This is a genomic window from Streptomyces sp. NBC_01116, assembly GCF_041435495.1.
Classification (GTDB): Bacteria; Actinomycetota; Actinomycetes; order Streptomycetales; family Streptomycetaceae; genus Streptomyces.
Genome location: NZ_CP108644.1, coordinates 5,378,076 through 5,435,614, shown reverse-complemented (window position 1 = coordinate 5,435,614; position 57,539 = coordinate 5,378,076). Strand labels below are relative to the sequence as shown.

The following is a 57,539-nucleotide window of genomic DNA, read 5'->3' as shown; positions in this document are numbered from 1 at the left end:
GCCACCCCACTGCCTCTATCGCAAACATCCCGACACGCGGAAAAGGGCCGGGATTTCCCTTCCCGGCCCTTTCAGCTTTCGGGTCCCTCAGCCCCTGGAGGCAGCGGAACCGCTGGTCACAGCGGTCTGACGGAAGAGCCACTCGGACTTCAACTCCGCGTATCCAGGCTTCACGACGTCGTTGATCATGGCGAGACGTTCATCGAAAGGAATGAAAGCTGATTTCATCGCATTGACGGTGAACCACTGCATGTCGTCGAGCGTGTATCCGAAGGCTTCGGTCAGCCGCTCGAATTCCCCGGTCATGCTCGTGCCGCTCATCAGCCGGTTGTCCGTGTTCACGGTGACACGGAAGTGCAGCCTGCGCAGCAGTCCGATCGGGTGGTCGGCGTACGAGGTGGCCGCACCGGTCTGGAGGTTGGAGGTCGGGCACATCTCCAGCGGGATGCGCTTGTCCCGTACGTAGGAGGCGAGGCGGCCGAGGGTGACCGAGCCGTCCTCGGCGACCTCGATGTCGTCGATGATCCGCACTCCGTGGCCGAGGCGGTCGGCGCCGCACCACTGGAGGGCCTGCCAGATCGACGGCAGGCCGAAGGCCTCGCCCGCGTGGATGGTGAAGTGGTTGTTCTCGCGCTTGAGGTACTCGAACGCGTCGAGGTGGCGGGTGGGCGGGAACCCGGCCTCGGCGCCCGCGATGTCGAACCCGACGACGCCCTGGTCGCGGTAGCTGTTGGCGAGTTCGGCGATCTCCAGCGCGCGGGCCGCGTGCCGCATCGCGGTGAGGAGGGCGCCGACGCGGATGCGGTGGCCGCCCGCCCGGGCGAGGCGCTCGCCCTCGCGGAAGCCCTCGTTGACTGCCTCGACGACCTCTTCGAGGGTCAGGCCGCCCTCCAGGTGCTGCTCGGGGGCGTAGCGGATCTCGGCGTACACGACGCCGTCCTGGGCGAGGTCCTCGGCGCACTCGGCGGCCACCCGGAACAGCGCGTCACGGGTCTGCATGACGGCGCAGGTGTGGGCGAACGTCTCCAGGTAGCGCTCCAGCGAACCGGAGTCGGCGGCCTCGCGGAACCAGACGCCGAGCTTGTCGGCCTCGGTCTCGGGGAGGGAGTCGTAACCCTGCGCGCGGGCCAGCTCGACGATGGTGCCCGGCCGCAGGCCGCCGTCGAGGTGGTCGTGGAGCAGCACCTTGGGGGCGCGCCGGATCTGGTCGGAATCAGGGACATTCGGGGTCTGGCTCGTCATCTTGGCACTCTAGCGCCTACGCGCGTAGAGCGCCTGGTGTCGATGCGTAACAGTGACCGCGAAGTCGGGTGGAGTACACCTCTCCTTCTGACACTGTTCTGTCATGGGACAGCGCGCACTCCCCCTGTCTGACCCCAGGCTGGGAAGGGCCGTTCAGACGGCCGGAGGAACGGACGAGGTCAGCGGCGTGGTGCTGTTGCTTCCTGACGGGCGGGCCGACTCGCACCGTCGCCCCTCCACCCTGTCGTACGCGGCACAGCTGCCGTTCGCCCGTTCCCTGGCCCGGGCCGGGGTGGGCGACGGGCTCGCGGTGCACGTGCTGCGCTACCGCTGCCGGGGCTGGAACGCGGAAGACGCGCATCCCGCCGAGGACGCCGCGTGGGCGGCCGACGAGGTCCAGCGCCGGTACGGCGACGTGCCGGTCTGCCTGGCCGGCCACGGGATGGGCGGGCGGGCCGCGCTGCGGGCCGCCGGACACGGCGCGGTCACCTCCGTCCTGGCGCTGGCCCCGTGGCTGCCGGAGCGGGCGGCGGGCGAACCGGAGCCGGTGAGGCAACTGGCGGGGCGGCGGGTGATGATCGTGCACGGCACCAACGACGAGCGTACCGATCCGGAGCTGTCCTACCGGCTGGCCGAGCGGGCGAAGAAGTCCAACCGCGACACCTGTCGCTTCGAAGTCCACTCCGACGGCAACGCGTTGCGCCAGCACCGCTCCGAAGTGATGGCGCTGGCCGCCGACTTCGTGCGCGGCTCGCTCTTCGCCCGGTCCTACGCCCGTCCGGTCGCGGACGCGCTCGCCGCACCGCCGCCGCTGGGGCTGCGGATGCCGCTGGCCGCCGGGTTCGGCCGGTCGCTGCGGCACTGAACGCACGCCCCGCCTCACGACCGCTCAGTCCGGCAGCAGGTGGCCCCGGCGCGAGAGCAGGAAGCGCTTGAAGGCGGCGACCGGCGGGGTGTCGGGGTGGCCGTCCAGCCAGGCGACCCCGATCTCGCGGGCGGCGCGCGGCGCGGTGACCGTCAGCTCGACGACGCCGGGGCGGGCGACCGCGGGCGGCGGCAGCAGGGCCACCCCGAGCCCGGCGGCGACCAGTCCGCGCAGGGTCTCCGCCTCCTCGCCCTCGAAGGCGACCCGGGGCGTGAAGCCCGCCTGTGCGCACAGGTCGTCGGTGATCCGGCGCAGCCCGTAACCGGGCTCCAGGGTGACGAACGTTTCGTCGGCGGCCTCCGCGAGCCGGACGCGCCGGCGGGACGCCAGGCGGTGGTCGTCGGGGACCACGAGGCGCAGCCGCTGTTCGTCGAGGCGGCGGGCGACCAGGTCGGGGGCGTCGGGCACGGGTGAGGTGAGGCAGAGGTCGAGGCCGCCCGCGCGCAGCCGCTCGATCATCGCCTCGCCGTAGTTCTGCACGAGCTGGAAGCGGACCCTGGGGTGGTCGACGCGGAAGGCGCGGATCAGGGCGGGCACGGTCTCCGAGCCCATGGTGTGCAGGAAGCCGAAGGAGACCCGGCCCGCCGTCGGGTCGGCGTCCGCCCGGACCGAGTCGGCGGCCTTCTCCACCTCGGCCAGGGCCCGCTCCGCCGAGCCGAGGAAGGTGCGGCCCGCCGGGGTGAGCGAGACGGTGCGGCCCCTGCGGGCGAACAGGGCGACGCCCAGGTCCGCTTCGAGCCGGACCATGGCCCGCGAGAGCGTGGACTGCGGAACGCCCAGCTCCTGTGCGGCGCGGGTCACATGCTCGTGCCGGGCGACCGCCTCGAAGTACGCGAGGCGAGGCGCGAGCACGGCCCGGATGTCTTCTTCGTAACTGCTCGGTGACAGCCGAGGCCCTGAGCTGCGTTCATGCGCCATGGGATTGATTATCGCAGTTCTGTGCATTGGACGCATGAAACGTGTCGCTCTACTTTCGACGTATGCCTCCCGCCAGTACCGGGGCATCCACCATCGTCGTGGATGCCTCTGCCCCGCAGTCCCCCGTCACCACCACCGCCGAGCCCGCCGCCGCCACCCATGAGCGCCTGGAACCCGGCCGCCCCGGCTACCGCCGGATGAGCTTCGCCCTCTTCGCCGCCGGTGTCGCGGCCTTCGCCCTCCTCTACTCCACGCAGGCGCTGCTGCCCGCGCTCTCCGCGTCGTTCGACGCGTCCGCCGGACAGGCGAGCTGGACGGTCTCGGCGGCGACCGGGGCGCTGGCCCTGTTCGTACTGCCGATGAGCGCGCTCTCGGAGCGGTTCGGGCGGCGGCAGATGATGACGGCGTCGCTGGCCGTCGCGGTGCTGGTCGGGCTGCTGGTGCCGTTCGCCCCGTCGATGGGCGCGCTGATCGCGCTGCGCGCCGTCCAGGGTGCCGCGCTCGCCGGGCTTCCGGCCTCCGCGATGGCGTATCTCGCGGAGGAGGTGCGGCCCAAGGCGCTGATCGCCGCGATCGGGCTGTTCGTCGCGGGCAACAGCATCGGCGGTATGAGCGGGCGCATCCTCACCGGGTGGGTCGCCCAGGCCTGGGGCTGGCGGGCCGCGCTGGCGGCGGTCGGGCTGCTCGCGCTGGCGTGCGCCGTCGCGTTCCACTTCCTTATCCCGAAGGCCCGGAACTTCCGTCCCGGTTCGCTGAACCCGAAGGCCCTCGCGAGGACCGTCGCCACGCATCTGGCCGACCCGCTGCTGGTCCGGCTGTACGCGATCGGCGCGCTGTTCATGACGGTGTTCGGCGCGGTCTACACGGTGATCGGCTACCGGCTCGTCGAGGAGCCGTTCAGTCTGCCGCAGGGCGTCATCGGCTCGATCTTCCTGGTCTACCTGGTCGGTACGGTCTCCTCCGCCGCCGCCGGACGTCTGGTGGCCCGCCTCGGCCGCCGGGGCGCGCTCTATCTGGCGGTCTCCACCACCGCCGCCGGGCTGCTGCTCTCGGTGGCCGACCAACTGGCCGCCGTGCTGCTGGGCCTGGTGCTGATCACCGCCGGCTTCTTCGCCGGGCACGCGGTCGCCTCGTCCTCGGTGAGCCGCACCGCGACGACGGGCCGGGCGCAGGCGTCGGCGCTCTACCAGTCGGCGTACTACCTGGGCTCCAGCGTGGGCGGCACGCTGGGCGCGGTCGCCTTCCACGCCGGGGGCTGGGCGGCGACGGTGGCGCTCGGGCTGCTCGCGGTCCTCGGGGTCGTCTCGATCACCCTGTACGGGACCCGGGTGGCGCGTGCGGAGCGGCGGGCGCTCGTCCCCGCCGCGCGGTGAACCGCCGGAGGGAATGCGCGGGTCCGGGCAGCGTGTGCTGCCCGGACCCGCGCCACGCATCGGGCCGTCGGGCCGTCAGCGGGCCATCAGCGCGAAGACACCCCAGCCGAGGTACTCCCGCTGGTGGCGCGCGTAGCGGGCGGGTCCGGTGTCGAGTTCGGCCCGCACCTCGGCGGCGAGCCCGTCACCTGGGTGCGCGTCGAGCCAGCGGCGGAGGTTGAGCCACTGCGCGGCCTGGTACCGGTCCCAGCTGTCCTGGTCGGCCAGCACCATCTCGATGAGGTCGTGGCAGCTGCGGGGGACGGCAGGCCGGATCCGGCCGCCGTTGCTCGGACCGTCATCGAGAACACCTCGTCGTGAGCGCGTGGATCTGGAACCCGGTGACCATAAGGCCTTCCGGGCGGCGGCTCCACCGCTTTTCCCGGCTCGTCGCACGGGGTGCGGGAGTCCTGCCGGACCGGGACCGTGACCGGGCCGCGCCGGACCGGGACGCAACCGAGACATACCGGCGCGCAACCGTCGTACCTCCTCGCACGTCTACCAGGCGTAACCAACGAAGCACTGCGGGCGAAGGGGAGTTGGCGCGCATGGGAGTCACGGCGAAGATATCCGGAAGACCTCTGCGACGAGGGGTGGCACTGTCCGTCGCCGGGCTGGTGGCCGCTCCGGCGCTGGTCCTGGGCACCGGCACCGCCGCCCACGCGGCGTCCTGCACCACGTCGGTGGGACCGCACCAGAAGCAGGTCGAGAAGTTCCTGAAGCGGCCGGTGGACGGCAAGCAGTCCACGGCCGACTGCAAGGCGATCCAGAAGTTCCAGAAGAAGCACGGGATCACCCCCACCATCGGCTACGCCGGCCCGCTGACCTGGCGCACGATGAACACGATGCTCGCCCAGAAGGCGGCCGGGAAGAACCCCAACAAGGCGAAGAAGTGCCCCACCGACAAGGGACGCATCGCCTGTGTCGACCTGACCCGGCAGCTGAGCTGGATCCAGGACGGCAAGAAGCTCACCTACGGACCGGTGCCGGTGCGGACCGGCCGCGACGGCGCCGAGACCCGGACCGGGTCCAAGAAGATCTACTGGCGCAACATCAAGCACTGGTCGACCATCTACAAGGTCTGGATGCCGTACTCCCAGTTCTTCGACGGCGGCCAGGCGTTCCACTCCGTCACCAAGTCCATGTACAACCCGCCGGGCTCCGGCGGCTGCGTCAACATGCGCCCCGCCGACGCGAAGGCATACTGGAAACTGCTGAAGAACGGCGACGACGTGTACGTGTACGGGCGCAAGCCCGGGACCTGAGCGACGCGCGGGACACCTTGAGGGGTGCCGGGCGGACCGTGGCCGCTGCCACGGCCGCCGGGCACCCCTTGTCCTCTTTCCGCCCCCGGCTGTCAGTGGCCTGCGGTAGCTTCCGACGTACCGGGTGACGGATGCCACAGCGCGGCTGCGCGCGACAGGGGTGGAGCGATGAGCGATCTGACCACGACGACGGCCGCGGGAGCGGCGGCGGGCGCCGGGGGCGACGCCTCCGGCATCGACAGCCGCCTGGAAGGGCACCGGGTCGAGCTCACCGGGTACTGCTACCGGATGCTCGGCTCCGCCTTCGAGGCCGAGGACGCGGTGCAGGACACCCTGGTCCGGGCCTGGCGCAACTTCGACAAGTTCGAGGGCCGCTCCTCGCTGCGCTCCTGGCTCTACCGGATCGCCACCAACGTCTGCCTGGACATGCTGAACGCGGGCAACAAGCGGGCCCGCCCGGTCGATCTGACGGGCCCGACACCGCTCGCCCGGGCCGCGCTGAGCCCGCGCCCGGAGAACGTCTGGCTGGAGCCCATGCCCGACGGCCGGATCCTGCCTTCGGTCCAGGACCCGGCGGAGGCGGCCGTGGCGCGCGAGTCGGTGCGGCTCGCGTTCGTCGCCGCCCTCCAGCACCTGCCGCCCAAGCAGCGCGCCGTGCTGATCCTGCGCGAGGTCCTCGCCTGGAAGGCCGCGGAGGTGGCCGAGCTGCTGGAGACCTCCGTCGCCTCGGTCAACAGCGCCCTCCAGCGGGCCCGCGCCACCCTGACCGAGACGGAGGGCCGGGCGGGCGACGCGGCGGACCCCCTCGACGAGGAGCAGCAGAAGCTCCTGGAGCGCTATGTGAAGGCGTTCGAGGGATACGACATGGCCGCCCTGACCGCGCTGCTGCACGAGGACGCGGTGATGACGATGCCGCCGTTCGACCTGTGGCTCCGGGGCACCGGGGACATCACGGGGTTCATGACCTCCATCGGCGCGGCGTGCGCGGGCTCCCGGCTGGTGCCCGTCGCGGCCAACGGCTCCCCCGGCTTCGCGCACTACAAGCCCGCCGAGGACGGCGACGGGTTCGTGCCGTGGGCGGTCCAGGTCATCGACATCCAGGACGGGGCGATCACCGGGATGCACTGCTTCCTGGACGTCCCGCGCTGGTTCCCGCTGTTCGGGCTGCCGGACCGGCTCCCGGCCGACGCGTAGGAGTCACCGGCCGGGCCCGGCACCCCGCGGTACGCGAACGGGGTGCCGGGCCCGGCTTCCCGCTGCGGCCCGACGCGCGGCCGCGCCCCGACGCGCGTTCCTCCGCGACGTCAGCGCGGGTCCGGCACCCGTTCCTCCGGGCCCTCCTCCAGGGTCACCACATCGGCCAGCCCCACCAGGTCGAGCAGCGACCGGAGTTCGGGGGGCACCCGGCGCAGCCGCAGCGTGCGCCCGGACCGGCGGGCGACGAGCCCGAGCCGGGCCACCGCCTCGACCAGGGTCAGATCGGGCCGGATCACGCCGCCCACGTCGCAGTCCACGGCCGCGCCCGGTGCGAGGGCGGCTCCGCGAGGTCCGGCGAGAGCGCGCTCCAGGTCGGCGCAGAGGTCGGGTACGGCGGCACGGGTGACCCGGCCGGTCACGGTCAGGGCGATCGGATTCTCGGCATCCACACCAGGCAGACCGGACCGGCGGGCGAAATTCATCGGCCCTCACAGCGCGGCCCCCGCCACCCAGGGGCCATTTTGCGACAACTGTGCATCACCTGCACCTCTTCCGTGAACCAACTCCCTCAGGATTCCCTCTAGTTCCTTGAACCGACGGGCCGCAGCCGTCGTTCCTGCGTCTCTGCGGACCGGCGGGACCGAGAAGCCATCGAGTTCTCCAGGGGGAGAGTTGCGCAGACACGTGAGAAACGCGTGCATACCAGCGGTCGCCGTTGCCGTGGCGCTGGCGGCGGGCATGACCTCGTCCGCCGTCGCCCAGCCGGATCCGAGGGGGGCGTCCGGCGCCCAGGACCGTTCCCACGAGAGGGGACGCGTCAGCTGACCCTCGTCACCGGCGACCGGGTCACCGTCGACGCCCAGGGCAAGCCGGTCGCCTTCCGGCCCGCCAAGGGCCGGGAGAACATCCCGGTGCAGCGGATGAGCAACAAGGGGCACACGCTCGTCGCCCCGGCCGACGCCCACCGGCTGATCGTCTCCGGCAAGCTCGACCGGCGGCTGTTCGACGTCACCGAGCTGAGCCGCCCGGAGAACCTCCGGGCGCAGCGGGACGGTCTGAAGCTGATCGTCGGCTACCGGGGCAAGCAGGCCGCCTCCGCGAAGGCGCAGGTCCGCGACGCGGGCTCCACCGAGGTGGGCCGGAGCCTGACCTCGCTGAACGCCGAGTCGGTGACCACGCCGACCGCCGACGCGCCGGCCATCTGGAAGGCGCTCACGGACCGGCGGGCAGACGGTGAGCGGGTCACCACCGCGGCCGGCATCGACCGGGTCTGGCTGGACGGGGTGCGCCGGGCGAGCCTCGACAAGAGCGTCGCGCAGATCGGCGTCCCGGCGGCGTGGAAGGCCGGGTTCACCGGCAAGGGCGTCAAGATCGCGGTCCTGGACACCGGGACGGACGCCACCCACCCCGACCTCAAGGGCCAGATCCTCGCGGAGAAGAACTTCAGCGCCGCCAAGGACACCAAGGACCGGGTGGGCCACGGCACGCACGTCGCCTCGATCGCGGCGGGCACCGGCGCCAAGTCGGGCGGGAAGTTCAGGGGCGTGGCCCCGGACGCCAAGCTGCTCGCGGGCAAGGTGCTCGACGACGACGGCTACGGCGACGACTCCGGCATCCTGGCCGGGATGGAGTGGGCGGTCGCCCAGGGCGCCGACATCGTCAACCTGAGCCTCGGCGGGATGGACACCCCGGAGGTGGACCCGCTGGAGGCCGCGGTCGACAAGCTGTCGGCCGAGAAGGGCGTCCTGTTCGCCATCGCCGCGGGCAACGAGGGGTCCGGCGCGGGCACGGTGGGCTCGCCGGGCAGCGCGGACGCCGCGCTGACCGTGGGCGCGGTCGACGACCAGGACAAGCTGGCGGACTTCTCCAGCCGCGGCCCGCGGGTCGGGGACGGGGCGGTCAAGCCCGACGTGACGGCCCCCGGCGTGGACACCACGGCGGCGATCCCGTCCGGTTCGCTGATCGCGAAGGAGGTGGGCGAGAACCCCGCCGGCTACGCGACGATCTCGGGTACGTCGATGGCCACCCCGCACGTCGCGGGCGCGGCCGCCCTGCTCAAGCAGCAGCACCCCGACTGGGGGTACACCGAGCTGAAGGGCGCGCTGACCGCGTCCACGAAGCCCGGCGCGTACAACCCGTTCCAGCAGGGCTCCGGCCGGATCGCGGTGGACCGGGCGATCGCCCAGACCGTCGTCGCCGACCCGGTCTCGGTGAGCTTCGGGGTGCAGCAGTGGCCGCACACCGACGACGAGCCGGCCACCGAGAAGGTCACGTACCGCAACCTCGGCACGAGCGACGTCACCCTCGATCTGAAGGTGACGGGCACCGGCCCGGCGGGCAAGCCCGCTCCGGCCGGCTTCTTCACGCTCGGCGCTGACAAGGTGACCGTCCCGGCGGGCGGCACGGCGGAGGTGACGCTGACCGCCGACACCCGGCTCGGCGGCACCGCCGACGGCACGTACTCCGCGTACCTGGTGGCCACCGGCGGCGGGCAGACCGTGCGCACGGCCGCCGCGGTCGAGCGTGAGGTGGAGAGCTACGAGGTCACCGTCAAGCACCTCGGACGGGACGGCCGTCCGGCCGCCTACGCGGACAGCACGCTCTTCCGCTTCGGTTCGGAGTCCGGCGACCCGTTCCTGAACCCGCGGGTCGTCGACGGCACCGCGAAGATCCGGGTGCCCAAGGGCACGTACGTGGTCAACTCCACGGTCTACAGCGACCCGGACGACGTCACCCAGGGCGCCGACTGGATCGTGCAGCCCAAGATCGCGATCACCAAGAACACCTCGCTGACGTTCGACGCCCGCAAGGCGAAGCCGGTGAACGTCACGGTGCCGGACGCGAAGGCGAAGGGCGAGCTGTTCTCCCCGGACTACGTGGTGGAGTCGGATGACGACGCGGTCTCCTTCGGCTGGCTGATGGAGTCGCCGGCCGGCGTCCGCACGCTCCACGTCGGCCCGCAGATCACCGACGGTTCCCTCGCCCAGCACTGGGCGGGCACCTGGAGCAAGGGCGCCTCGACCGAGTACGACATCGCGGTCGGCGGCACGGTCAAGCAGCTCGCGACCGGCTACAACCGGAAGTTCACCACGGCGCAGCTGGCCAAGGTGAAGATCGGCATGGGCTCGGCCGCGCCGAAGAAGAAGGGTTCGATCACCGCCTTCCCCTTCCTGCCCACGCAGGGCGGCAGCTGGGTGACCTCGATCGACCAGAAGCTGCCCGGCACCCGCACGCTGTACGTCTCCACCGCGGACAAGGTGAGCTGGAGCTTCGACTTCGACCAGCAGGGCCCGGCCGACGCGAGCGGCTGGCCGACGTACGAGGCCAACTACCAGGTCGGCCAGGATGCGACGTACAAGGCGGGCAAGACGTACACGAAGTCCGTGAACACCGCGGTCTTCGGCCCGCTGGTGAACAAGGACTACGGCATCGTCCGTGAGGGCAACGAGATCACCGGCTCCCTCCCGCTGCTGGCCGACGGCCAGGGCAACGCGGGCGGGATGCTGTTCTCGTCGGCCAAGACCGTCCTGTACCGCAACGGCAAGAAGCTCGGCCAGAACGGCGACCCGGTCTCGGGCGACGAGCCCTTCCGGGTCCCGGCGGGCGCGGCCGACTACAAGCTGACGACCACGGTCAAGCACAGCGCGAAGATCAACCCGCTCTCCACCCGGGTGGACGCGGCCTGGACGTTCCGCTCGAAGAAGACCGCGCTCACGATGCTGCCCGTCTCCACCGTCCGGTTCACCCCGGCCGTGGGCGCGGACGGCCGGGTCAAGGCGGGCAAGACCGTCTCGGTGCCCGTGAAGGTCCACGGCGCGGCCGCGGGCAAGAACCTGAAGTCGCTGAAGACGTACGTCAGTTACAACGGCGGCAAGACCTGGAAGAAGGTCACCGTCACGAAGGGGAAGATCGCCGTCAAGAACCCGGCGAAGGGCAAGGCGATCTCGTTCGCCGCCAAGGTCACCGACAAGAAGGGCAACACCTCGTCGGTGAAGATCTACAGCGCGTACTTCGGCAAGTGACCCGATACGTCCGGTAGTTCACACTCGCACCACGACGGCCCGCCGCACGGATCCTCTCCGCGCGGCGGGCCGTCCGCGTGTCAGCTGATGGGGAGCACGCCCGTGTCGAGGACCAGCCCGAACGGATCGGGGAGGGTCAGCTTCCGTCCGTACTCGACCGTTTCCAGTACGCGGTACGTACCGCCCTCGGGATCGCCGTACAGCGTCGCGGTCGGACGGCCGGAGTGCCAGGGATCGAGGAGCAGGAACAGCTCCACCCCGGCCTTGGCGTAGCCGTTCACCTTGCTGACGCGGTCGTGGTTGGCGTTGGCGCGGGAGGTGATCTCGACGACGAGCAGGGACTCGGAGGCGGGCACGGTGTTGCCCGGCCCTGCTGCCACCGCGCGGGGTACGACCACGAGGTCAGGGATGTAGATCCCGCCCCGTCCCGGCAGCGAGAGGCCGAGGGTCTGGTAGATCTCCCAGTCCTCCGGGATGACGGTGTAGAGCCTGCGCTGGAGCAGGGCAGCGGTGGTGTTGTGGTCCTTGGACGGCGGCGGCGACACGGTGACGATCTCCTCGATGATCTCCACCTTGCAGCCCTCGGGTGCGTCCGTCTCCTCCCAGATCCGGACCAGGTCGTCCCAGTCCTGGCCGGGGCCCGGACCGGGCTCGACGGTGAGTGCGCTCATGGCGGTCTCCTCTATCGGTACGTCACCGAGTCCAGCATGCCGAACGGGACCGGTGGCAGTCCACCGATCCCGTTCACCCGTACGGGGAAACCACAGGTCAGGCGATACGTTCCCGCACCACTGGCAGCGGGGCGAACGGCGTGCCGGCCGGGGCGATGTCGTACGCCTCGGGCAGCGCCTTCAGCGCGTAGTCGAACTTCTCGGGGGTGTCCGTGTGCAGCGTCATCAGGGGCTGGCCCTCGGCGACGGTGTCGCCGGGCTTCGCGTGCAGCTCGACGCCCGCGCCCGCCTGCACCGGGTCCTCCTTGCGGGCGCGGCCCGCGCCGAGGCGCCAGGCGGCGACGCCGACGTCGTAGGCGTCCAGGCGGGTCAGCACGCCGGAGGAGCGCGCGGTCACCACGTGCTGCTCGCGGGCCGTCGGGAGCCCGGCGTCCGGGTCGCCGCCCTGGGCGGAGATCATCCGGCGCCAGACGTCCATCGCGGAGCCGTCGGCGAGCGCCTTCTCCGGGTCGGCGTCCTTGAGGCCCGCCGCGTCCAGCATCTCGCGGGCGAGGGCCAGGGTGAGGTCGACGACGTCCCTGGGGCCGCCGCCGGCCAGCACCTCGACCGACTCGCGGACCTCCAGCGCGTTGCCCGCGGTGAGGCCGAGCGGGGTGGACATGTCGGTGAGCAGCGCGACCGTGCGCACACCGCTGTCGGTGCCGAGCGCGACCATGGTGGAGGCCAGTTCGCGGGCGTCCTCGATGGTCTTCATGAAGGCGCCGGAGCCGACCTTGACGTCCAGGACGAGCGCTCCGGTGCCCTCGGCGATCTTCTTGGACATGATGGAGCTGGCGATCAGCGGGATCGCCTCGACCGTGCCGGTGACGTCGCGCAGCGCGTACAGCTTCTTGTCGGCGGGGGCGAGACCGTCACCGGCCGCGCAGATGACCGCGCCGGTGGTGTCGAGGACGTCCAGCATCTCCGCGTTGGAGATGTGGGCCCGCCAGCCGGGGATGGACTCCAGCTTGTCCAGGGTGCCGCCGGTGTGGCCGAGGCCCCGGCCGCTGAGCTGCGGCACGGCCGCGCCGCAGGCGGCGACCAGCGGGGCGAGCGGCAGGGTGATCTTGTCGCCGACGCCGCCGGTCGAGTGCTTGTCGGTGGTGGGGCGGGACAGCGCGTGGAAGTTCATCCGCTCGCCGGAGGCGATCATCGCGGCGGTCCAGCGGGCGATCTCGGTGCGGTTCATCCCGTTGAGCAGGATCGCCATGGCGAGGGCGGACATCTGCTCGTCGGCGACCTCGCCGCGGGTGTACGCGTCGATGACCCAGTCGATCTGCTCGGGGGTCAGCTCGCCTCGGTCCCGCTTGGTGCGGATGACGGAGATGGCGTCCATGGGAATCCTTCCGGCCGGGTGCGTACGCAAGAGTCCGAAGTGACTCTACGCGCATAGAGAGGGGGAAGAGCGGTGGCCCTTCCGTGAAGGGGAAGGGCCACCGCCGAGAAGTGCGGGGTTCAGCCGAGGTGCTGCGGGCCGAACGACTGGGGCAGCATCTCGTCCAGTGTCCGACGCCCGTCGGGCGTCTCCAGGAGCAGCTCCGGCCCGCCGAACTCGTACAGCAGCTGGCGGCACCTGCCGCACGGCACCAGGATCGCCCCGGTGCCGTCCACACAGGTGAAGTGGGTCAGCCGGCCGCCGCCGGTGGCCTGGAGCGTGGAGACCAGACCGCACTCGGCGCAGAGCGAGAGGCCGTAGCTGGCGTTCTCCACGTTGCAGCCGGTGATCGTGCGGCCGTCGTCCACCCGGGCGGCGACACCGACCGGGAAGCCCGAGTAGGGGGCGTACGCCCGGGACATGGCGTCCCGGGCCGCGGCCCGCAGGGCCTCCCAGTCGGCCTCGCCGAACGCCTGGGCGGACGGGCCCTCGGCGGCGGGCGGCGTCACTTGCCCTCGCCCTTGCGGTACGGCACACCGTCCGCCTTGGGCATGCGCAGCCGTTGTGCGGAGAGCGAGAGGACCAGCAGTGTCGTGACGTACGGGGCGGCGTCGACGAACTGGCTCGGCACCTGGTCGGTCAGGAGGTACCAGGTGAACAGCAGCGCCGAGACGGCCGCCGAGATCACCGCGGCGACGTACTTCTTCCGGTACAGCTGCCAGAACACCGCGATGACCAGCAGGATCGCCAGCAGGAGCAGCATCGCGTGGACGTTCTCCGCGCCGCCGCGCAGCTTGAGGCTGTCGGTGAAGCCGAAGAGCCCGGCGCCCAGCGCCATGCCGCCCGGCATCCAGTTGCCGAAGATCATCGCGGCGAGGCCGATGTAGCCGCGGCCGCCGGTCTGGCCCTCCTGGTAGATGCCGGTGGCGACGATCGCGAGGAACGCGCCGCCGAGGCCCGCCAGACCGCCGGAGACCGTGACGGCGATGTACTTGTACTTGTACACGTTGACGCCGAGGGTCTCGGCGGCCACCGGGGACTCGCCGCAGGAGCGCAGCCGCAGTCCGAACGGCGTGCGCCACAGGATCCACCAGGTGGCGGGGATCAGCAGCAGGGCGACGACGGTCAGCAGGGAGAGCCCGGTGACCAGGCCGCCGAGGATGCCCGCGATGTCGGAGATCAGGAACCAGTGCTGTTGTTGCAGGTCCTGGAGCCAGTCGGAGAGCCCTGGGATGGTGATCTTGTCGATCGGGTCGATGCGCGGGGACTGCTTGGAGGAGCCGCCCTGGATGCCGTCGAACGCGAAGTTGGAGAGGTAGCGGGTGACGCCGACGGCGAGGATGTTGATGGCCACACCGGAGACGATGTGGTTCACGCCGAAGGTGACGGTGATGACCGCGTGCAGCAGGCCGCCGAGGCAGCCGCCGAGGATACCGAAGAGGACGCCCACCCACGGGCCCCACTGGAACCCGGCCCAGGCGCCGAACCAGGTGCCGAGGACCATCATGCCTTCGAGGCCGATGTTGACGACGCCCGCGCGCTCGGCCCACAGGCCGCCGAGCCCGGCGAGGCCGATCGGGACGGCGAGCTCCAGGGCGCCGGCGACCTGGCCGACCGAGGTGACGTCGTTGGCGCCGCTGATGAGGCGTACCAGCGAGACCAGGGCGAGCGCGCCCGCGATGATCAGGAGGACGACGGGCAGGGTGAGCTTGCGGCGGCCGCCCTTCGGCGGGGCGGGGCGTGCGGCGGTGACTTTGCTCGTGCTCACAGGGCCGCCTCCTTCTCGGTCTTGATGGCATGGCCGGCGGCGAGCTCCTCGCCGACCTTCTGCTGCTGGCGGCGGATGCCGTACCGGCGGACCAGCTCGTAGGAGACGACGACCGAGATCACGATCAGGCCCTGCATGATCGTGGCGATCTCCTTCTCGTACCCGTACTGGTCGAGCGAGGCCGACGACTTGTCCAGGAAGGCGATCAGCAGGGCGCTGAAGGCGATGCCGAGCGGGTTGTTGCGGCCCAGCAGCGCGATGGTGATGCCGGTGAAGCCGATACCGGTGGGGAAGTCGAGGCTGTAGGTGTGGGTGTCGCCGAGCAGGGTCGGCATGCCGGCCAGGCCCGCGACCGCGCCGGAGATCAGCATCGAGGTGAGGATCATCTTCTTGGCGTCCACGCCGGAGGCCTGGGCGGCGCTCTCGCTGGCGCCGGTGGCGCGCAGGTCGAAGCCGAACCGGGTGTGGTTCAGCACGAACCAGTACAGGAGGCCGCAGCCCGCGGCGACGAACGTGAAGCCGTAGATCTCCCCGGCCTGGTCGCCCATCGGCAGCCCCGGGAACCAGCCGGACTCCGGGATCTCACCGGTGGTCAGGTTGTTGGAGCCGGCCGGCTGCTCGCCGAAGTTCTTCGGCAGGATCAGCCAGGCGACCAGGGCGGTGGCGATCGAGTTGAGCATGATCGTCGAGACGACCTCGCTCACCCCGCGGGTGGTCTTGAGGAAGCCCGCGATGCCCGACCAGAACGCGCCGACCAGCATCGCGACGATCACGATCAGCGCGATGTGCAGCGGCCCCGGCAGGCTGACGCTCGCGCCGACCAGCGCGGCCATCATGGCGGCGAGGCGGTACTGCCCGTCGACGCCGATGTTGAAGAGGTTCATCCGGAAGCCGACGGCCACGGCGAGTGCGGCGAGGTAGTACGTACCGGCCTGGTTGACGATCAGGACCTGTACGTCGACGTAGCTGGCCGACTCGAACATGATCCGGTACGGCTCGAAGGGGTTCCGGCCGGAGGCGAGCAGCACCAGGGTCGTCAGCGCGAGGGCGACGACCAGGGCGAGCGCCGGGCCTGCGAAGCCCAGGATCAGCCGGTCCTTGTCGAGTTTCTTCATCGGGCCTCGTCCTCCGGGCTTTCGAGGTGACCGGTGGCGGCGCCGGTCATGGCCGAGCCCAGTTCCTCCGGGGTGATGGTGGCCGGGTCGGCGTCGGCGACCAGTCGGCCGCGGTACATGACGCGCAGGGTGTCGGAGAGCCCGATCAGCTCGTCCAGGTCGGCCGAGATCAGCAGGACGGCCAGCCCTTCGCGGCGGGCCTCGCGGATCTGGTCCCAGATCTGCGCCTGCGCGCCGACGTCCACGCCGCGGGTGGGGTGGGCGGCGATCAGGAGCTTGGGCGTGTGGCTCATCTCGCGGCCGACGATCAGCTTCTGCTGGTTGCCGCCGGAGAGGGAGGCCGCGGTGACCTCGATGCCGGGGGTGCGCACGTCGTACTCGCGCACGATCCGCTCGGTGTCGGCGCGGGCCGCCTTGTTGTCCAGCAGCCAGCCGCGGCTGTTGGGCTTCTCGGTGACGTGGCCGAGGATGCGGTTCTCCCACAGCGGGGCGTCCAGCAGGACGCCGTGGCGGTGGCGGTCCTCGGGGATGTACCCGATGCCGGCCTCGCGCCGCTTGCGGGTGGGGACCTGCGAGATGTCGTCCTGGTCGAGGGTGATCACCCCGCCGTCCGGGATGCGCATGCCGATCAGGGCCTCGATCAGCTCGGTCTGCCCGTTGCCCTCGACCCCGGCGATGCCGAGGACCTCGCCCTGGTGGATGGTGAGGTCGATCCCGGCGAGCACGTCGCGGACGGTGCCGTCGGGGTCGGTGACGGTGAGCGCCAGGTCCCGCACGCGCAGCATCGGCACATCGGTGACGGTGGACTCGCGGGTCTCCGGCGAGGGCAGCTCGCTGCCGACCATCAGCTCGGCGAGCTGCTTGGTCGTGGTGGACGCCGGGTCGGCGGTGCCCACGGTCGTGCCGCGGCGGATGACGGTGATCTCGTCGGCGACGGAGAGCACCTCGCCCAGCTTGTGCGAGATGAAGATGACGGTCAGGCCCTCGGCCTTGAGCTCGCGCAGGTTGGCGAAGAGCGCGTCGACCTCCTGCGGTACGAGGACCGCGGTCGGCTCGTCCAGGATCAGGATACGGGCGCCCCGGTAGAGGACCTTGAGGATCTCCACGCGCTGCCGGTCGGCGACCCCGAGGTCCTCCACGAGCGCGTCGGGGCGGATGCCCAGCCCGTACGCGTCGGAGATCTCCTTGATCTTCTTCCGGGCGCCGGAGCCGATGCCGTACAGCTTCTCGCCGCCGAGGACGACGTTCTCCAGGACGGTGAAGTTGTCGGCGAGCATGAAGTGCTGGTGCACCATGCCGATGCCCCGCTCGATGGCGTCGCCCGGGTTGGAGAACGAGACCTGCTCGCCGTCGATCGCGATGGTGCCCTCGTCCGGCTTCTGCATGCCGTAGAGGATCTTCATCAGGGTGGACTTGCCGGCGCCGTTCTCACCGACGAGGGCATGGACCGTGCCCTTGCCGATCGTGATGTCGATGTCGTGGTTGGCGACGACGCCGGGGAAGCGCTTGGTGATGCCGTGCAGTTCTACGGCAGGGGGACTGCTGGACGCGTTGATGACGCACTCTCCTTGGCCGGACAGGAGCGGGGGCGGAGGGGCTGGGGGTGTCGGGGACCCCCTGGGGGGCGGGGTGAAGTTATCGCGCCGGAGGGCTGTCTACACGCGTAGCGCTGCCGAATCGTGAAACACAGGTGCACGTCACGGTCCGGACGCGGGGTCCGGACCGGGTGGGAGAGCACTGCGAGAGGCGGATCTTCTTCGGGTGGGGCGGGGCGGGCTCGGGGTGCCGCGGGATGTTCGCGTTCCGCGGCGGGAGACCTGTCCGTCCGGCGGGGATGGGCCCGCGGCCCCGCCCGTCCACCGGCCGGCGTGCGGCGCGGGGACGGACAGGGCCTTGGGGAAACCAGCTGTACGGCAGGGGTCTTCGAGCTGCCTACGGAGCGGTCTTGACGGTGATCTTGCCGTCGATGATCTCCTGCTTGGCCTTGTCGACGGCCGCGATGACGTCGGTCATCTCGGCGAACGCCGGGTTGGACATCGACAGGCCGACGCCGTCCTTGTCCAGGCCGTAGCGGATCTCACCGGTGGTCGGCTTGCCGTCCTGGACCGACTTGATCAGGTTGAACACCGAGTCCTCGACGTCCTTGGTGACCGAGGTCAGGATGGACTCCTTGTAGGCCGCGAGGCCCTTCTGCTTGTACTGGTCGGAGTCGACGCCGATGTTCCACTTGCCGGCCTTGGAGGCGGCCTCGATGGCACCGGAACCGGCCAGACCGGCGGCCGAGTAGATCACGTCGGCCTTCTTGTCGAGCTGGCCCTGGGCGGCGGCCTTGCCGAGGTCGGGCTTGGAGAAGCCGTCGAAGTTCGGCGGCTGCGTCAGGTACTGCGGGAGCACCTTGACCGCGGGGTCGGTGTCCTTGGCGCCCTGGATGAAGCCCGCCTCGAACTTCTTGATCAGCGGGGTCTCGACACCGCCGATGAAGCCGATCGTCTTCGTCTTGGTGACCTTGGCGGCGGCGACGCCGGCGAGGTAGGAGCCCTGCTCCTCGTTGAAGACGATGTTGGCGATGTTGTCGCCGGTCACCGAGGCGTCGTCGATGATGCCGAAGGTGGTCTTCGGGAACTTCGGCGCGACCTTCTTGATGGCGGGCGCGTAGGCGAAGCCGACGCCGATCACCGGGTTGTTGCCGGAGCGGGCCAGCTCGGTGAGGCGCTGGACCTTGTCCGCGTCGCCCTCACCGTCGGAGGGCTCGGCCTCGCTGCCCTTGACGTCGAGTTCCTTCTCCGCCTTGGCGAGTCCGGCGTAGGCGGCGTCGTTGAACGACTGGTCGCCGCGGCCGCCGATGTCGTACGCGATGGCGGCCTTGTCGCCGCCCGAGTCGGAACCTGCGTCCGACGACGATTTTCCGCCACAGGCGGTGACACTGAGAGCAAGCGCCGCGGACGCAATGCCCACGGTGGTGATCCTGGTGATCCGGCGCAAGGGAAGGCTCCTTCAAACCTGACCGAAGCGCCTCTTCCGGCGCTGGTTTCGCGGCGATCGTAACGCGCGTAGATGTCAGATAAGAGCACGTACGGAAGCCGTTATCGGATCGTCGTGAACAGAAGACCTCCCGCGGGTCCACGAACGGCCCGCGAAGAGTGTGTCAACGCTCCGCTAACGGCTCCCGTCGAACAGCGCCGCGGCGGTGAACAGCTCGACCCCCACGGTGATGGCTTCCTCGTCCACGTCGAAGTCGCCGCGGTGCAGGTCGAGCCCGCGCGTGTCGCCCGGGGTCCGGACGCCGAGGCGGGCCATCGCGCCGGGGACCCGCTCCAGGTACCAGGAGAAGTCCTCGCCGCCCAGACTCTGCTCGGTGTCCTCGATCGCATACGATCCGCGGCGCTCGGTCATCGCGGCGTCCAGGAGGCCGATGGACTCGGCGTCGTTCACCACGGGCGGCACACCGCGCACGTAGTTGATGACGGTCTTGGCCCGGTGCATTCCGGCCACCTCGTCGATGGCGGCGTGCACCAGGTCGGGGGCCGTGCGCCAGGCGTCCAGGTCCAGGCAGCGGACGGTGCCGGACAGCTCGGCGTGCTGCGGGATGACATTGGGGGCGTGCCCGGTCTCCAGCCGCCCCCAGGTCAGCGCGAGCCCGGAGCGGGCGTCGACCCGGCGGGCGAGCAGCGCGGGCACGTCGACGGCGATCCGGGCGGCGGCGGTCACCAGGTCGGTGGTCAGATGCGGCCGGGCCGTGTGCCCGCCGGGCCCGTCGAGCGTGACCTCCAGCCGGTCGCAGGCCGAGGTGATGGCCCCGATCCGCAGCCCGATCCGCCCGACGTCCACCTTCGGGTCGCAGTGCACGCCGATGATCCGGCCGACGCCCTCCAGCACCCCGGACTCGATGGCGTCGACCGCGCCCCCGGGCAGGACCTCCTCGGCGGGCTGGAAGATCAGCCGCACGGCGTGGGGCAGCAGCCCCTCCCGGTCGAGACCGGCGAGCACGAGCCCCGCGCCGAGCACGGAGGTGGTGTGCACGTCGTGCCCGCAGGCGTGCGCCCGGTCGGGCACGGTGGACCGGTAGGGCACGCCCGCCTTGGTGTCCGGGATCGGCAGCGCGTCGATGTCCGCCCGCAACGCCAGCATGGGCGTCACCCCGTCCCACTCCCCCACGTCGCACATGACCCCGGTCCCCACGGCGAGGACCTTCGGCTTCAGCCCGGCCTTCTCCAGCCGGTCCTTGATGGCCGCGGTGGTGCGGAACTCCTGGTTGCCCAGCTCGGGATGCATGTGCAGATCCCGGCGGAAGGCGATCAGCTCGGCACGCAGTTCGTCGGAGAGTCTGCCGGGCAGCGCACCTCCCCCGGGCTGGCCGGCCGGGTGGTGGGGGCGGGAGGCACGGGACTTCAACTGGTTCACCTTAGGAAGCGTAGGCCCCCTGCCCCCTCAACTGGCCACAGATCAACAAAACTTCAGCCGCACAGGCGAACAATTTTCCTGTGAGGACGTGTGACGCTGGGTGGTTTCGGGTATGCCCATTCGCCTTCCGCACCGGGGTCCGCGCCCTTGCGGGAAAGGCGCGGGACACGCGGCGAGAGCCTTCATAGGATCGCGAAGAAATCATGAACATCCCGTGAGGAGCCCCATGAACAGTCGGTCCGAATCCGCCCCGAACAGAAAGAGACGGAACAGAAGGGGGCGGCTCCGCCACGGCACGCTTCTGGTCGCCGTCGCCGCGTCCCTCGGTACGGTCGCCGCCCTGGCCCCGCCCGCCGCGGCCGCGCCGAGCCCCTCCCGTACCACCGCGCCCGCCGACCGCGCGCGCCCGGCGAACACACCCCCCGAGATCCCGGACCGCCTGGCCACGAGCCCCGCGACCGCCTGCGCGGGCGGATACATCGGCAACACCCCGACGACTCTCATGGCGCGGGTGAGGGACGCCGACTCGCCCTCCCTCACCGCCCAGTTCCAGGTCTTCGACGCCGACAGCACGGACCCGGTGGCCGAGCGTTCGGTGGCCGTCACGGCGGACGGCACCGCCGCCGCTCCATCGATCGACCTGCCTTCCGGCGACTACCGCTGGCGGGTCCGGGCCACGGACTCCGGGGGATCCGCCTCCGCCTGGACCGGTTTCTGCGCCTTCGCGGTCGACCGCATACGTCCGGACCGGCCGCCGACCGTCGTGTCGGAGGAGTTCCCCGACGGGGACGCCGGATGGCCGGTGGACACCGGGGACGCCCGCACTCCCGGCACCTTCACCCTGGGCGCCAACGGCGTCGAGGACGTCGTCTCCTACGTCTGGTACAGCACCTTCGACCCGCAGCAGCGGGAGGTCTCCGTCTCCCCCGGCGGGACGGCGGACGTGACGGCCACGCCGCTGACCGGCGGCCCGCAGATGCTGTACGTCCGCAGCGTCGACCGCTCCGGAAATCGCTCGGACACGACCACGTACCTCTTCTACGCCCGGGGCATCACCACCCCCGACGCCCCCGGCGACCTCAACGGGGACGGCGCCAAGGACATCTGGAGCCTGGACGACCGGGGCGAGCTGCTCACCTACGCGGGCCGGGGGGACGGAACCTTCGCCCCCGCGACCGGCACCGGACTGACCGCGCCCGGCGCCGGCACCTCCTACCGGACCGACTGGAACGACGACGGATACGTCGACCTGGTGACGCTGGAGTACAACCCCAACGCGCGGCGGAAGCAGCTCTGGGTCCATCCCAACAGCGGCCTGGGAAGGGTCGACGGCACCCGGGGCCGGCAGCTCCTGACGGTCGACTGCCCGGTCCCTGACGAGGACTACGGCTGTGTGGGCGAGCCCGGCTGGACCGGCGACGACCACTGGGGCGACGCGGAGCAGGTGATCGCCCCCGGCGATCTGAACGGTGACGGCAGAAGTGATCTCCTCGTCCGGGAGAGCGGCCGGCTGTGGATCTACCACGGCGTGCACCGGATGCGGCTGGATGTGCCGGTGGCGGTCGGCGGCTCGGACTGGGACGACTTCACCGTCCTCGCGCCCGGCGACCTCGACGGCGACGGCCTGGCCGACCTGTGGCTGCGCGACAACGCCACCGGCGACCTCCACAGCGTGCGCGGCGGCAGTGGCACGGGCGGAGCACCGGACCCCGCCGCCTGGGGCGACCCCGCGAACCGGGTGCTGATCGGCACCGGTTTCACCGCGGCCGCCCGTCCGGTGCTGGACACGGTCGGCGACCTCGACGGCGACGGTGTCGCCGATCTGCACGGCCGTACGCAGGACGGCACCCTGACACTGTGGCCGGGCCGCGTGGCGGCGGACGGCAGCTTCGGCTTCGGGGAGGGGCGGGCGATCGGGTGACTCCCCCGGATCGGCCGGGTGTTCCCCCGAGGATCGTCTGACTCCCTGAGGGCCGCCGGCCCGCCGGCGGCCCTCAGGTCGCCACCGACGACAGCCTCTGCACCCCCCGTGCCGTCTCCGTGACCCCGCTCAGGAAGCCCTGGGCGCGGGGCGAGGCCGTGGCGCGGAGCCATTCCGGGGCGATGTCGCAGACCGCGACGTTCACGCCCGTGCCGGCCAGGGCCAGCGGGAGGGTGTGGACGACCGTGGAGGGAAAGCTGACGATCGTGCGGCCGATGGGGCCGCGGCGGGCGATGAGCTCCAGGGGGAGGTCCGGGCGGACGATCTCCAGGCCGGTGGCGGCTTCCAGGGCGTGGAGCTTCCCGGCGGACTCGCGGCGGTGGGCGAAGTAGCGGGTGGCGCCGTGGGCACGGGCCAGGGCCGTGACCGCCTCCTGGTACGGGACGGGGTCGACGACGCCCGTCTCGACCAGGGAGGTGCCGACCAGGTCCGCGCCCTTGCCGATGCTGGGCGGGCCGAAGCGGGCGCGGGTCCAGGCGAAGGTGTTCGGGGTGACCGCGATGCCGGGCGGAGCCTCGACCGGCATCGCGGTGAACACCTCGACCGTGTGGTTCGCCGTCGGGGTGAAGCGGCGGCGGGCCGTCGCCGTGACCGGGGCCAGGACCAGTTCGCGCGGTCCCGTGCGGCCCCGGCGGTGCCAGCGTGTCAGGCGCTCGCCCCGGGCCAGCTGGGCGACGAACTCCATGGTGGCCGTGCCGTCGTCGACCACCGTGAGGCGGTCGGCGCGGACCAGGGTCAGCAGGAGCTGCACATAGCGGGAGAACGGGTCGCCGATCACTATGTGGTCCGCGCGCCGGACCAGGCCGGCCAGGGCGCGCAGGGCCTTCAGGGGGGCGCCGGACTCGCCGCGCGCCTCCTGCCAGCGGACCGCGATGCCCTCGTCGCGGGCCAGCTCCGCCATCCGGCGCAGCTGACCGCGCGACATCGGGTCGACCGGGGGGAGGACGACGACCGTGGTGTCGGCCGGGTCGTCTCCCCCCTGGGTGTGAACCCACTCCAGGACGTTCAGGAGCTGGACCGGGCTCTCGACGAAGGCGAGGTTCACCGGTCGGCGCTCAGACCGCGACCGGCTCGGGGGCCGCCGCGTTCTCGGTCTCGGCGACGACGCCCGCGACGCGGCGGAGCTTCTTCATCGGGCCGAGCTCGGACTCGTACACCTTCTTGACGCCGTCACCGAGGGAGGCCTCGATGGTGCGGATGTCGCGGACCAGGCGGGTCAGGCCCTGCGGCTCGACGGAGGCGGCCTGGTCGGAGCCCCACATGGCGCGGTCCAGGGTGATGTGGCGCTCGACGAACGTGGCGCCGAGCGCGACGGCCGCGAGGGTGGTCTGGAGGCCGGTCTCGTGGCCGGAGTAGCCGATCGGGACGTTCGGGAACTCCTGCTGGAGGGTGTTGATGACCCGCAGGTTCAGCTCCTCGGCCTTCGCCGGGTACGTGGAAGTGGCGTGGCAGAGCAGGATGTTGTCGCTGCCGAGGACCTCGACCGCGTGGCGGATCTGCTTCGGGGTCGACATGCCGGTGGAGAGGATCACCGTGCGGCCGGTGGCGCGCAGGGCGCGCAGCAGCTCGTCGTCGGTGAGGGAGGCGGAGGCCACCTTGTGGGCGGGGACGTCGAACTTCTCCAGGAAGGCGACGGCCTCGGTGTCCCACGGGGAGGCGAACCAGTCGATGCCGCGCTTGGCGCAGTGCTCGGCGATGGCGGTGTACTCGTCCTCGCCGAACTCGACGCGGTGGCGGTAGTCGATGTACGTCATCCGGCCCCAGGGGGTGTCGCGCTCGATGTCCCACTGGTCGCGGGGGGTGCAGATCTCCGGGGTGCGCTTCTGGAACTTGACGGCGTCACAGCCGGCTTCGGCGGCCGCGTCGATCAGCGCGATGGCGTTGTCGAGGTCGCCGTTGTGGTTGATGCCGATCTCGCCCGTGATGTAGACGGGGTTGCCGGGGCCGGCGGTGCGGGTGCCGAAGGTGCGCAGGCGGGAGGTGCTCATGGTGGTGCTTCCTTACTTGGTGGGGACAGCAGGGGTGTGGGTGGTGGTGAGGGTGGGGCCCAGCAGCCAGGCCGCGATCTCGCGGATGGCGCCGTAGCCCCCGGGGGTGGTCGTGACGGCGCGCGCCGCGGCGCGTACCGAGTCGTGGGCGCTCGCGACGGCGACGGGCCAGCCGGCGACCACGAAGCAGGGCAGGTCGTTGACGTCGTTGCCGACGTAGAGGACCCGGTCGGGGGCGATGGACTGTTCGTCGCACCACCGCTTCAGTGCCTCGTCCTTGCGGTCGATGCCGTGCAGGACGGGGATCTGGAGCTTGCGGGCCCTGGCCGCGACGACCGGGTTCTGCTCGGTGGAGAGGATCAGCAGGGGCACCCCGGCCTTGCGCAGCGCGGCGATGCCGAGTCCGTCGCCCCGGTGCACGGCGACCGTCTCGCGGCCCTCGGAGTCGATCATGACCCGGTCGTCGGTCTGCGTGCCGTCGAAGTCCAGGACGACCGCGTCCACGTCCGCGAGGGAGGGCAGCGGGGAGGGGTCCAGGAGCGGGGCGAGCGCGCGGGCGCGGGCCAGATCGTGCGGGTCGTCGATCTCCAGCACCCGTGCCGGGTCGGTGGGCACGAGGGCGGTGTGGCCGAAGAAGCGGTGGCGGTGGGTGCGGAAGCCCGCCGCGTCCATCGCGTAGGCGGCGCCGGTCTCCAGGTGGTCCTGGGGGCGGTCCTGGCGGCGGGGGCGTACGGACTTGTCGTGGTTGACGCCGTACGTTCCCTCCTCGACCGCGTGCCCGTCGCGCCAGACGAAGCCGTGGAACGGGGCGACCGTGACGGCCGTGTCCGCGCCCTCGTGGGCCACCGCCCTGGCGACGCCGTCGATGTCCTCGCGGGAGACGAACGGGCTGGTGCACTGGACGAGGAGGACCACGTCGACGCTCTTGGCGCGCTCGGCCTCGTAGACGTCCATCGCGTGCAGCACGGCCGCTTCGCTGGTGGCGGTGTCGCCCGCGATGGCGGCGGGGCGCTCGACGACGTGCAGCCGGTGGGCGGCCCGGAGGTCGGCGGCGGCGGTGCGGGCGGCCTCGGCGATCGCCCCGTCGTCGGTGGTGACGGCGACGTCGGTGACCTCGGGGGCGGCGAGCGCGGCGCGGACGGCGCGGGCGACCAGGGGGATGCCGCCGACCTCGGCGAGGTTCTTGGCGGGGACGCCCTTGGATCCGCCGCGGGCGGGGATCACGGCGAGGACGGTCGGGGGCGGTTGCATCGTTGTCCCTGAGGTCATGGTGGCTGCTCCTGGAGTGGTGGTCACAGCTCCCCCATCCGGCGGATCACGGGGGCGACGCGCTGGACGCCCTGGCGGTAGGCGCCCCGGGCCGCGTTGCGGACGGTTTCGCGCACCGCGCCCCGGACCCGGCCGGGCTCCTGCGGTGCGGCCGCGCCGGGCAGGGGCGTGCCGTCGGGGGCCAGGTGGTTGCGGCCGAGAATGCCGGGGAGGTAGCCGGGGGCGGTGGCGGGGGTGTAGTAGGGGGCCAGTGGCGGGAGTTCATCGGTGCCGAGGAGGGCGGCGACCTTGGCGCGGGCCGCGTCGTAGGCGGTGGCGTACGAGCCGTCGGCGGCGACGCCCTGGCCGGCCACCCACTCCGTGTCGGGCCGGGGCCGGATCCCCCCGTCGAGCGTGTCCCAGGAGGTGAGGAGCCCGGAGCCGACGAAGTGGTGGTTGCCGAGCGTCTCGCGGACGCCGAGGTCGGTCAGGACCGCGGTCGGGATACGGCGGTGCAGGGACTCCAGCGCGGCCGTCGAGGAGACCGTGACCAGGAGGTCGGTGCGGTCCAGGACCTCGCCCATGTGCCCGTACACCAGACGGAAGTTGGGCGGCAGCCCGCCGGGCAGCCGCTGCGCGAGCTTCTGGTAGGGCAGTTCCTCGATGTGCGTGGTGTGCTCGCCGGGCTTGGAGCGCAGCTTCAGCAGCACCTCGCGGCGCGGGTGCAGCCGGGCGTGCTCGACGAGCCTGCGCAGCAGGTACGTGCGGTCGGCGCGGGAAGCGGGCACGGAGGGCTGGGCGGCGAACACCACGGTGTCGCGGCCCTCTTCGGGGCGGTACGGGGCTCCGCCCAGGAAGGGCAGGGCGGCCTCCGTGACCGCCGAGGCGTCGGCGCCCACTCCCTCGTACACCGCGCGGAAACGCTCCGCGTCGTGGGCCGAGTTGGCGAGGACGACGTCCGCCCCGTGGCGGAGGAGGAGTCCGTCGGCGAGCTTCTCGTAGACGACGCCGACGTATCCGGTGACGACGACGGGCCGGCGCGGCAGGCCGAGGGCGGCGAGGCCGTGCAGCATGGCCTGGACGCCGCCGCCGACGAGGGCGAGGACGACGAGGTCGTACCCCTCGTCGCGCACGGTACGCAGGAACTCGACCGCGGTGACCTCGCGGACCCGCCCGGCGTCGATCCCGACCTCGCCGACCTCCGCGAGCTGGCGGGGCGTCGGGGTGGCCCGGCCGCGCAGCAGCAGCCCGCTGACCTCGACGGGCCGCGCGTCCGGGCCGTCCGCCCCGGCGGTCAGGCGGCGCGCGGTGAGCGCGCCCCATTTCCACCGGGTGTCGGAGTCGGCGAGGACGGCGACCCGCAGCGCCGGTCGGAGCGCGGCGGGGGTTTCGGCCGGTTCGGCCTCATTGCTGGTACGTGGGGGCACGTCCTAGAAGTTAGGAAGGCATTTCGATGCGCGGCCCAACGTGATGGCAACAGATGGTTAACAGCGAGCCGACGATTGGGGGGTGGGCCCGAATGCGCCCCCAATTCCGCTTCCGGAAAGGGGGATTCACCTGGGCGACGGGCGTTGTTCACCTGCTGGGCGCATGACGGAAAAGGAATGAGCCGGAGCCCCACCTAACGTGATGCGCGTGGTTAAGCTCTCCGTCATCGTGCCGTTCTTCAACGTGCAGGCCTACGCGCCCGACACCCTCAGAAGTCTGCGGGCCAACGCCCGCGAGGACTTCGAATTCCTTCTCGTCGACGACTGTTCGACCGACGGGACACCCCGGCTGCTGCACCGGGCCGCCGGCGAGATCCCGGGGGCCGTCGCTCTGCGGCACGAGGTGAACAGCGGTCTGGCGACCGCCCGCAACACCGGTCTGGAGGCCGCCCGCGGCGAGTACATCGCCTTCCTGGACGGCGACGACTGGCTGGCCCCCGGGCACTACGAGCGGCTGGTGGCCCGGACCGAGGCGCTGGGCTGCGACTTCGTGCGCACCGACCACGTCCAGGCACACGGCAGGTCCCGGACCGTACGCCGGGTGCCGCACGGGCCGCACGGAGTGGTGAGCGACCCCCGGGCCGCGATCCTGCCCGCCCACCGCACCACGTCGGTGGACTACGCGTTCGCCTGGGCGGGCCTCTACCACCGGCGGCTGCTGGACCGCGGGCTGCTGCACTTCACCGACGGGCTGCGCACGGCCGAGGACCGGCCGTGGATCTGGCGGCTGCACCGGGAGGCGGATTCCTTCGCCACCCTGGGCACGCTCAGCCATTTCTACCGGCGCGGGGTCGCCACGTCGCTGACCCAGATCGGCGATGTGCGCCAGCTCGATTTCCTGCGCGCTTTCGACCAGGTGGTCGCCGAGACGGCCGCCGACCGTGACGCGGACGCTCTGCTGCCGAAGGCCGTACGCACGTATTGCGCGGTCATCGCCCACCATCTGGGCTCCCTCGACACATTCGAACCGGCCGTGGCCCGCGAACTGAGGTCGCGCGGCGCGGCGGCCCTGGGTCGCCTGCCGCAGCGGCTGCTGGACGAGGCTCTCGACGCCATGGACGTGACACGAGCGACCCGGGTGCGCAGGCTGCGCCGCCGTCCGGTCGCCGCGAAGGGGGCCTCGGCCGCATGACCATCCGGATCTTCCACGCCTCCTCGACCACCGCGACGGTGCTGCTCGCCGCGGCGATCGACGCGGGCTGCTTCATCGAGCCCGACCGCCGGATCCTGCTGCTGTCCCGGACGGGGCCGACTCCCGAGACCGTCGCCGACGTGTCGGAGACCGCCGGTTTCGAGCGGCTGCGCGCCCGGTTCGACGAGGTCCTCTCGTGGAACGACGCGGTCTTCCCCTTCCACCCGGCCGCCTGGACGCCCCGGGCCGACGACGCCCCCCTGTGGGAGCGCCACTTCCGGCGCGCCTGGGGTCTCGGCGACGAGGAGCTGGAGCTGGTCGTGGACTCCCCGCACACCGGTCCCGCCCGCGCCCTCACCCAGGTCTTCGCCGGCGCCCCGGTCGACGTGTACGCGGAGGGGCCCGGCGGCTACGGCCCGACCGGGGAGAAGATCCCCCCGCTGACCGGGGTCCGGGTGCGGCGGCTGCTCCATCCGGACCTGGTCCCGGGGGCGCGCCTGCTGCTGCTGGGCGAGTACGGGGTGGAGCCGCGGACCGTTCCCGCCGAGGCGATCACCAAGGTCGTCGGTGAACTGGCGGACGCGGAGGTGGAGTTGCCCGCCGTCGAGGCACCCGCGCTGCTGCTCGGGCAGGCCCTCGCCGGGGCCGGGCTGATCCCGGCGGCCGAGGAGGCGGGGCTGCGGCTGGAGATGGTGCGCGGGGCCGCCGCCCTCGGCCACCGCCGGCTGGTGTTCGCGCCGGACCCGTACGCGCCGTGGGAGGACCCGGCGGCGCTGCACGCCGAGGCGGACCGGCTGGGCGTCGAACTGACCGTACTGGAGGGCCCGTTGCCCGTACCTGCCGACGTGCTGATGCATCGGCTGCGGCCCGCGCTGGTCGTCGGCTGCACCTCGGCCGCGCTGTTCGGAGCGGCCCGGTTCCACGGCCTCCCGGTGGCGGCCGTCGGCACGGGGCTCCTCCTGGAGCGTCTGACCCCGTACGAGAACGCCGAGCGGATACCGGCGACGCTCGCCGACGCCCTGCTGCCGGGGATCGGTGACGCGGAGGCGGTCGCCGCGCAGCCGCCGTACGCCGGTGCGGAGCTGGACGGGCTGCTCGCCGCTGTCGGCTTCGCGATGCGGCCGAGGGTCCGCCCCGATCTGCGCCCGGCCGCCGAGCGCTACCTGTCCACGCACCTGGACGACCGCATCTGGCGCTACTTCAAGCGCCGCCGCCTGGCCTCGCTCGCGCTTCCCGGCGTGGTCCCGGCCCGGCTGGCGTTCCTGCGCTCCAGCCCGGCCCTGCGCCGGGTGGCCCGGCGGGCCAGGGCGTTGCGGAACGGCCGGGGCTGAGGAGCGACCGGGGAGGCCGAGGAGCGACCGGAAGGCCGAGGAGCGCCCCTCCCGGTGGGCGCGGCAGGTGCGCGGGGCGGTCAGCCCAGCACCTTGCTCGCGCCCGCCCGGCCCCACAGCATGGCCGCGCCGAACGACAGGGCCGTCGTGGCCACCGTGATCCCGACCACGAGCGCCGCGGCGACCGGGCCGCTCAGGTCCGCCCGGACGAAGGCGTCGGTGAGGACGCCGAGCACGAGCACGTGCGCCAGGTAGGCACCGAACGACGCGTCGGCCAGCCGGGTCAGCGCCGGGCGCATCCGCTCCGGGACGCGCAGGCCGTGCAGGGAGATCAGGACGCCGCAGCTGAACAGGGCCACCAGGACGTGGGCGTACGGGATCGCGTAGTGCACCTCGTGCTGGTACGCGATCACCCCGGCCAGTCCGGCCGCCGCGAGCAGCAGCCACGGGAGCCGCCGCCGGCCGAACGTCCCGGGCGGGGCGGCGAGCAGCAGCGCCCCGAGCACCGCGTAGATCAGCTGGTACGGGCCGAACGCCCATCCGAAGCGGGGCAGTTCGCGACCGGTGGCCTCGGCCAGGTCGCCGAAGAGCGACGGTGCGGAGGCCAGGACCAGCAGCACCGCGCCGAGCCCCCACGGCCGCCTGCCCGACCTGACCAGCACCACCAGGCCCAGGACCATGATCACGGGGAGGTAGGCGTAGAGGTACCAGAGGTGGTAGGCGGGGCGGACCGAGGCGAACACGGAGTCCAGCGCCAGCTCGCCCACCGGATCGTCGTTGGTTCCGCGCAGCCTGCCCCAGGCGAGGTAGAGCACGGTCCAGACGGCGAGGGGCACCACGATCCGCACGATGCGCCGCCGCAGCCGTGCGCCGTCCCTCGGCGGGGCCCCGACCAGGACCACCCAGCCGGCGATGGCGAAGAAGAGGGGCACGGCGAAGCGGCCGACGGAATCGGCGGTCAGCCCGGCCCAGTAGGTGCCGGGCCCCTCCGACGCGGTGCGGCCCACGGCGTTCACGAAGGCCGATCCGGCGTGCAGGCCAATCACGCCGAACGAGCAGAGCAGCCGGATCAGGTCGATGTCGTAGCGGTGTTCGCGGACGGGACGGGACGCCTCCGGGACCGTCGGCGCATCGGCGGCGGGGGCGGGGGGTGTGGTCGGCATGGTCCTCAGGGGGTGGACGGGGTGGGTCCGGGCGTCACGCGCGGTCCCGGGGGCGGGCGGCGGGGTCCCGGTCGGCGGCGGACCTGGGCCCGGGAACCGCGCGGCCCGCGCCGGGATCGGCGAACGGGTCGGGCAGGCCGGTGAGTTCACGCAGGATCGCGAGGTTGTCGCGGGTCGCCGACCACAGCGGGCGCTGCCGGTCGTGGACGTCGGCCACCGCCGCCGGGTGGTCGGCGAGGACCGCGCGGGCCCGTTCCGCGAGCCGGGCTCCGAGGGCGCGCTCATGGACGGAGACGCCCCAGTCGGGCCGGTCGATGTCGGCCAGGAAGTAGGCCAGTTTGGGGTGCGAGACCAGGCTGATGACGGGGGTTCCGCAGCCGAAGGGGATCATCCCGGCGTGCCCGCGCATCCCGATCACCAGCCGGGTGCGCCGGTAGAGGTCGAGAACGGCGTCGTTGGTGAGCAGGTACAGGGGCTCCACGGGGAGCGTGAGGCCGTGCTCCCGGCGCAGGTCGTCGACGAAGCGCTCGTCGGCGGGCATGTGCGCGGCGTAACGGACCTCCACCGAAGCGGAGACGGCCCGGATCGCCGCGGCCATCTCCGCGAGGAAGTGGCCGTAGTCGTGGCCGAAGCGGAGCCCGGCCCGGTCGTAGGCGCAGTTGACGAGCACGGTGTCCTCGCGCTCCGCCGGTTCGGCGAGGCGGGGGTCGAGGTGGCGGGCGACCGTGGTGGGGCAGGGCTGGTAGCGCACCTTCGCGCGGAGCGACTCGGGCAGCAGTTCCCTGACCCGGGCGACGGAGCCGTGGTTGCGCAGTCCGAAGAACGCGGACCGCTCGACCAGGGCCCGCAGGGAGGCCGCGAACCGCTCGCGGCGGTAGCGCTGGCCGTCGAAGACGTTGTAGCCGACGGCGAAGACCGCCAGGGGTGCGGTGACGCGGGTGAGGACGTCGTCGGGGATGTTCCACTGCCAGCCGCTGTTGCCGTTGGGCGCGGTGTCGGGGAGGAAGAGCCCGCCGCCGCCCACGATCACCGCCCGGCGGGCGTTGAGGCGTTCGAGGGAGGCCTCGTCGACCAGCAGGTGCGCGTGCTGCTGGTGCCAGCGGTCCGGGCCGGTGTCGGCGGTGAAGCAGGCGCGGACCGCCTCGGGCAGCACCTTGTCGCCCGCGTTCTCCTCGCCCTCCGCGAACAGGGCGACATGGGCGAGCTGTTCGCCGGGCGGGGCACCGGCGGACTTCCGCCCGGCTGCGGCCGGCTCGGACGTACGGGCGAACCAGGCACGGCAGTTGGCGTCGGTCGGATCCGTTTCCAGGCCCGCGAGCGCATAGCCGCGGGCGTCCTCGGTGCGGCCGAGCAGCCAGGCCAGCCGGGCCAGTTGGCCGAAGGCGCGGGGCGCGAAGTCCGGTGACGCGGTCGCCAGGAGCAGGTGCGTCTCGGCCTCCTCGTACCGGGACAGCGCCATCAGGCAGACGCCGAGCGTCTCGTGGCAGCGCGGCAGGTCGGGGCGGCCCGCGACGGCCTCGCCCAGCAGGGCGACGGCCCGGTCGTGCCGGCCGCTCCCCCGGTGGATCTCGGCGAGCTGCCGGACCAGGTCGATCGGCGGCCGGCGCCCGCCGGGGAACGGGAGCGCGAGGTGCAGCAGCAGGTCGGGGTGTTTGGCGCCGGGAAGGGCGAGGAAGGCGGCCCGGAACTCCTCGTCGTCCAGATCGAAGCGGTCCCGGGCGGCCTGGGCGGGGGCGAGCCCGGTACGGGTCGCGGGAACGCCCGCGAAGTTCAGGACGACGACGTCCTCGGGGACCGGCAGGTCGTCGGTCAGCCGCAGCGCCCGGAAGTCGTCGCGGGGGTCCAGGGGTACGAGGAGGTCGTCCGGGACGTCCCCGGCGACGGGCGGCACCGGGCCGAGGTCCTGGCGCTGGATCACCAGCAGCCCGTCGTCGGGGACGCCGCCGCGCGGGTCCGGCGCGCCGTCGGGTCCGGGGCGAGGCACGGCGGCCACGCCCGTACGGAGTCTCAGCAGGGCTCCGAGCCGGCCGAGGACGACCATGGCGGGGGTGAGCGCGACCACGGTGTCGTACCCGTCGAGGCGGAACACGTCGTCGCGCCCTTCGGCCGGGCGCGGGATCAGCCGCGGGTGCAGCCGGCGGGCGGCCTCGAAGGCGTCGTCCGGCAGGCCGGGGTGCAGGACGACGACGTCCTCGCAGAGGGCCGGGTCGCTCAGCGCGAGACTGCGCAGGAGGGTGTGGAGACCGGGCAGTTCGTCCGCGCCGCCGAGGTGCGCGGCGAAGGCGATCCGGCGCTTGCCGGTGACGGCGCGGCGGTCGTCGGCGGCTGCGGTCGCCGTGGCCGTAGCGGTGGCGGTGGATGCGGCGCGGGACGCGGACACGGAGCCGGCCGTCGTCGAGGGGTCTGAGGTCGCCGAGAAGCCTGGCGTCGTGGAGGAGCCGGGTGTCGTCGAGGGGTCGGGGTGTGTCATGTCAGGGTGATCCTCACCGCGGTGTCGTCCGTGTTCGCGGTCCGTGTCGAGACCCATTCCCGTTCGCGCGGGGACAGGGCCGCCGGGTCCTCGAATCCGATGAGGTCCACCCGGGCCGGGGTGCCCAGGAAGTCGAGCAGCCGCAGCACGGTGTACGCGGTGCTCGCGGGTCCCGCGCCGCCGGGCTCCTCGCCCAGCAGCGCCGGGTCGTGCAGCGGGCGGCGCAGGGTGGCGTCGCCGACGCGGTCCTGGGCGCCGGGGACGAGCCGGCTGCGCAGGGCGAGCCGCCAGTGCGGGAGCGGGTCGCCGAAGACGAGCCGGGCGCCCGCCCGCCGGTCCCAGCGGGGGCCCATCCACGGGGTGTCGCCGCGCAGGGTGCAGGCGTGCAGGTCGGTGCGGGCGGCGGGGGCGGTGTGGCGCGGCTCGTCGCAGCGCACGACGAGGTCGTAGCCCCCGATCAGGGCGGCCAGCGGGCTGCCGGGCAGCCGCTCCTGCTCGGCGGTGCGCGGGGTGTCGGCGACCAGGCACACCGTGCGGCCCGCGACGAGCCGGCGCAGCCCGGGTACGCCGATGGGCTCGGCCCCGCCCAGCAGCGGGTCGCCCATCGGGTCGCGGTCCGAGAGGCGGCGGTGCTCGGCGTAGAGCGCGGCGAGCCGGCGCACCGCCGGGTCCCCGGCCCCGTGTTCGGCGGTCCGGAGCCGGACGAGGTCGGTGAAGGCGGCGCGGGCCTCGGCGGCGGGCAGGTGGCGCGAGAGGCGGGCCGCGGCGCGGGACGCCTCCGTGCCGGCCCCCGTCGGCTCCCGGAACAGCGCCAGCGCCTCGTCGATGCGGTCCCCGGCGGCGCGGAGGGTGGCGATCCGGCGTTCGACGTCGCGCGAGGCGGCGGTGTTCCGCTGGAGCGCGAGGTGACGTCCGTACGCGGTGATCGCCTCCTCGCCCCGGCCCAGCGCGTCCAGGGCGTTGCCGCGCAGCCGCCAGGCGCCCTTGGAGCGGGCGCGCAGGGTGGTCGCCTCGCCGGCGAGGGCCAGGGCGAGGCGGGCCTCGTCCTCGCCCCCGCTGTCCAGGGCCTGTTGTCCGGTCCGCAGCAGCGCGTCGAACGCGTCGGCGCCCGGCGTGGAGCACGCGGTGGTCAGGGCGCCGATCGACGCGATGAGCCGGGTGCGGCGGACGTCGGTGAGGGGGCCGGCGGCGGCGAGGGCGGCGAGGTGGTCGCCGCAGAGCCGCAGGGCGGCCAGGAGCGCCGGGTCCGGTCCGCCGCCGGGTCGCCCCTGGGCCGGTGTGCCCGGCCGTCCCGCTATCGCACGCACTGACGTGAGCAGCCCGGTGAGGGTCTGGCCCATGCTCGTTCCGCCGTTCTGTGAGTCGGGCTGTGGGTCGGACGCCGACCCGGGTCCGCGCCCCGGCCCCGGGTCAGAGGCCCAGGGTGCTGCGGGTGCGCCGTACGGTGCGGCGCAGCCGGACCGCCGCACCCCGGGGGCCGCCGCCGGGCAGGGTGAGGCTCTGGAGGCGGCGGCGCTTGAAGTAGTGCTGGGTCGTGGGGTCGAGCCGCTCCCGCAGCCAGTCCTCGGCGTCGGGGCGCAGCCCGGGGTTGAGCTTGGCCTGCATGCAGTAGCCGACGGTCCGCACCAGCGGGGCGAGGGTGTCCGGCGCGGTGCGCGGCAGCGGGGGGACGGCCCCGGGGCCCTGCGCGTCGAGGTCGGGCACCAGGTGGTCGGTGATCGTCAGCGGGACGCGGTTGCTGTTCTCGTACGGGGTGATCCGGTCGAGGACCAGGCGGGTGCCGACGCGGGCGACGGGGATGCCGTAGTAGGCGGCGGCGGTGAACATCGCGGTGGAGAAGCAGCCGACGACCAGGGTGGGCGCGCACCGCTCGTACAGCGTCTCCGCGAGCAGCGGGCCGTCCAGCGTGGTGAGCCGTACGCCGGCCTCGGCGGCGGCCTCGTCCAGGGCCCGGGAGTAGCTGGCCGGGGCGGTGGGGTGCGGCTTGAAGAGGATGGAGGTGTGCCCGGCGCGGGCGGCTCCGCGCAACATCCGCACGTGCAGGTCCTCTTCCTCTTCCGGGGTGAGGATGGTGAGGGCGGCGAGGTACTGGCCGAGGAGCATCGCGGTGGGGGCGGCGGCTTCGGCGGCGGCGAGCCCCTTGTCCCCGTCGGCGGCGGCGGCGATCTCGGCGAGGACGGCGCGGAAGGCGTCGTCGGGGACGAGTTCCGGTTCGACGCCGGCCTCGGCGAGGAGGAGCGGGCGCAGGCCGGTGACCAGGTCGAGGTGGAGGACGCGCCGGATGCGGCAGGCGATGGACTGGGGCAGCCGGTTGCGGGTGGGGCCGTAGCTCATCAGGCCGTCGGCGTACACGTGCACGGCGCTCTCGGAGAAGATCGCGGCGAGCGCGCGGGCCGGGTTGACCTGGATGGACTCCACGGCCAGGTCGACGGGGGCGTCGGGGGCGATGTCCCAGGCCAGGCGGAAGGCCCGCTGCCACAGGACGGTCTCCTCGGAACGGGGGCCCCAGCCGCTGGGGTGGTGCGGGCTGATCGCCTCGTTCCAGTCGACGACGGCGTCGAAGCGGGCGGCGAGGGAGCCGTAGCCGCGCATCTCCTCCAGGCGCAGGGCCGTCTCGGGGACGGCGGCGTTGTTGGAGACCAGCAGGACGCGGTGGCTGTCGATGGCGCGGCCGAACTGTCCGGCGTCGAGCGCGGCGGCGAGGGTGGCCGCCCCGTACAGGGTGGACACCTGGAAGATCTGGGTGCGCGGGGGCTTGCGTGGGGACGTGGCTACGGGCATGAGGTCAGGCGGCCTTCTGCTTGGTGCGCAGACGGCTGAGGAGCGTGCCGCGCTTGTCGTCGATCATCGTCAGGGTGCGGTCGAGCACGTCCTGCGGCATCCGGCCCAGCGCGGCGGCCGACTCGGAGCGCAGCCGCCGGGCGGTGGCGGGCTCGTAGTCGTCGGCCTTCTCGTTGTGGAAGGCGATCATCGCGCAGTAGGTGCGCACGGCCTTCGGCAGCAGGACGTCCGCGTCCCGGTCCGTGCGCAGCTGGTCGAGCAGCGTGTCGTAGGCGGGGAAGAAGTCGAGCTGGCGGGAGTCCTTGATCTGGGTCAGGGAGGTGGTGACCCCGCGCCGGTAGAAGATGCCGTACAGCCCGAGCGCCGCGTAGGTGCGGGCGCGCAGATGGAGCTGCCAGATCCACAGCCGGTCCTCGGCGGTGCGCAGTTCGGTGGTGAAGCGCTGGGCGCCGTCGGCGAAGAGCCGCCGGTGGTAGATCCCGGCCCAGACGAACGGGTAGTCGACCATGGTCTCGCGCTCGGGCGCCCCGATCCCGTCGCGGGGGTCCAGCAGGGTGTCCCGGAGGGGCGCGGGGGCGCGCCGCACGACCCGGGTGGTGCCGGTGGACTGGACGTGGTCGGTGCGGGCGAAGTCGCAGTCGAGGTCCTGGGCGGCGCGCACCATGCGGTCCAGATGGCCGGGGGCGTACCAGTCGTCGCCGTCGAGGAAGGTGAGGTAGTCGCCCTCGGCGGCGTCGATGCCGCTGTTGCGGGCGGCCGCGATGCCGACGTTCGTACCGTGCCGGATCACCCGGGCGCGCGGCAGCAGCTCGGCCCAGTGGTCGACGATGTCCTGCGTGCCGTCGGTGGACGCGTCATCGACCAGCAGGAACTCGATGTCCGGGTCCGCGTTGCGGGCCAGGCTGCCCAGCGTGGTCGGAGCATAGGGCGCGACATTGTGGAGCGGTACGACAACGGACAGTTTCGGCACGCGTGCCCTCGCCTTCGATCATGGTCCCGACAACCTAGTGAGACGGCGGGAGGATCGGGTGACGCCCGCCACGACAGCGGGTGAACTCTGCGCGTCCGCGGAATGACCGGGCACGCGTGCCGGAGAGCGCGTCGAACGAGAGGGCTTGACCTCGACTTTGCTTGAGGTTCTACGTTCTGAGGCATGAACTACTCACACGACGACGCAGGACTCGCCCGCCAGCCGATCGGCTACTGGAGCTGGGCCGCGCACGAGGCGACGGTCACCCACATCCGGTCCGCGCTGGCCGAACACGGACTCACCCAGCCTCCCTGGTGGGTGCTCAACCAACTGGAGGGCGCGGACGAGGAGGGGCGGGGCCGGGCCGAGCTGGTCACCATGCTCAGCGGCTACCTCGACACCGGGGCGGACGGCATGGAGGAAGCCGTCGGGAGCCTCCTCGAACGGGGGCTGGTCACCGAGGACTCCGGGGCCCGGCTGCGGATCACGGCCGAGGGACGGGCGCTGCGCGAGAAGGCGTACGCCCGTGTCACGCGGGCGAGCGCGGAGATCCACGAGGGCATCCCCGAGGCGGAGTTCGTCGCCGCGCTGAAGGTGCTCCAGCGGATGATCCACAACGTCGGGGGCAAGGCCTGGCACCACTGAGGGCGCCCGGCTCCCGTCCCGTACGCGCCTACACGCTGCTGAACGAGAGCTTGGCCGCGAACCCGAGGAACAGGACACCCGCCGCGGAAGTGGCCCCCGCCGACAGGCGCTTACGGCGCCGGAAGGCGGCGGCCAGGCGGGTGCCGCCGAAGATCAGCACCGAGAGGTACGCGAAGCTGGCGAGCTGGAGCAGCGTGCCGAGCACCAGGAACGACAGCGCCGGGTAGGCGTAGCCCGGGTCGACGAACTGGACGAAGAAGGAGATCAGGAACAGGATCGCCTTCGGGTTGACCAGGCTGACCACCAGGGCCCTGCGGTAGGGCCGCTCCACGGGGGCCGTCGCCCCGGAGGCTCCGGCCGCGTCAGCCGTCCCGGCGGCGTCCACCGTCTCCACGAGTTCGGCGGTACGCCGGTGCCGCTCGCGCCACAGGGACACGGCCGCCCGCAGCATCCCGATGGCCATCCAGGTCAGATAGGCCGCGCCCGCGTACTTGACGATCGCGAAGAGCAGGGGCGTGGTCTGGAGCAGGGACGCGGCGCCGAGCGCGGAGAGCGTCATCAGGATGGCGTCCCCGGTCCAGACGCCCGCGGCGGCCGTGTAGCCGGTGCGCACCCCGCGCCGGGCGGCGACGGAGAGCACGTACAGCGAGTTCGGCCCCGGCAGAAGAACGATCAGCGCCAGACCGGCGAGATAAGTCGGAAGATCGGTGACACCCAGCATGGACGGAGTCTCGCACGCCCGTACGGGGTGTCGTCCAGGGGGTTTCACCAGGCGATATCGCCGGTCCGGCGCCACGCGGGAGGGGGCGGGCCCGGCGGGCGGGACCCGGCCATGATCCACCGGGCGCCCCCTCGGGGGGGGGCTGGACGCGCGCCTTGCGTCCGGCGGAGTATGCGGGGACCGGGCCGTACGGGAATTCCGTACCGGAGGCACCGGCCGGCGGGCGATTCAGGGGGACCGGGCATGACGGGCACGGACAGCGGGTGGGACGGCCGGGGAGCGAGGGGCACGGGAGGGGCACGGGTCACCGGAGCGGCACCGGGGCAGGAATCGGGACCTGGACCGGAGCAGGGGCAGGAATCGGGACCTGGACCGGAGCAGGGGCAGGAATCGGGACCTGGACCGGAGCAGGGGCAGGGACCGGGGCCGGGGCCGGGACCGCAGCAGCGGCCGCCGGGTGCGGCCGAGGGGCGGCACGCGGGCGGAAGGGGCCAGGGGCGCCGTGTCGCCGCCGTTTCCCTGGTCGCGCTGGCCGCCCTCGCGACGGGATGCGAGCCCGGGACCGCCGAGGGGGCGCAGGACGTGCCGCCGCCGGTGCGGGCCACGCAGGCCGCCGCGCCGACCCCGAGCCCCTTCCTCACCGCCCCGGCCCCCGTGACCGAGGACGCGAAGCCCGCCACCGCACCGCCGCCCAGCCCGCCGTCCTCCACCGCCGCCCCGGCCCCGACGACGGCCCGGCCGGCCCCGGAGCCGAGCACCGCACCGCCGCCGCGCGCCCTGATGCGTACGGGGTCCGAGAGCGACCAGGTGCGGGAACTCCAGGCCCGGCTCCGCCAGATCGGCCACTTCGGGCGCAATCCCACCGGCTACTACGGCTCCGTCACCGCCGACTCCGTACGGTCCTTTCAGGCCAAGCGGCGGCTGCCGGTCACCGGAAGCACCGACGCGGTCACCTGGCAGCGGCTGCTGGCGATGACCCGGGTGCCGACCGCCGCCGAGCTGGACCCGCCGACCGAGCGGCCGGTGGCCGCTCCGGACGAACGGTGCCTGAAGGGCCGGGTCCTGTGCATCAGCAAGAAGAGCCGGACCCTGGCGTGGATGAACGACGGCGAGGTCGTCTCCGCGATGGACGTGCGGTTCGGCTCGGAGTACACGCCCACCCGGGAGGGCGTGTTCGAGGTGTTCTGGAAGTCCCGCGACCACGTGTCGACGCTCTACGACACCCCGATGCCGTACGCCCTGTTCTTCAGCGGCGGCCAGGCGGTCCACTACTCCGCCGACTTCGCGGCCAACGGTTACGGCGGCGCCTCGCACGGCTGCGTCAACGTGCGGGACAAGAAGAAGGTCGCGGCCCTGTTCGACCAGGTGAAGAACGGCGACAAGGTCGTCGTCTCCTGGTGATCCGGAACGGATGGCCCGCTGCCGGCCGGTGATCCGGCGTACGGCGGACGAGGGAGGAGAGGGCGCGGGCGGGACCGGGGGAACGTGTCCCGCCCGCGCCGATGCGCTGAGCCGAAGGTACGGGGGGAACCCCGGCTCGTTGCGCGGCCGATGACCAGTCGGCTCACTCTCTACTGCGCCCGGCCTCCGAAAAACGTCACACCTGACCGCCGGGGCCGCGCACGGGGAGCGCGGAACCGCAGGTCAGCGGGGGGTTCAGGCCGTCAACGGGTGGGTCCGTTCACCAGCGAGCGGTTCAGGTCAACAGCAGGTGGTTCCGGCCATCGGCGAACCGGCCGGACCGCCGGGCGGGCGGGCGAGGCACGACCGTCAGCGGGCGAACGCGGAGTCCGCGTCGGAGGTCTTCGGGAGCGGTGGGACCCCGGTGTCCGTCCCGGCCTTCGCCTCCGGGGCCACGCCGGAGCGCGGAACGGGGTGGAAGGAGACGGGCGGCAAGCCGCCGTTGCCGTCGCCCGGCCCGCCCTGATCGTCGTCGTCGTCATCGTCGTCGTCGCCACCGCCACCGGAGCCGCCGTTGCCACCGCTTCCGCCGTCCTCGTCGAGGAGGCGGCCGCAGAAGCGCTCCAGGTTCTTCTCGCCCTTCGCGAACCGGATCAGCCGCTGTCGGCTCCGGTCGTCCAGGGTCCCGTCGCGGAAGGCCTTGCAGGCCTTGACGGACTGCTCGTACCAGTTGCCGGAATCCGTGTCGTCGCCGGAGCCGCCGGGCCGTTCGTCCTGGCCGTCACCGCCCCCGGACGTCTCCTCGCGACCCTCGCCGCCCGGCTGGTCCGGGCTGCCCGGGCGGTCCCCGCCGGGCTCCCGGTCGGTGTCGCCGGTTCGCGCCCCGTCGGGCTTCTCGGAACCGTCGGACTCCCGGGTGGCGGGCGAGGAGTGGGCCTCCGGCTCGTCGGGCGAGGACGGGTCCGCCGGGGACGACGGGTGCTCGGCGGCCCCGCCGGAGATCAGCGGCCCCGGGGTCGCGGCGGCCGATACGGAGGTGGCCGGCACGGGCGAACCCTGCCCGCCGAAGGTCCCGGTGAACACGCCCGTACCGGCGGCGACCGCCACCCCGCCGAGCGCACAGCCCGCCAGCGAGGCGACCAGACCGAAGCGGACCGGCCTGCTCCAGCGCGGGCGGCGGACCGGGGTGTCGGGGGCGGCGCCGATGTGGACGGCGTGCAGCAGACCGGGCCGGCCGGGGACGGCCGCGCCCGCGGCACGGCCCGCGAGCCGGTCCACGCCGTCGCCGTGGCCGGCCTGCCGGAACGCGGCCAGGACCGCGCTCTCGCCGGGGAGTTCACCTGCCGGAGGCCGCAGCTCCGCACGGGCGGCGCCGAGCGCTTCGGAGAGCCGGATGGCGTCGGTGCGGGCCTCGTCGCCGACGGGGACGACCGGTTCGCCGCGGAGCAATCTCTCCGCCGCGTCCTTGTCAAGCCACTCGTAGTGCTCGTCGGCCATCACATGTCCTTCTGCGTCCACGGTCGCAAATGCGTCACACCGGGAGTGACTCCGGCGGGCGCCGCCGGACCGCCCCGCCCGGGGCGCTGCGCGGGCACGGCGCCGAGCCCGGCGCCACCGCCCGCCTCCTGTCCCGCGCCGTCGTCGGCGCCCTGAGCAGGGACCGGGGCCGAGGCAGGAGCCGGAGCCTGAATCGGAGCCGGGGCCGGGGCCGGAATCGGGTCCGGGGCAGGAGCCGGGGCGTCGTCCGCGGAGGCGCCGTCCACGGGGAACGCGTCGCCGGCGCGGTTCGTCCCGGGATGCTCCGCGCCGAGGAGTTCGGCCAGTCGCTTGAGGCCGCGGTGGGCGGCGGTGCGTACGGCGCCGGGCCGCTTGCCCAGGGTCTGCGCCGCGCTCTTCGCGTCAAGCCCGACGACCACCCGGAGCACGACGGCCTCGGCCTGGTCCTGCGGCAGCTGGGCGATGAGGGACATGGTGCGGTCGGTGTCCAGCGCCTCGATGGCGTCGCCCGCGGTGTCGGATTCGGCGGCCCGCGTGGTCAGCTCGGTCTCGTCGCCGCCGATCGCGGGGCGGCGGCTGCGCATCCGGAGGTGGTCCAGCGAGCGGTTGCGCGCGATCCGGGCGGCCCAGCCCCGGAACCGGTCGGCGTCACCGCTGAAGCGGCCGAGGTCGCGCGCGATCTGCAGCCACGCCTCGGACGCCACGTCCTCGGCGTCCGGCTCCCCGACCAGCGTCCGTATGTAGCCCAGCAACCGTGGCTGCACCGCGCGGTACACAGCACGGAAGGCGTCCTCGTCCCCGTCCTGTGCCGCGAGCACCGCGGCAGTCAGCTCCGCGTCGTCCCCCAGCACTCCCTCAACCCGCTCTGCCGTCCTCGATCGCAGCTGGTCAACTGCTGCGCAACCCTGCGCGAACCAGCACGCTACGTGCTCGGCGGGGGCCACGTCCATGACTTGTACAACCCGCAACAATTCGTCGGCCGGTCCCCGGTGTGACAGAAAACGCAGTCATGGCGCTGAGATGAGTACGGGGTCGTGCTGCGACCCCGTGGAAGACGGCCGGGGCCTCTCCTGTGGGGGGTGGCGGCCCCGGTCGTCGCTCCAGCCTTCTCCCCCGGCGTTCAGGCTCCCGGTGCTTTCATGAGGTGCGGTCTCACGCGTCGCGGGTCCGGCCGGTGTTGCCGCGGGGCAGCGTGAGGACCATGGTGAGACCGCCCCCGGGCGTGTCCTCGGCGGTGAGGGTGGCCCGTATCGCCTCGGTGAAGCCCCGTGCGACGGCCAGGCCGAGCCCGACACCCGCGCCCCTCGGGGCGTCGCCGAGTCGCTGGAACGGCTCGAATATGTGCTCCTTGGCCGTGTCGGGGACGCCGGGGCCGCGGTCGACGACGCGGAGTTCGACGCGGTCGCGCAGTGTGCTGGCGGAGACGAGCACGGGCCGGTCCTCGGGGCTGTACTTGACGGCGTTCTCGACGATGTTGGCGACGATGCGTTCCAGCAGCCCGCGGTCGACGGCGACCATGGGCAGCGTCTCCGGGATGTCCAGCTCCACGCTCCCGTCCGGGACGCCGCCCAGCGCCATGGGGACGACTTCGTCCAGGTCCGTCTCCCGGATCAGCGGGACCACGGTGCCCGTGTTCAGGCGGGACATGTCCAGGAGGTTGCCGATCAGGGCCGAGAGCCGGTCGGCGCCGTCCTCGATCCCTTCGAGCAGGGCCTCGCGGTCGGTCTCCGACCAGGCGACGTCGCGGGAGCGCAGCGAGGTGACCGAGGCCTTGATGCCGGCGAGCGGGGTGCGCAGGTCGTGGCTGACGGCGGCGAGGAGGGCGGTGCGGAAGCGGTCGCCCTCGGCGAGTTTGCGCGCCTCCTCGGCCTGGTCGACCAGGCGCCGGCGGTCCAGCGCCACGGCTGCCTGGGCGGCGAAGGCTCCCAGGACCCGGCGGTCCTCGGCGGGCAGCGCCCGGCCGCTCAGGACCAGTGCCAGGTTCTCCCCCACCGGTATGTCGACGTCGGCGTCCTCTGGGCGTTCGACGGGGCGGGTGCCGACCGCCGCCGTACAGGACCAGGGTTCGACCTCGGCCGTCCGCTCCAGGAGGGCGACGGAGTCCATGGCGAAGGTCTCGCGGACCCTCTCCAGCAGGGCGTCCAGGGCGGTCTCGCCGCGCAGGACGCTGCCCGCGAGGAAGGAGAGGATCTCCGACTCGGCGCGCAGCCGGGCCGCCTGGTGGGTGCGGCGGGCCGCCAGGTCGACGACGGAGGCGACGGACACGGCCACCCCGACGAAGATCACGATGGCGACGATGTTCTTGGGATCGGCGATCGTGAACCGGCCCAGGGGCGGGGTGAAGTAGTAGTTCAGCAGCAGGGAGCCGAAGGCCGCCGAGGCGAGGGCGGGCAGCATGCCGCCGAGCAGGGCGGCAGCGACGGTGGCGGTGAGGAACAGCAGCATGTCGTTGGCGAGCCCGAGGTCCGGGACGACGGTGCTGAGCAGCAGGGCGAGGAGGGCGGGCCCGGTGACGCCGACGAGCCAGCCCCAGACGACGCGGGCGCGGCCGAGCCGGGCGCCGCGGCCCACGGGCAGGCCGCGGCCCTTGGCGACGGAGTCGTGGGTGACCATGTGGACGTCCAGGTCCGGACCGGACTCGCGGGCGACGGTGGCGCTGACGCCGGGCCCGAACGCGTACTGCCAGGTCTTGCGCCGGCTGACGCCGAGGACGATCTGGGTGGCGTTGACCCCGCGGGCGAACTCCAGCAGGGCCGAGGGCACGTCGTCGCCGATGACGTGGTGGAAGGTGCCGCCGAGGTCCTCGACCAGGGTGCGCTGGACGGCCAGTTCCTTGGGCGACACCGCCTTCAGCCCGTCGCTCGCCGCGATGTAGACGGCCAGCACCTCGCCGCCGGCCCCCTTCTCCGCGAGGCGGGAGGCGCGGCGGATGAGGGTGCGGCCCTCGGGTCCGCCGGTCAGTCCGACGACGATGCGTTCGCGGGCCTGCCAGGTGGTGCGGATGTTGTGCTCGCCCCGGTACTGCTGGAGGTACTCGTCGACCCGGTCGGCGACCCAGAGCAGGGCCAGCTCGCGCAGGGCGGTGAGGTTGCCGGGACGGAAGTAGTTCGAGAGGGCAGCGTCCATCTTGTCGGGCTGGTAGATGTTCCCGTGCGCCATCCGGCGGCGCAGCGCCTGGGGCGACATGTCGACCAGCTCGATCTGGTCGGCCCGGCGGACCACCTCGTCGGGGACGGTCTCGCGCTGCCGGACCCCGGTGATCGACTCCACCACGTCGCCCAGCGACTCCAGGTGCTGGATGTTGACCGTCGATATGACGTCGATCCCGGCCCTGAGCAACTCCTCGACGTCCTGCCAGCGCTTGGCGTTGCGCGAACCGGGGACGTTGGTGTGGGCCAGCTCGTCGACCAGGGCCACGGCCGGGGCACGCTCCAGCACCGCGTCCACATCCATCTCCGTGAACACCGAGCCCCGGTACTCCAGCTCCCGGCGCGGCAGGAGCTCCAGACCGTGGAGCATCACCTCGGTCCGCGGCCTGTTGTGGTGCTCCACGAATCCGATGACCGCGTCGGTGCCCCGCTCCACCCGCCGGTGGGCTTCCGAGAGCATCGCGTACGTCTTGCCGACGCCCGGCGCCGCGCCCAGGTAGATCCGCAGCTTTCCGCGTCCCATGATGACTTCTCGTTCTTCCGTGGTGGATGGGGCGTCAGGGCTCGAAGCGGTAGCCCATGCCCGGTTCGGTGATCAGATACCGGGGGTGGGCGGGGTCCGCTTCGAGCTTGCGCCGCAGCTGGGCCATGTAGACCCGCAGGTAGTTGGTGTTCTCCGCGTAGGTGGGCCCCCAGACCTCCCGCAGGAGCGCGCGCTGGGACACCAGGCGGCCGGGGCTGGTGACCAGGATTTCGAGGAGATGCCATTCGGTCGGGGTCAGCCGGACGGTGCCGGAGTCGCGCTGGACCTTCTTCGCCGCCAGGTCGATGGTGAAGCCGTCCGTGGTGACGACGGTCGGTTCCGGCGTCTCGGCGGTCGCCTGCCGCCGCCGGGTGGCCGCGCGCAGCCGGGCCAGCAGTTCGTCCATGCTGAAGGGCTTGGTCACGTAGTCGTCGGCCCCGGCGTCCAGGGCCCGCACCTTGTCCTCGGACATGTGGCGGGCGGACAGGACGAGGATCGGCACCCGGCTCCAGCCCCGGATCATCGTGATCAGCTCGACGCCGTCCATGTCCGGCAGGCCGAGGTCCAGCACGATGACGTCCGGCTTGCAGGTCGCGGCGAGCCGGAGGGCGGAACCGCCGTCGGAAGCCTCCTCGACGTCGTAGCTGCGGGCCTGGAGGTTGATCTTGAGGGCGCGGACCAGCTGCACATCGTCTTCCACCACGAGCACCCGGGGCATGGGCTGTGCACTCTCTCCTTGGTTGTGGGGTAACCGGACACCGGTGGGGTGCGGAGGTTCCGTACCCCACCGGTGTCCGGTGTCCTGAAGCGGTTCCATCAGCCCTGGGTCAGGTTCCTGAGCGCGGTGTTCAGCTCCAGGACGTTCACCCGGGGCTCCCCCATGAAGCCGAGCAGCCGGCCGCTGGTGTGGTCGGCGACGAGGTTCTCGACCTTCTTGACGTCGAGGTCGTTCTTCTCGGCGACCCGGTGGACCTGGAGTTCGGCGTACGCGGGTGAGATGTCGGGGTCCAGGCCGGAGCCGGAGGAGGTGACGGCGTCGGCGGGCACGTCCGCGGGCTTCACCGTGTACGTGGAGGTGGAGTTGTCCTTGACCACGGCCGCCTTGGCGTCGGTCACCCACTGGACCAGTTCCTCGTTGTCACCGGATCGGTTGGTGGCTCCGGAGAGGATCAGGGAGTACTGCGTGTTGACGCTGTTGCCGCCGAGCCCGTTGGAGGGGCGCGGCTGGAACCACTTCAGGTCCGGGGCGGGTGACTCCTCGCCGTCCTCGATCGGAAGGTCGTACCGCTGTCCGATGAGGGAGGAGCCGACGACCTGGCCGCTCCCGTCCTTGATCTCGGAACCGTTGGCCTTGTCGTTGAACAGGGCCTGGGCGACGCCGGTGACGGCGAGCGGGTAGAGGACCCCGCAGACCAGGGTGAGGACGAGCAGGGCGCGGAGTCCGGCCCCGAGCACGCGCACGGTGCTGCTGACGGAGTTGTTGGTCATGGCGGATCAGCCGATTCCGGGAATGAGGGAGAGGAGCATGTCGATGATCTTGATGCCGATGAACGGGGCGACGATGCCGCCGAGTCCGTAGACGCCCAGGTTGCGGCGGAGCATCCGGTCGGCGCCGGCGGGCCGGTAGCGCACGCCCTTGAGGGCCAGGGGCACCAGCGCGACGATGATCAGGGCGTTGAAGATGACCGCGGACAGGATCGCGGACTCGGGCGAGGCGAGCCCCATGACGTTGAGCTTGTCCAGCGACGGGTACGCCACGGCGAACATGGCGGGGATGATCGCGAAGTACTTCGCCACGTCGTTGGCGATGGAGAAGGTGGTCAGGGCTCCTCGGGTGATGAGGAGTTGTTTGCCGATCTCGACGATCTCGATGAGCTTGGTGGGGTTGGAGTCGAGGTCCACCATGTTCCCGGCCTCCTTGGCGGCCGAGGTTCCGGTGTTCATCGCGACGCCGACGTCGGCCTGGGCCAGGGCGGGTGCGTCGTTGGTGCCGTCACCGGTCATCGCGACGAGCTTGCCCCCGGCCTGCTCCCGCTTGATGAGGGCCATCTTGTCCTCGGGCGTCGCCTCGGCCAGGAAGTCGTCGACCCCCGCCTCCTCGGCGATCGCCTTCGCGGTCAGCGGATTGTCACCCGTGATCATGACCGTACGGATGCCCATCCGGCGCAGTTCGTCGAACCGCTCCCGCATGCCCTCCTTCACCACGTCCTTCAGGTGGACGACCCCGAGGACCCGAGCGCCGTCAGCGTCTTCCACAGCCACCAGCAGCGGCGTGCCACCGGCCTGGGAAATCCGGTCCGTGAGCGCTTGCGCGTCCTCGGAGACACTGCCGTTCCGCTCCTTCACCCACGCGATGACGGAACCGGTCGCGCCCTTGCGGACCTTCCGCCCGTCCAGGTCGACGCCCGACATCCGGGTCTGCGCGGTGAACTCCACCCACGCGGCGTCCGTCAGCTCCCCCTGGGTGCGCTCCCGCAGCCCGTACTTCTCCTTGGCGAGCACGACGATCGACCGGCCCTCCGGGGTCTCGTCGGCGAGCGAGGAGAGCTGCGCGGCGTCCGCGAGCGTGCTCTCGGTGACGCCCCTGACCGCGAGGAACTCGGCGGCCTGCCGGTTGCCCAGGGTGATGGTTCCGGTCTTGTCGAGCAGCAGGGTGGACACGTCGCCCGCCGCCTCGACCGCGCGCCCCGACATGGCCAGGACGTTGCGCTGCACCAGGCGGTCCATGCCCGCGATGCCGATCGCGGACAGCAGGGCCCCGATCGTGGTGGGGATCAGGCAGACCAGCAGCGCGGCGAGCACGATCAGCGACGTCTGGTCGTCCGCGCCCGCGTAGATCGCGAAGGGCTTGAGGGTGACCACGGCCAGCAGGAAGACGATCGTCAGGGACGCCAGCAGGATGTTCAGGGCGACCTCGTTGGGCGTCTTCTGCCGGGAGGCGCCCTCCACCAGGTTGATCATGCGGTCGATGAAGGTCTCTCCGGGCTTCGTCGTGATCCTGATGACGACGCGGTCGGAGAGCACCTTCGTACCGCCGGTCACCGCGCTGCGGTCGCCGCCGGACTCGCGGATGACCGGAGCCGATTCACCGGTGATCGCGGACTCGTCGACGGAGGCGACGCCCTCGACGACGTCCCCGTCGCCGGGGATGACGTCTCCGGCCTCGCAGATCACCAGGTCCCCGATGCGCAGGTCGGTCCCCGCGACCCTCTCCTCGTTCGGACCGATGACCCGGCGGGCGACGGTGCCGGTCTTGGCCTTGCGCAGGGTGTCGGCCTGGGCCTTGCCCCGGCCTTCGGCGACCGCCTCGGCGAGGTTGGCGAAGACCGTGGTCAGCCAGAGCCAGCCGGTGATCGCCCAGCCGAACCAGTCGGTCGGGTCGGTGAGCGCCAGCACGGTGGTGACCACCGAGCCGACCAGCACGACGAACATCACGGGCGACTTGACCATCACCCGAGGGTCGAGCTTGCGCAGCGCGTCCGGGAACGACTTCAGCAGCTGCTGGGGGTCGAACAGCCCGCTGCCGACCCGGTTGGCGGCCCCGTGGCCGCCGGCCGGCGGTATGTCTCCGTGCGGAGCGCGAGTGGGGGTGACGGTGCTCATGAGGCGAGCCCTTCGGCAAGCGGACCCAGCGCCAGGGCCGGGAAGTAGGTGAGTCCGGTGATGATGAGGATCGTGCCGACGAGCAGCCCCGCGTAGAGGGGCTTGTCGGTGCGCAGCGTGCCCGCGGTCTCGGGCACCGGCTTCTGCTCGGCGAGCGAGCCTGCCAGGGCCAGGACGAACACCATCGGGAGGAACCGGCCGAGCAGCATCGCGATGCCGATGGTCGTGTTGAACCACTGGGTGTCGGCGTTGAGCCCGGCGAAGGCGGAGCCGTTGTTGTTGGCGCCGGAGGTGTAGGCGTACAGGATCTCGGAGAAGCCGTGCGCACCCGAGTTGGTCATCGAGTCGGCGGGCGTCGGCAGGGCCATGGCGACGGCGGTGAAGCCGAGCACGAGGGCCGGGGTGACGAGGATGTAGCAGGCCGCGAACTTGATCTGGCGGGTGCCGATCTTCTTGCCGAGGTACTCCGGGGTGCGTCCGACCATCAGCCCGGCGATGAACACCGCGATGATCGCCATGATCAGCATGCCGTAGAGGCCGGAGCCGACACCGCCGGGAGCGATCTCGCCGAGCTGCATGCCGAGCATGGTGATGCCGCCGCCGAAGCCGGTGTACGAGGAGTGGAAGGAGTTCACCGCGCCGGTCGAGGTCAGCGTCGTGGCGACCGCGAAGATCGACGAGCCGGCGATCCCGAAGCGGGTCTCCTTGCCCTCCATGGCCCCGCCCGCGATCTCGAAGGCCGGTCCGCGGTGGGCGAACTCGGTCCACATCATCAGCGCCGTGAAGCCGATCCAGATGACCGCCATCGCGCCGAGGACCGCGTACCCCTGCTTCAGCGATCCGACCATCCGGCCGAAGGTCCGCGTCAGCGCGAACGGGATCAGCAGGATGAGGAAGACCTCGAACAGGTTCGACAGGGGGTTGGGGTTCTCGAAGGGGTGGGCGGAGTTGGCGTTGAAGTAACCGCCGCCGTTGGTGCCCAGCTCCTTGATGACCTCCTGGGAGGCGACCGCGCCGCCGTTCCACTCCTGCGTACCGCCCATGAACTGTCCGACCTGGTGGATGCCGGAGAAGTTCTGGATCGCCCCGCAGGCGACCAGGACGATCGCGCCGATCACCGAGATCGGGATCAGGATGCGGACGGTCCCGCGCACCAGGTCGGCCCAGAAGTTGCCGAGTTCACCCGTGCGCGACCGGGCGAAGCCGCGTACGAGTGCCACCGCCACGGCCATGCCGACCGCGGCGGACAGGAAGTTCTGCACCGCGAGGCCGCCGGTCTGCACGACGTGGCCCATGGCCTGTTCGCCGTAGTACGACTGCCAGTTGGTGTTGGCGACGAAGGACGCGGCGGTGTTGAACGCCTGGTCCGGGTCGATCGAGGAGAAGCCCAGCGAACCGGGCAGCGACCCCTGCACCCGTTGCATCAGGTACAGGAAGAGAACGCTCACCGCGGAGAAGGCGAGGACTCCGCGCAGATAGGCGGGCCAGCGCATCCCGGCGGCCGGGTTGGCGCCGATGGCCTTGTATATCCACTTCTCCGGGCGGTAGTTCTTCTCGGAGGAGTAGACCCTGGCCATGTAGTCGCCCAGCGGGCGGTACGCGAGGGCGAGGGCGGCGATCAGGGCTATGAGCTGGAGCAGACCAGCGACCTGGGAACTCATTTACTTACTCAGAACCTCTCCGGGTAAAGGAGAGCGAGGATGAGATATCCGAGCAGGGACACGGCCACGACGAGGCCGACGACATTTTCGACGGTCACAGCTTGGTCACCCCCCGGGCGATGAGAGCCACCAGCGCGAATACCGCGATCGTGGTGGCGACGAAGGCCAGGTCGGCCATCGCGAGCTCCTGATTGACGTGAGGAATGGAATCGGCCGTTTGGCCAATACGAGCAAACCCCGACTTCATCCCGGCGATAAGCCACCTTGACGAGGTCCATACGAATACCGGGGAACCCTTGACGCCGATCTGACGCGGCCGACCGGCCTTCCACGTGGTCACGGTCACCCACCCGGGGGCCGGCAGGCCCTGGGGGCGCTGCGGCGAGGCGGGGAGCTGCGGAAGCCCGGTGTCGAACTGGTCGAGACCCACTCGGACCACCGTGAGCCGGGCCGCCCGCTCTCCCGTTGTGTACGCGAAACGACCGACGATCATCCGGCTTTCCAGGTCACGGCGGTCAGTCCGGAAACGGAACCGGCGGACCTCTGGCAGCGGCTGCCGCGAGCACGGCTCGACCGTCGCCCACGCGATACGCGGAGACACCGACGCGGTAATCCGCCGGCTACGTTTCCGGTCACCTTCGGGCCGTCCCGACGCATTGACGCAGTGACGCATTCCTGACGGTGCTCTGACGGAATGCGTCGCGCACCGTCAGCGGAGTGCTGATCCACCGGGAATTGCGGGACAGCCCTTAGCCTCCGATGTCGCGCTGCCGGAGGTCCTCCTGCGTTTCGCGCCGTATCAGCAGGCGGGCCGCGCCCTCGTGCACCGCGACGACCGGCGGCCGGCCGACGAGGTTGTAGGCGGAGGCCATGGAGACCTGGTAGGCCCCGGCGACGGGCACCGCGAGCAGGTCGCCGGTGCGGATGTCGGCGGGCAGGAGGACGTCGTTCGCGAGGATGTCGCCGGCCTCGCAGTGCCGGCCCACCACCGTGGCCGCGACCGGTCCGGCGGTGGCGGCGCGGCCGATCAGGCGCGGCGCGTAGCGGGCCCCGTACAGGGCGGGCCGGGGGTTGTCGCTCATGCCCCCGTCGACGGCCACGAACGTGTTCGGGCCGGTGTGCTTGACGGAGAGGACGCGGTAGAGCGCCACCCCGGCCGGGGCCGCGATCGCCCGGCCCGGTTCGACGGCCAGCCTCGGCACGGGCAGGCCGGCCGACGCGCAACCGGTGGCGAGTTCCGCGCCCAGGCGGCGCGCGAGGGCGGTCAGGTCGAGGGCGGCCTCCCCGGGCCGGTAGGCGACCCCGTGCCCGCCCCCCATGTCGAGCTCGGAGAACGTGACGCCGTGGCTCTCCTTGATCCGGGCCATCAGTCCGACCATCCGCCGCACGGCCACCAGGTAGGGCTTGACGTCGGTGATCTGGGAGCCGATGTGGCAGTGCAGGCCGGTCAGTTCGAGCTGCGGCTGGCCGAGCACCCGGGCGATGGCGTGCTGGGCGGACCCGTCGGTGAGGGACAGGCCGAACTTCTGGCCGTCGGTGCCGGTACGGATCTTCTCGTGGCCGCCCGCCGACACCCCGGGCACCACCCGCACCATCACCTTCTGCCGCCCGGCGGGGCCGGTCAGCGCGGCGATCCGGGCGATCTCCGACGGGCTGTCGACGACGATCCGCCCGACCCCGAGCCGCAGCGCCGTCTCGATGTCGCGCGGCGTCTTCGCGTTGCCGTGCAGCACCATCCGCTCCGGCGGGAACCCGGCGGCGTGGGCGAGTTCGAGTTCGCCGACGGAGCAGACGTCCAGCCCCAGCCCCTCCTCCTCGATCCACCGCGCCATCGCCCGGGACAGGAACGCCTTGGCCGCGTACAGCACATGGGCTTCGGGAAAGGCGGCCCGATAGGTCCGGCAGCGCGTCCGCACCTCGGCCTCGTCCAGGACGTACGCGGGGGTGCCGAACCGGTCGGCGAGATCGGCGAGCGAGACCCCTCCGACGCTCAGGTCGCCGTGCGGGAGCCGGACGGCGGAGGCGGGGAAGACGGACAGATCGTCCAGTCCCGCCGGGGGCTCGGTGAGAACGGGAGCTGACATGGCGGCGTCTCCTCGGGAGGCGTGTGACGAGGCGCGGGTCACAGGGCGCGCGCGGGTTCTTCGGCCGTGTCCGCCCGCACGGCGGTGACGGCCGGGGCGGAGAGGACCGGGTCGACGACGAGCCGGTCGACGCCGAGAGGCTCCGTGAGGGAGCGCAGGACGGGCTCGGCGAGCCTGATCGCGGGCTGGCCGGCGCCGAGCGTCGCGGTCAGCAGGGCGAGGCCGGTGAAGCCGACGGCCGTGCGCTCGCCCAGCGGAGTACGGAACATCCGCAGCGCGGGGCCGGCGGCTTCCGGCCGGACGGGCACGTACAGCAGCCCGGCCCGGGCCTGTTCATCGGGGTCGGGGTCGTCGTCGTACGAGAAGAGGCACATGGGGTTCCCTCCGGATGGAGCCGTGACGCGGCCGTCTTCCGGCCGCACGACGCCGAAGCTATGCCCGCCCCGGCGCGAAGGGCCCTCCCGCCTGACGCGATTTTGACGGGCGTCGGCCGGTTCATACGGATCGCTGACGCTCACCGCCCCTCGCCCGTCCTTCAATGGAACTCCGGAACAGGACGAGTCAGGAGGCCGGACGGTGCGGCAGAGAATCGTGGTCGGCGTGAGCGGCTCCCCGGGGAGCCTGGCAGCCCTGCACCGGGCCGCCGCAGAGGCTCGGGAACGCCATGCGGAGCTGTACGCCGTGCTGGCCTGGCAGTTGCCCGGCGGCGGGCTGGGTGGCCGCGCCACCTACGGCGACGCCGTGCTCCGGGAGTGCCGGGAAGCCGCTGTCGAGGACCTGCGCACCGTCCTCGACTGCGCGTTCGCCGTCAGGAGGCCGGGCGTCGCCCTGTCCGGGCTCGCCGTGCGCGGCGAGCCCGGGGCGGTTCTCGTCGAGGCGGCCGCGTCGGCGGACGGCCTCCTGGTCGTGGGCGCGGGCTCACGCGGCAGATGGCTGCCCGCGCTGCGCCCGTCGGTGACCCGCTACTGCCTGACACACGCGGCCTGCCCCGTTCTCGCGGTCCCCCCGAATCCGCTCGAAGCCGAACTCGCCGCCGCGCACAGCGGTTCCTGGACCCTGCCGCCCATGATCCGGGACCGGAAGCGCTGAGCGGTGCACGCCGTCGACCGCCGCCGCCTGGACGCGGCCCGGTCAGCCCAGGCCGCGGGCCCGTCGTGACATCACCGCGCGCAGGACCCGGCGGCCCTCCGTCGACAGGTCCAGCGCCTTGCGGAGTCCGGCGCCGCTGCCCGCCGTGCCGGTGGTCTCCGCCAGGATCTCCAGGATGCGGACCTGCCGTTCCAGCTCCCCGGCGACCAGCGGGCCCACGGCGGCCGGTTCGCCGCCGCGGGCCGCCTTGAGCAGCTGCTCCTCGTCCGGCGCCGGGTCCCCGGCCGGGGTGTCGAGCCGCCCGTGGATCCGGAGCGCGACCAGCGAACAGGCGTCCGCCCACTCCCGCAGTGGTCCGGCGGTGAAGTCGGAGGGGGCGGCGCCGAGCATGGTCCGCACGAGCGCGGCCGGGCCGTCGGGGACGGGCGCGTGCTCCATCCCCGTCCGCACCGCCGCGAGCCGGATGTCCCAATCCTGTCCGTTCTCGCAGCTCGCCCAGAGCGGGCGCAGCGGCTCCGTCTCCGGCCCGGCGAGCAGCGGCAGGCATCGGTCCAGGCAGGCCAGCGCCCCGGCGGCCAGTGCTCGCTCGTCGGCTCGTTCGATCAGTTCCAGCAGACTCATCGACGTCTCCCTCGGTCTACCGGATACTGCGCCGAATGGCCGGAAATCGTCACTACGGGGTGGTCGTCGCGGCGGGCGCCCGCCCGTGCGCCCGTCACCGGTGAGCACCTGGGACCGGCCGGGCCGCCGGAGCCGGGCGGTACGCGGCGCGTTCGACCTGCATCCGGGTCACGGCGCGCACGAAGACGATCGCGAGCACCGCGGCCACGAGGTCCAGCGCGTCGGCGGCCGCGACGAGGGCCGCCGCGTCGGCGATCTCCTCCGGCTCCCAGCCCCGGTTCCACTGGCCCACGGCGATCCGGGAGACGAGGACGGAGACGACCCAGCCGCCCCACCACAGGTTCAGCACCGTTCTGGGAGCCGTGCGTCGACCGCCGTCGGGGTGGGGCAGGACGCTCGCCTCCCAGATGCCGCCGGCGACGCGGTAGGGGAACCAGAGGTTGGCGACCGGGACGAACCAGCCGCCCACCGCCCAGCCCGGTCCCATCCGCTGTACGCCGGACGCGAAGACCTCGGCGTTCCGGCGGGTCCGGTGGAACCAGAGGATGAAGAGGATGCCGGTGGGCAGGAACGCCGCCGTCCGGACCCTCCTGGCGAGGTCGTACCGTTCATGCGCCCGCAGGCCCGGCCCGGTGTAGGTGTCGAGGTACTCGCCCGCCGCCAGCGCCTCCCACAGGCCGCGCAGGTGCAGACCGGCGCCGATGACGAACAGGTCGCTCGCGATGACGCAGGCCAGCAGGACGATCACCGCCCGCGACAGGCCGACCGGCGCCCCCGGCCAGGTGCCGGCGCCCCGGGTGCCGGCGCCCCAGCCTCCGGGCACGGGTCCGGAAACGGCGACCAGGGGCGTGGCACCGTCGGGCGGCGGGGGCCGGGTGCCCGAGCAGAAGGTGCACAGGCCGTCGTCGGTCACGGCCGTTCTGATGCGACAACGGGTACAGAGCATGGACATGGAGAAGTCCCCCCAAGGACAGGCCATCGGTGTGTGACCTCGCGTCCCTCCCCAGAAGCGCGCGGTCGGCGGACCGTAGCCCGTGGACGGCGTCGCTGTCCACGGGCTCACGCGCGGCCGGGGAACGCCCCCTGCCTCACCCCGCGCTGCCGGTCCGCTCCGCCAGTTCCGAGAACTGCGCCCAGCTCAGCGTGGGCTTCCGCGGGTCCCACAGTTTCTGCGAGGTCGCCACCAGCGGCATCCGGATGCCGTCCGCCACCTGCTGGGTGGTCTGTGCGTTCGGCAGGTCGCCCCAGACGGCGAACCGGCCGCCGAGGATCTGCTTCGAGTAGCGCTCGGCCACGGGTTCGGTGCCGCGCAGCACCAGCGGGGTCCACTGCTCGTAGATCCGCTCACCGGTCGGGTAGACGAACTCGTTGGGCTCGCCGAGCACGTAGTAGAGGAACTCGTCGTTGAGGTTCAGCATCTTGTAGCCCGCGGCGAGGTACTCCTGCGGCGGGCGGGCGCCGATCTCCTTGCCGGTCCAGTACTCGATCTCGATGTTCTCGTCGGCCTTGACCTTCGTGTCCCGGAAGAGCCCGTCGTTCCAGGCCTTGGCGGTCCGGCCCTTCGGGACGACGACGTCCGCGCGGTCGTTCAGCCAGCCGGTGGCCAGGTCCTCGATCGTGGCCCCGGCACCGTACTTCTCCTCCGCCGCGCGCTGGAGCTGCGGATAGGAGGCGGCCGGGTTCTGGACGGTCAGCGCCTGGTACTCGTCCGCGCCCAGGTGCCAGAAGCGCCCGGGGAACAGCTCGGTGTACTCGTCGAGGAGTTCGTCGATCAGCTTGGCCGCGCCCGGCTTCGAGATGTCGATGGAGCCCTTCGACTCCACGCCCGCGGTGTTGCGCAGCTGGAGGTCGGGGTGGGCGGCCAGCACCGCGCCGAGGTGTCCGGGCGAGTCGATCTCGGGGACGACCTCGATGTGCCGGCTGTTGGCGAGGGCGACGATGCGGCGGACCTCGTCCTGGGTGAGGGCCTCGTCGGAGACCACCTCGGGGTGCGACTTCGACTCGATCCGGAAGGCCTGGTCGTCGGAGAAGTGCAGGCCGAGCTGGTTGAGCTTGAGGTCGCCCATCTCGCGTATGCGGTCCTCTATCCACTCCGCGCTGTAGTGCTTGCGCGCGATGTCGAGGTTGAGTCCGCGCTGCGGGCGGTCGGGCCGGTCGTTGACGACGCCCTCGGGGAGGGTGCCGTCCGCCTTGAGGGACTGCTTGAGCGTACGGGTGCCGTAGAAGACGCCCGACTCGTCGGGTCCGGTGATCTTCACCTTCCGGTCGCGCACGGTGAGCGCGTACGACTCGGTGGGGCCCGCGTCCTTGTCGCCGAGCGCCAGCTCGACGTCTCCCGTCCGCGCCGGCTCGGCGCCCCGGTAGCGGATCTTCAGCTCCTTGGCGAGCAGCTCCGCCTCGTCGGCGAGCACCCCGCTGCCCTTGGCGATGACGACGGTGCTGTCCCCGCCGGGCTGCCAGCCGGGGCCGCGGGCCGGGGTGTGCTCGCGCACCGCGGGGATCGTGCTCGGTGTGCTGGACATCGGATAGCTGCGGGAGGGCGACGGGGCGGCCTCGGCGGAGGTGCCGGAGGGCGACGCCGTGTCGCCGGACGATCCGCCGCCGGACCCGTCCGGCCAGACGACGACGGTGAGGGCGACGGCGGCCGCGGCCGTGACAGCCGCGCCGGTGACGAGGGCACCACGCGTGGGCGACATCGGACAGATTCCTCCGTTGAGGGGGTCAGGGACGGTGGAAACGGGTGAAGAGATAGGGAAACGGGTGAATAGGGTGCAAGGTTGGCATTTTTGCCGGGGCCTCGCCCATCGAGGACTACGAGGCACCGGACAGGACCCAGGTCGGCGCAGGTCAGACGTCCATCACTTGTTCCGAAACTCTCCCGTTCGGGTGATTCTTCTGCGGTCCGCCGGACGGCCGCCGACCGATCTCGCTAGCGTTGCGGCACATTCGTCCCTCCCTTCACTCCCGTCCCCGCGGAACTCACTCGCACGCCGGGCAACCTCGGTACGTCCTGGTCTGTCTTCCAGGGGCAGAAGGTTCCTTTCGGGGCCACGGAGTCATAGCCGTCGTTGATACGAGGAGTCCACGCTGTCCAGGTCCAGCGAGCCCCCCGCCGGCCTGCCGAAGCGATCCGCGCCCCCGGCCGGCCGTCCGGCCGTGCCGGCGCAGCCGCACCACCCGACTCCGGGCGAGGTCGCGGGCGCGCCGCCCGCCGGCGCGCCGCCGGTCGATCACGCCCTCGGCCTGGCCCATTTCAACAACCTGCCCTTCGCCGCCGCCGAGGCGGCCTTCCTGGAGTGCTGCGGCAGCCTCCGCTGGGCCCACCGGATGGCCGCCCACCGCCCCTACCCGGATCTCGGCGCTCTACTGGCCGCGTCCGACGAGGCCGGCTACGACCTCGCGCCCCGGGACATCGCGGAGGCCCTGGTCCCGGAGCCGGCCACCTGCCTGCACCATGACGCGCCCCGCGCCGCCCACCTGGCGCTGCGGGCCGCGCACGCGGCGTACGAGAGCCGGTTCGGCCACGCCTTCGTGATCTGCCTGGACGCCCATCACCCCTCCCAGCACGTGGACCAGGTGCTGGCCGGGATCCGGGTCCGGCTGGCGCACGACACGGACGAGGAGCGGGCCGTGACCGCCGAGGA

Annotated in this window: 46 protein-coding genes and 2 pseudogenes (1 of these 48 only partly in view); 12 read left to right on the top strand and 36 right to left on the bottom strand. The window is 72.3% G+C overall.

The features are described 5' to 3' along the window. Positions 1 to 87: 87 nt before the first annotated feature. Complete coding sequence (locus tag OG245_RS24000) at positions 88 to 1,242, bottom strand: adenosine deaminase (RefSeq protein ID WP_371625515.1); 1,155 nt, start codon at positions 1,240 to 1,242, stop codon at positions 88 to 90. A gap of 103 nt (positions 1,243 to 1,345) precedes the next feature. On the opposite strand from OG245_RS24000, the gene OG245_RS23995 reads away from it, so the two are divergent. Beyond that, positions 1,346 to 2,107 (top strand): alpha/beta hydrolase, encoded by a 762-nt coding sequence (locus tag OG245_RS23995; protein ID WP_371625514.1) that lies wholly within the window; start codon positions 1,346 to 1,348, stop codon positions 2,105 to 2,107. A 24-nt stretch (positions 2,108 to 2,131) separates the two neighbouring features. Here OG245_RS23995 and OG245_RS23990 read toward each other — a convergent pair whose 3' ends face one another. Beyond that, entirely contained in the window at positions 2,132 to 3,085 is a 954-nt protein-coding gene (locus OG245_RS23990) for a LysR family transcriptional regulator (RefSeq protein WP_371625513.1), read from the bottom strand. A gap of 62 nt (positions 3,086 to 3,147) precedes the next feature. On the opposite strand from OG245_RS23990, the gene OG245_RS23985 reads away from it, so the two are divergent. Continuing rightward, the gene (locus OG245_RS23985) at positions 3,148 to 4,458 is read left to right on the top strand and encodes an MFS transporter (RefSeq protein WP_371625512.1); all 1,311 of its coding nucleotides are present in this window, start codon (positions 3,148 to 3,150) and stop codon (positions 4,456 to 4,458) included. Between the two features lie 75 nt (positions 4,459 to 4,533). On the opposite strand, the pseudogene OG245_RS23980 reads toward OG245_RS23985, so the two are convergent. Next, a pseudogene (locus OG245_RS23980) lies at positions 4,534 to 4,746 on the bottom strand (SAM-dependent methyltransferase); the annotation flags it as partial. 299 nt (positions 4,747 to 5,045) lie between these two features. Between OG245_RS23980 and OG245_RS23975 the strand changes: the two are divergent. After that, positions 5,046 to 5,762, top strand: a complete 717-nt coding sequence (locus tag OG245_RS23975; RefSeq protein WP_371625511.1) for a L,D-transpeptidase family protein — start codon at positions 5,046 to 5,048, stop codon at positions 5,760 to 5,762. A gap of 168 nt (positions 5,763 to 5,930) precedes the next feature. Further along, positions 5,931 to 6,956, top strand: coding sequence for a sigma-70 family RNA polymerase sigma factor (locus tag OG245_RS23970; protein ID WP_371625510.1), 1,026 nt, complete (start codon positions 5,931 to 5,933; stop codon positions 6,954 to 6,956). Positions 6,957 to 7,066: 110 nt separating this feature from the next. On the opposite strand, the gene OG245_RS23965 is transcribed toward OG245_RS23970, so the two are convergent. Then, positions 7,067 to 7,441 carry an STAS domain-containing protein gene (locus OG245_RS23965; protein WP_371625509.1) on the bottom strand — a complete coding sequence of 125 codons (375 nt, stop codon included), beginning with the start codon at positions 7,439 to 7,441 and terminating at the stop codon, positions 7,067 to 7,069. A gap of 256 nt (positions 7,442 to 7,697) precedes the next feature. Here OG245_RS23965 and OG245_RS23960 point away from each other — a divergent pair. Next, a pseudogene (locus OG245_RS23960) lies at positions 7,698 to 10,981 on the top strand (S8 family serine peptidase). 80 nt (positions 10,982 to 11,061) lie between these two features. Here OG245_RS23960 and OG245_RS23955 read toward each other — a convergent pair. The 8 genes from OG245_RS23955 to OG245_RS23920 form a co-directional block, all read right to left on the bottom strand. After that, positions 11,062 to 11,652, bottom strand: a complete 591-nt coding sequence (locus OG245_RS23955; protein ID WP_371625508.1) for a Uma2 family endonuclease — start codon at positions 11,650 to 11,652, stop codon at positions 11,062 to 11,064. A 97-nt stretch (positions 11,653 to 11,749) separates the two neighbouring features. Continuing rightward, complete coding sequence (locus tag OG245_RS23950) at positions 11,750 to 13,027, bottom strand: thymidine phosphorylase (RefSeq protein ID WP_371625507.1); 1,278 nt, start codon at positions 13,025 to 13,027, stop codon at positions 11,750 to 11,752. A 119-nt stretch (positions 13,028 to 13,146) separates the two neighbouring features. Then, positions 13,147 to 13,575 carry a cytidine deaminase gene (locus tag OG245_RS23945; protein ID WP_371625506.1) on the bottom strand — a complete coding sequence of 143 codons (429 nt, stop codon included), beginning with the start codon at positions 13,573 to 13,575 and terminating at the stop codon, positions 13,147 to 13,149. Beyond that, positions 13,572 to 14,834 carry an ABC transporter permease gene (locus OG245_RS23940; RefSeq protein WP_371625505.1) on the bottom strand — a complete coding sequence of 421 codons (1,263 nt, stop codon included), beginning with the start codon at positions 14,832 to 14,834 and terminating at the stop codon, positions 13,572 to 13,574. The genes OG245_RS23945 and OG245_RS23940 overlap by 4 nt, the downstream gene beginning before the upstream one ends. Then, entirely contained in the window at positions 14,831 to 15,949 is a 1,119-nt protein-coding gene (locus tag OG245_RS23935; protein ID WP_371625504.1) for an ABC transporter permease, read from the bottom strand. The genes OG245_RS23940 and OG245_RS23935 overlap by 4 nt, the downstream gene beginning before the upstream one ends. Continuing rightward, positions 15,946 to 17,529: an ABC transporter ATP-binding protein gene (locus tag OG245_RS23930; RefSeq protein ID WP_371627975.1), complete on the bottom strand. Its 1,584-nt coding sequence runs from the start codon at positions 17,527 to 17,529 to the stop codon at positions 15,946 to 15,948. Before OG245_RS23930 ends, OG245_RS23935 begins: the two co-directional genes overlap by 4 nt. 352 nt (positions 17,530 to 17,881) lie before the next feature. Further along, entirely contained in the window at positions 17,882 to 18,931 is a 1,050-nt protein-coding gene (locus OG245_RS23925; RefSeq protein ID WP_371625503.1) for a BMP family protein, read from the bottom strand. A 174-nt stretch (positions 18,932 to 19,105) separates the two neighbouring features. After that, positions 19,106 to 20,341 (bottom strand): amidohydrolase, encoded by a 1,236-nt coding sequence (locus OG245_RS23920; RefSeq protein ID WP_371627974.1) that lies wholly within the window; start codon positions 20,339 to 20,341, stop codon positions 19,106 to 19,108. Between the two features lie 235 nt (positions 20,342 to 20,576). Between OG245_RS23920 and OG245_RS23915 the strand changes: the two genes are divergently transcribed. Further along, complete coding sequence (locus OG245_RS23915; RefSeq protein ID WP_371625502.1) at positions 20,577 to 22,271, top strand: FG-GAP-like repeat-containing protein; 1,695 nt, start codon at positions 20,577 to 20,579, stop codon at positions 22,269 to 22,271. A 73-nt stretch (positions 22,272 to 22,344) separates the two neighbouring features. Here the strand turns inward: OG245_RS23915 and OG245_RS23910 are convergent, their stop codons facing one another. Genes OG245_RS23910 through OG245_RS23895 form a run of 4 tightly spaced genes read right to left on the bottom strand, consistent with a single transcriptional unit; the run spans position 22,345 to position 26,994 of the window. Then, positions 22,345 to 23,376, bottom strand: a complete 1,032-nt coding sequence (locus tag OG245_RS23910) for a hypothetical protein (RefSeq protein ID WP_371625501.1) — start codon at positions 23,374 to 23,376, stop codon at positions 22,345 to 22,347. Between the two features lie 10 nt (positions 23,377 to 23,386). Continuing rightward, positions 23,387 to 24,319: an N-acetylneuraminate synthase family protein gene (locus tag OG245_RS23905; protein WP_371625500.1), complete on the bottom strand. Its 933-nt coding sequence runs from the start codon at positions 24,317 to 24,319 to the stop codon at positions 23,387 to 23,389. A 12-nt stretch (positions 24,320 to 24,331) separates the two neighbouring features. After that, on the bottom strand, positions 24,332 to 25,570 hold the full coding sequence (locus tag OG245_RS23900; protein ID WP_371627973.1) for a cytidylyltransferase domain-containing protein: 1,239 nt from the start codon (positions 25,568 to 25,570) through the stop codon (positions 24,332 to 24,334). A gap of 41 nt (positions 25,571 to 25,611) precedes the next feature. Then, on the bottom strand, positions 25,612 to 26,994 hold the full coding sequence (locus tag OG245_RS23895; protein ID WP_371625499.1) for a DUF6716 putative glycosyltransferase: 1,383 nt from the start codon (positions 26,992 to 26,994) through the stop codon (positions 25,612 to 25,614). 208 nt (positions 26,995 to 27,202) lie between these two features. Between OG245_RS23895 and OG245_RS23890 the strand changes: the two genes are divergently transcribed. Further along, positions 27,203 to 28,186 carry a glycosyltransferase family 2 protein gene (locus OG245_RS23890; protein WP_371625498.1) on the top strand — a complete coding sequence of 328 codons (984 nt, stop codon included), beginning with the start codon at positions 27,203 to 27,205 and terminating at the stop codon, positions 28,184 to 28,186. Further along, the gene (locus OG245_RS23885) at positions 28,183 to 29,517 is read left to right on the top strand and encodes a polysialyltransferase family glycosyltransferase (protein ID WP_371625497.1); all 1,335 of its coding nucleotides are present in this window, start codon (positions 28,183 to 28,185) and stop codon (positions 29,515 to 29,517) included. Before OG245_RS23890 ends, OG245_RS23885 begins: the two co-directional genes overlap by 4 nt. Before the next feature lie 80 nt (positions 29,518 to 29,597). Here the strand turns inward: OG245_RS23885 and OG245_RS23880 are convergent, their stop codons facing one another. The 5 genes from OG245_RS23880 to OG245_RS23860 all read right to left on the bottom strand — a co-directional run bounded on the left by OG245_RS23880 (position 29,598) and on the right by OG245_RS23860 (position 36,901). Further along, complete coding sequence (locus tag OG245_RS23880) at positions 29,598 to 30,680, bottom strand: acyltransferase (RefSeq protein ID WP_371625496.1); 1,083 nt, start codon at positions 30,678 to 30,680, stop codon at positions 29,598 to 29,600. Between the two features lie 34 nt (positions 30,681 to 30,714). Further along, positions 30,715 to 33,150: a polysaccharide pyruvyl transferase family protein gene (locus OG245_RS23875; RefSeq protein WP_371625495.1), complete on the bottom strand. Its 2,436-nt coding sequence runs from the start codon at positions 33,148 to 33,150 to the stop codon at positions 30,715 to 30,717. Further along, positions 33,147 to 34,490, bottom strand: coding sequence for a hypothetical protein (locus OG245_RS23870; protein WP_371625494.1), 1,344 nt, complete (start codon positions 34,488 to 34,490; stop codon positions 33,147 to 33,149). The genes OG245_RS23875 and OG245_RS23870 overlap by 4 nt, the downstream gene beginning before the upstream one ends. 70 nt (positions 34,491 to 34,560) lie before the next feature. Continuing rightward, positions 34,561 to 35,931: a polysialyltransferase family glycosyltransferase gene (locus tag OG245_RS23865; RefSeq protein ID WP_371625493.1), complete on the bottom strand. Its 1,371-nt coding sequence runs from the start codon at positions 35,929 to 35,931 to the stop codon at positions 34,561 to 34,563. Positions 35,932 to 35,935: 4 nt separating this feature from the next. After that, entirely contained in the window at positions 35,936 to 36,901 is a 966-nt protein-coding gene (locus tag OG245_RS23860; RefSeq protein WP_371625492.1) for a glycosyltransferase family 2 protein, read from the bottom strand. Positions 36,902 to 37,084: 183 nt separating this feature from the next. Between OG245_RS23860 and OG245_RS23855 the strand changes: the two genes are divergently transcribed. Next, positions 37,085 to 37,546, top strand: a complete 462-nt coding sequence (locus OG245_RS23855; protein WP_371625491.1) for a MarR family winged helix-turn-helix transcriptional regulator — start codon at positions 37,085 to 37,087, stop codon at positions 37,544 to 37,546. A gap of 28 nt (positions 37,547 to 37,574) precedes the next feature. Here the strand turns inward: OG245_RS23855 and leuE are convergent, their stop codons facing one another. Beyond that, positions 37,575 to 38,267 carry a leucine efflux protein LeuE gene (gene leuE, locus OG245_RS23850; protein WP_371625490.1) on the bottom strand — a complete coding sequence of 231 codons (693 nt, stop codon included), beginning with the start codon at positions 38,265 to 38,267 and terminating at the stop codon, positions 37,575 to 37,577. A 243-nt stretch (positions 38,268 to 38,510) separates the two neighbouring features. On the opposite strand from leuE, the gene OG245_RS23845 reads away from it, so the two are divergent. After that, positions 38,511 to 39,668, top strand: a complete 1,158-nt coding sequence (locus OG245_RS23845) for a L,D-transpeptidase family protein (protein WP_371625489.1) — start codon at positions 38,511 to 38,513, stop codon at positions 39,666 to 39,668. Between the two features lie 369 nt (positions 39,669 to 40,037). On the opposite strand, the gene OG245_RS23840 is transcribed toward OG245_RS23845, so the two are convergent. The 11 genes from OG245_RS23840 to OG245_RS23790 form a co-directional block, all read right to left on the bottom strand. Beyond that, the gene (locus OG245_RS23840; RefSeq protein ID WP_371625488.1) at positions 40,038 to 41,165 is read right to left on the bottom strand and encodes a hypothetical protein; all 1,128 of its coding nucleotides are present in this window, start codon (positions 41,163 to 41,165) and stop codon (positions 40,038 to 40,040) included. Next, complete coding sequence (locus tag OG245_RS23835; protein ID WP_371625487.1) at positions 41,165 to 42,016, bottom strand: RNA polymerase sigma factor; 852 nt, start codon at positions 42,014 to 42,016, stop codon at positions 41,165 to 41,167. Before OG245_RS23835 ends, OG245_RS23840 begins: the two co-directional genes overlap by 1 nt. Before the next feature lie 301 nt (positions 42,017 to 42,317). Continuing rightward, positions 42,318 to 44,837: a DUF4118 domain-containing protein gene (locus OG245_RS23830; RefSeq protein WP_371625486.1), complete on the bottom strand. Its 2,520-nt coding sequence runs from the start codon at positions 44,835 to 44,837 to the stop codon at positions 42,318 to 42,320. A 34-nt stretch (positions 44,838 to 44,871) separates the two neighbouring features. Then, positions 44,872 to 45,555, bottom strand: a complete 684-nt coding sequence (locus OG245_RS23825; protein ID WP_371625485.1) for a response regulator — start codon at positions 45,553 to 45,555, stop codon at positions 44,872 to 44,874. Between the two features lie 98 nt (positions 45,556 to 45,653). After that, the gene (locus tag OG245_RS23820) at positions 45,654 to 46,325 is read right to left on the bottom strand and encodes a potassium-transporting ATPase subunit C (protein WP_371625484.1); all 672 of its coding nucleotides are present in this window, start codon (positions 46,323 to 46,325) and stop codon (positions 45,654 to 45,656) included. Positions 46,326 to 46,331: 6 nt separating this feature from the next. Continuing rightward, complete coding sequence (gene kdpB, locus OG245_RS23815) at positions 46,332 to 48,440, bottom strand: potassium-transporting ATPase subunit KdpB (RefSeq protein WP_371625483.1); 2,109 nt, start codon at positions 48,438 to 48,440, stop codon at positions 46,332 to 46,334. Then, a complete protein-coding gene (gene kdpA, locus OG245_RS23810; protein WP_371625482.1) occupies positions 48,437 to 50,101 on the bottom strand; it encodes a potassium-transporting ATPase subunit KdpA in 1,665 nt (554 codons plus the stop codon). The genes kdpB and kdpA overlap by 4 nt, the downstream gene beginning before the upstream one ends. Positions 50,102 to 50,109: 8 nt before the next feature. Continuing rightward, the gene (gene kdpF / locus OG245_RS23805) at positions 50,110 to 50,199 is read right to left on the bottom strand and encodes a K(+)-transporting ATPase subunit F (protein WP_018955984.1); all 90 of its coding nucleotides are present in this window, start codon (positions 50,197 to 50,199) and stop codon (positions 50,110 to 50,112) included. Then, the gene (locus OG245_RS23800) at positions 50,196 to 50,531 is read right to left on the bottom strand and encodes a hypothetical protein (RefSeq protein ID WP_371625481.1); all 336 of its coding nucleotides are present in this window, start codon (positions 50,529 to 50,531) and stop codon (positions 50,196 to 50,198) included. The genes kdpF and OG245_RS23800 overlap by 4 nt, the downstream gene beginning before the upstream one ends. 319 nt (positions 50,532 to 50,850) lie before the next feature. Continuing rightward, positions 50,851 to 52,185 (bottom strand): diaminopimelate decarboxylase, encoded by a 1,335-nt coding sequence (gene lysA / locus OG245_RS23795; protein ID WP_371625480.1) that lies wholly within the window; start codon positions 52,183 to 52,185, stop codon positions 50,851 to 50,853. Positions 52,186 to 52,223: 38 nt separating this feature from the next. Next, entirely contained in the window at positions 52,224 to 52,559 is a 336-nt protein-coding gene (locus tag OG245_RS23790) for an SAV_915 family protein (RefSeq protein WP_371625479.1), read from the bottom strand. 202 nt (positions 52,560 to 52,761) lie between these two features. On the opposite strand from OG245_RS23790, the gene OG245_RS23785 reads away from it, so the two are divergent. Then, on the top strand, positions 52,762 to 53,274 hold the full coding sequence (locus OG245_RS23785) for a universal stress protein (RefSeq protein WP_371625478.1): 513 nt from the start codon (positions 52,762 to 52,764) through the stop codon (positions 53,272 to 53,274). Positions 53,275 to 53,316: 42 nt separating this feature from the next. Here the strand turns inward: OG245_RS23785 and OG245_RS23780 are convergent, their stop codons facing one another. The 3 genes from OG245_RS23780 to OG245_RS23770 all read right to left on the bottom strand — a co-directional run bounded on the left by OG245_RS23780 (position 53,317) and on the right by OG245_RS23770 (position 56,591). Further along, on the bottom strand, positions 53,317 to 53,895 hold the full coding sequence (locus OG245_RS23780) for a hypothetical protein (RefSeq protein WP_371625477.1): 579 nt from the start codon (positions 53,893 to 53,895) through the stop codon (positions 53,317 to 53,319). 94 nt (positions 53,896 to 53,989) lie between these two features. Then, positions 53,990 to 54,841, bottom strand: a complete 852-nt coding sequence (locus tag OG245_RS23775) for a DUF4328 domain-containing protein (RefSeq protein WP_371627972.1) — start codon at positions 54,839 to 54,841, stop codon at positions 53,990 to 53,992. Between the two features lie 142 nt (positions 54,842 to 54,983). Continuing rightward, complete coding sequence (locus OG245_RS23770; RefSeq protein WP_371625476.1) at positions 54,984 to 56,591, bottom strand: family 20 glycosylhydrolase; 1,608 nt, start codon at positions 56,589 to 56,591, stop codon at positions 54,984 to 54,986. A 460-nt stretch (positions 56,592 to 57,051) separates the two neighbouring features. Between OG245_RS23770 and OG245_RS23765 the strand changes: the two genes are divergently transcribed. Further along, positions 57,052 to 57,539, top strand: partial view of a 2-oxo-4-hydroxy-4-carboxy-5-ureidoimidazoline decarboxylase gene (locus OG245_RS23765; protein ID WP_371625475.1) — the 5' portion only. 73 nt of this gene lie beyond the right edge of the window; only the first 488 of its 561 coding nucleotides appear in the window; it begins with the start codon at positions 57,052 to 57,054; the stop codon falls past the right edge of the window.

Coding starts and splice junctions, on each gene's coding strand:
- OG245_RS23915 (WP_371625502.1), top strand. CDS start 20,577: ATGAACAGTCGGTCCGAATCCGCCCCGAACAGAAAGAGACGGAACAGA.
- OG245_RS23885 (WP_371625497.1), top strand. CDS start 28,183: ATGACCATCCGGATCTTCCACGCCTCCTCGACCACCGCGACGGTGCTG.
- OG245_RS23775 (WP_371627972.1), bottom strand. CDS start 54,841: ATGCTCTGTACCCGTTGTCGCATCAGAACGGCCGTGACCGACGACGGC.
- OG245_RS23965 (WP_371625509.1), bottom strand. CDS start 7,441: ATGAATTTCGCCCGCCGGTCCGGTCTGCCTGGTGTGGATGCCGAGAAT.
- OG245_RS23825 (WP_371625485.1), bottom strand. CDS start 45,555: ATGCCCCGGGTGCTCGTGGTGGAAGACGATGTGCAGCTGGTCCGCGCC.
- OG245_RS23830 (WP_371625486.1), bottom strand. CDS start 44,837: ATGGGACGCGGAAAGCTGCGGATCTACCTGGGCGCGGCGCCGGGCGTC.
- OG245_RS23780 (WP_371625477.1), bottom strand. CDS start 53,895: ATGAGTCTGCTGGAACTGATCGAACGAGCCGACGAGCGAGCACTGGCC.
- OG245_RS23865 (WP_371625493.1), bottom strand. CDS start 35,931: ATGCCCGTAGCCACGTCCCCACGCAAGCCCCCGCGCACCCAGATCTTC.
- OG245_RS23990 (WP_371625513.1), bottom strand. CDS start 3,085: ATGGCGCATGAACGCAGCTCAGGGCCTCGGCTGTCACCGAGCAGTTAC.
- OG245_RS23995 (WP_371625514.1), top strand. CDS start 1,346: ATGGGACAGCGCGCACTCCCCCTGTCTGACCCCAGGCTGGGAAGGGCC.
- OG245_RS23985 (WP_371625512.1), top strand. CDS start 3,148: ATGCCTCCCGCCAGTACCGGGGCATCCACCATCGTCGTGGATGCCTCT.
- lysA (WP_371625480.1), bottom strand. CDS start 52,185: ATGTCAGCTCCCGTTCTCACCGAGCCCCCGGCGGGACTGGACGATCTG.
- OG245_RS23970 (WP_371625510.1), top strand. CDS start 5,931: ATGAGCGATCTGACCACGACGACGGCCGCGGGAGCGGCGGCGGGCGCC.
- OG245_RS23820 (WP_371625484.1), bottom strand. CDS start 46,325: ATGACCAACAACTCCGTCAGCAGCACCGTGCGCGTGCTCGGGGCCGGA.
- OG245_RS23935 (WP_371625504.1), bottom strand. CDS start 15,949: ATGAAGAAACTCGACAAGGACCGGCTGATCCTGGGCTTCGCAGGCCCG.
- kdpB (WP_371625483.1), bottom strand. CDS start 48,440: ATGAGCACCGTCACCCCCACTCGCGCTCCGCACGGAGACATACCGCCG.
- OG245_RS23790 (WP_371625479.1), bottom strand. CDS start 52,559: ATGTGCCTCTTCTCGTACGACGACGACCCCGACCCCGATGAACAGGCC.
- leuE (WP_371625490.1), bottom strand. CDS start 38,267: ATGCTGGGTGTCACCGATCTTCCGACTTATCTCGCCGGTCTGGCGCTG.
- OG245_RS23875 (WP_371625495.1), bottom strand. CDS start 33,150: ATGACACACCCCGACCCCTCGACGACACCCGGCTCCTCCACGACGCCA.
- OG245_RS23840 (WP_371625488.1), bottom strand. CDS start 41,165: ATGGCCGACGAGCACTACGAGTGGCTTGACAAGGACGCGGCGGAGAGA.
- OG245_RS23905 (WP_371625500.1), bottom strand. CDS start 24,319: ATGAGCACCTCCCGCCTGCGCACCTTCGGCACCCGCACCGCCGGCCCC.
- OG245_RS23900 (WP_371627973.1), bottom strand. CDS start 25,570: ATGCAACCGCCCCCGACCGTCCTCGCCGTGATCCCCGCCCGCGGCGGA.
- OG245_RS23880 (WP_371625496.1), bottom strand. CDS start 30,680: ATGCCGACCACACCCCCCGCCCCCGCCGCCGATGCGCCGACGGTCCCG.
- OG245_RS23770 (WP_371625476.1), bottom strand. CDS start 56,591: ATGTCGCCCACGCGTGGTGCCCTCGTCACCGGCGCGGCTGTCACGGCC.
- OG245_RS23845 (WP_371625489.1), top strand. CDS start 38,511: ATGACGGGCACGGACAGCGGGTGGGACGGCCGGGGAGCGAGGGGCACG.
- kdpA (WP_371625482.1), bottom strand. CDS start 50,101: ATGAGTTCCCAGGTCGCTGGTCTGCTCCAGCTCATAGCCCTGATCGCC.
- OG245_RS23975 (WP_371625511.1), top strand. CDS start 5,046: ATGGGAGTCACGGCGAAGATATCCGGAAGACCTCTGCGACGAGGGGTG.
- OG245_RS24000 (WP_371625515.1), bottom strand. CDS start 1,242: ATGACGAGCCAGACCCCGAATGTCCCTGATTCCGACCAGATCCGGCGC.
- OG245_RS23855 (WP_371625491.1), top strand. CDS start 37,085: ATGAACTACTCACACGACGACGCAGGACTCGCCCGCCAGCCGATCGGC.
- OG245_RS23955 (WP_371625508.1), bottom strand. CDS start 11,652: ATGAGCGCACTCACCGTCGAGCCCGGTCCGGGCCCCGGCCAGGACTGG.
- OG245_RS23950 (WP_371625507.1), bottom strand. CDS start 13,027: ATGGACGCCATCTCCGTCATCCGCACCAAGCGGGACCGAGGCGAGCTG.
- OG245_RS23870 (WP_371625494.1), bottom strand. CDS start 34,490: ATGGGCCAGACCCTCACCGGGCTGCTCACGTCAGTGCGTGCGATAGCG.